This is a genomic window from Paenibacillus sp. MT86, assembly GCF_058792535.1.
This window is the reverse complement of the sequence record NZ_CM179499.1, coordinates 3,136,444-3,194,114: the sequence shown is the minus strand read 5'-3', so window position 1 is coordinate 3,194,114 and position 57,671 is coordinate 3,136,444. Positions and strand designations below refer to the sequence as shown.

Here is a 57,671-nt window from a genome sequence, read left to right as displayed (position 1 = left end):
CTTGTGATTATGGTCCTTCGCCGAGCTGCTTGAGGTGAAGCACAGCAGATGATCCTCATCGCCCCATCCCGACCGCAGGGCGGCCCAGCCTACGCTCCGGAATACTGCGGAAGCACGCTTCCCGTACAGCTCCGTTGGACTTGCAGGTGAGGTCTCTTTCCGTAAATAAAGAAGCGATGCGTGATGCGTTGCAGCATGCTTGCGCAGGTACCAAACCGCTGCCGGATGGTCGTAATGGGTAGCTGTCATGGCCATGAGGTAAGCGATATCGAGCTTGTAAAACGAATCCGACAGATTCGGAAACGAGCTTTCCTTTCCCGGTGCCAGGAGCCGAAAAAAACGTTCAGGAAGCTCTTCCCGCAAATACGGATGCTGAACCAGGCCGTCATCGCCGCTGATTCTCCGATAAAGATCCGCAGCCATCCAGGCATGGCGCGCAGCCACATTGTCGTACAGCAGCCCCTCTGTTTCTCCAGACACCCCTTTTCGGTCCAGATAGCTTTGAAGATAAGTAAGTCCGGCTTGCAAATATTTGGCGGCAAACGGGATCTCATCCATAATGGCCGACGCGCCGTACACCATCGCCACCTGCTTGGCTGCCACGATGTTGTGCATATCACGGCTTCCGATATCGATGGCCAGCGGATGCAGCCCTTTTTCCAGAATGGCTTGGCGAATGGATCGCCGCTCTTCTTCCGTCAGCAAGCTGTGAATGGCGTCATAGGCGCAGGAAGCGCCTAGCAACAGATGGGCGTTGCTCAGATTTCCTTCCGCGCCCCGCTCGTCGAACTCATACCATTTCCCGAAGGCGGCCAGGGACAACAGATGCTGCTTCACTCGGACCGCATACTTTCTCTCATCCGTCACCAGGAAAGCCGTGGACATGACGACCAGCCGATCCTCTATCGCTCTGGCGTACATCGTCCAGAACGGGAAGAAGGTATGGCCTTGCGGTTCTCGTACCCGCTTCGGCTCCGTTAGGGGCAGCGCAACCTTCCACTGATCCGATATGGACGGATACAGCACCTCGAAGCTATCTTCCTCCACATAGTCGTCCGCTTTCGCCAAGTATCCGGCCCATAGCACGGATGCATCGATTGCCCTCGCAGAACTGCCGTCATCCCGCTTAATCCGATCCCGAAAATCCGCGAGCTCATCGATCGAAAACAAAATCCTCGGACGGTCCTTCAGCTTCAATTTCGCGGGTTGACCAGCCCGCCTTACAAGAATCTTCCATTTAAACTCTGAAAATCTATCGTCCAGAAAGTCTACGGCAATTTCGGTCTCGCCCGGCTTCAGCCCGGTGATCGCGCTGCCGTTCACCTCAACGATCTCCGGGTCGCTGCAAGTCATGCTGAAGGTCATATCCGATTGCGGCTCCATTCTTCCGCAGGGGTGCACAAGCATGAAGTTAAGCCGATGTTCCTCCCCGGCCTCCAGGAGCGAGGGCTTAATAAATTCCATCCGCAGCAACAATCGCAAGCTCCTCCTTTAATAAGTGAGTTTCTTACTTTTCAACCGGTCAAGAAAACGCTGTCATAAGTTTCTGCAACAAAGCGCCAATCGAAGCCATCCGCGGTAACGTGACTTCTGGTCGCCATGCTTAAATTGAATCATCTTTTTAATATACATGTATATTACTTGTATTTTTAATGATCTGTCAATTCAAATTTTTGTTGCATTCGTCCAACTGCAACATGATCAATCGGGAGGAAATCCCCCTCATACGGCCTGCTATAAGGAAACTTGCCCGTTCCAAAGCGTTTGGCTGCAACCATATTTATTTCCGACTTTAAATCCTTGTTGTTAATCTCAATCCTTGACTCGCGGCGTCCGGTAAGGCGAAATCCAAATGTAAAGCGGCACCAAACATTCCATTTGGTGCCGCCTCTTTTTGCCTTGCTATTTAACCGTGACTACACATTCCGACTTCTTGCTGCAATGAATCTTTGCCAAAAAGTCTATGATCCATTCCTAAAAGTTAAGCAATTAACATTAAAACTGCCTGCCGGGAAGCTTGATGCCGCGCCATTCGCTTACATCGCATTGGCCATATTCATTATCACCCACGGCTACGACCGTGCCGTCCGATTGAAGGCCGAGCGTATGAGCGCATCCCGCCGCTACCGCTACAATATCGCGCCAGCCGCTTACATTGCATTGGCCATGCTGATTCCAGCCCGCGGCAATGACCGTACCGTCGGATTTAAGACCGATGGTATGATAACTCCCCGCCGCTACCGCCACTATGCCGCTCCAACCGATTACATCGCACTGGCCGTGCTTATTTAAACCCACGGCGGCCACTGTGCCGTCCGATTGAAGCCCGACGGTATGAAGGTAGCCCGCCGATGCTTCCACGATGTTGCGCCAGCTTCTTACATTGCATTGGCCGTACCGATTATTCCCCACGATCGTTACCGTCCCGTCCGCTTTTAGACCGACCGTATGCCAGTCACCTGCGGCGACCGCCACGATGTCGAGCCAGCCGCCTACACTGCATTGACCTTCATTATTTCGTCCCGCAGCCACCACTGCGCCGTCGGATTGAAGACCGACGGTGCGACGCCAGCCTGCCGCTACCGCAACCATATCGCGCCACCCGCTGACATCGCATTGATTATGCTTATTCCAACCCACGGCCGCCACCGTACCGTCCGATCTAAGACCGATGGTATGAGCATTCCCCGTATTCGTTGCCATATGGACATTCCCGGCCGCGACCGCTACGATATCGCGCCAGCCGCTGACATCGCATTGGCCATAATGATTATCTCCTGCGGCCGTGACCGTGCCGTCCGATGTAAGAGCCACGGAATGACGTCGACCCGCCGCTATAGTATGTTTGGGCCACCGTTTTACTTTGAACGCCGCTTCTAGCTGGGAAGTGCAATCCATGTCTTACCTCCTCGAAAAGTGTGTGTTTCGATATTTCTTCCGGAAAGTTCTCCTATTCCATTTCGATTATGATAGATCCAAATTTAAAGCAGGGCGTACGCCATAACCGTCAATACTGTTATTTCCGTAGCTGCGAGCACTGCAGCCTGTCCCTACAAAATACGCACGCGAAGGCTTGTTTCCTTGCGTCCGCAGCCACCACCAGGAACAGCCGGCTTCTTTGCCGTCTATGATCATATAGTTGTCTTTGTTCGTTTTATCATATACATATAAGCTGCATCCATCGGGCTTAATCGTTTTGGCATAATCGGTTCCGACAGCGCGTCTCCAATCCTTGCCGTGAGTCTCAGATACATCGTTTAGTTCGGCAACGCTGAGCAGAAAAACCTTATCCTCCGTATCCGGGCAGCCCTTTCCGTTGTCCGTGCAATGCGTCGTCTTGATGAGTTCTTTCTCCGAAGCATTGAATGCGACGTTATAGAATTCATGATTCAGCCACTCGCGCAAGTCGCAGTCATGCCAAGATATATCCATGCAATCACGCCACGTCAGATCCGCACGCTTGCCCTGATACCTTTTGCAGTCCAAAATATATTCGCTCAATACCAACAGCTCGCTCCCTGAGTTTTGAAGAACACGCCAAGTAATCGCCCGTTCTTTGCCGTCCATAGACTGCGGATACGTGCCGAACGTAATGAATTCGCCGGCCTTTAGGTTGCGATATGACGCTAAAGCATAATTCCCTTTTTCCATGACCTTTACCTCCTCCATGTTGCGTTCCTGCTTCGATCATATAACATTCATGCAAGATTTCGCTTGATATACCGGGAATCCTTGTGGGGAGGGTCATTGTCTCTTATAATATTGTTGCCGTACTTTAGAGTTTGACTTTAAGGAAGGTGCACGCAAATGGACAGAACCTTTACACCGAAACAGATGGCCAAGAAACTTCAGGTCAGCACCACTACCTTGCGAAGATATGAAACTCTCGGCTTGGTGCCTGACGTACCTCGGACTTCAAGCAACAGAAGATATTACACGCCGCTCCATGATCAAGCTTTCCTTGCCTTACGATCCTTGGTCCAAGGATTCGATCTGCCTATCGCCTACGAGGTCATGAGTTTATTAAAGAAAGGTCATGTTGAACAAGCACTTTGGATGATCAATGTGCAACAGTACAACATCCAGGTAGAGAAGCAGCGAGTCGAGGAGGTTATGAGGCTCATCCATCAAACGGATTTCTCCAAGTATAAAAATATTCAGGTCACGGATGAAATGAAAATCGGGGAGGTCGCCGTGATCGCCGGCGTTAACCCCTCCGCTATTCGACATTGGGAAAAGGAGGGGCTTATTCGCGCTAAGCGAAACGCGGAAAACGGATATCGAGTCTTTACGTCCCAGGAATTAAAAAAGATTATAGTGCTAAGCAGTTTAAGGAAAACCGTCTTTTTCATTGAAAGCATGAAACAGCTGCTTGAAGCTTTAGAGACACATGATCTAACTACGATTGAACGCTCCTTCAAAGTGGCTCTTCAGAAGCTGAATGAGCAACTGGAAAAGCAAATGAACGGCATATCCGAAATGATGAGATATATACAATTTTTCAAGTGAAGGCATTTACTTCAAACAAAAAAAGCCGCATTTCACGCGGCTTTTACAATATCCATGGCCATTCTGTTCGATGAAAGATGTTACCTGTTCTACGATGATCTGAGGAGGCTAGGTGTATTTAACCTAACTGGCGTTTAAAGGCTTTATTAGCGAAAAAGTAAGCGATGACCATGATGCCGACGCACCAGGCAAGCGCGATCCAGATATCGTTGCCGACAGATCCTTCATGCAAGAGGGCACGAATCGCATTCACGATGGAAGTCACGGGCTGGTTCTCAGCGAACGCACGCACAATTTTAGGCATGGTTTCGGTAGGGACAAAGGCCGAACTGATAAACGGCAAGAATATCAGCGGGTATGAGAAGGCCGTCGCCCCTTCCATCGTCTTTGCTGTCAAGCCGGGAATGACCGCCAGCCATGTCAGCGCCAGCGTAAACAACCCGAGTATCCCTGTTACCGCGAGCCAATCCAGGATATTAGCGCCGGAACGGAAGCCCATCAATAGCGCGACGAGGAAAACCACCACGACCGTAAGCGCATTGGAAACAAGCGATGTCAACACATGAGCCCACAATACCGACGAGCGCTTGATCGGCATGGTAATGAAACGAGCCATCAGCCCGCTCTTTACATCTCCGAACAGCCGGAAGGCAGTATAAGAGACGCCGGATGCGATAGCCATCAGCAAGATTCCCGGCAATAAATAATTGACGTAGTTGGCCGTGCCTGTCTCTATGGCGCCGCCAAATACGTAGACAAACAACAGCATCATCATTATCGGCGTAATCGCCACCGTGATAATCGTATCCGGGCTGCGCATGATGTTGCGCATTAAACGCCCCAATAATCCCCCTGTTTTGCTTTTCATTTACATTTCCTCCTTTTTGCCGATGATGGCAAGGAAAATTTCCTCCAATGTCGGCTGCTTCTCGATATACTCTACTTTTGCCGGCGGGAACATCTCTTTAAGTTCGGCTAGGGTACCGGTCGTGATGATTTTTCCGCCATCCAGGATGGCGATACGGTCCGCCAGTTGCTCGGCTTCCTCCAGGTACTGGGTCGTCAGCAAGATGGTCGTGCCGCTGCCGGCAAGCTCCTTGACGGTATTCCAGACTTCAATTCGTGCTTCAGGGTCAAGTCCTGTGGTCGGTTCGTCGAGAAAAATGACGGCTGGACTCCCGATCAGGCTCATGGCGATGTCAAGCCGGCGCTTCATCCCGCCTGAATATTGGTCCGCCCGGCGGCCCGCCGCATCGGTCAGGCTGAATTTGGCAAGCAGATTGTCAGCGACTTGCGCAGGATTGGGAACTCCCCTCAGCTTGGCGATCATAATGAGGTTTTCCCTTCCTGTGTTCATGCCGTCTATAGCTGCAAACTGACCTGTCAGGCTGATGCTCTGGCGAACATGATCCGGTTGACGTTGGACGTCAGAGCCGCAAATGCTCGCTTCGCCGCCATCGGGCTTCATCAGCGTCGAGAGGATGTTGACCGTCGTCGTCTTGCCCGCTCCATTGGAGCCCAGCAGCGCGAAAATTTCGCCGCGCCGCACTTCAAAATCCACCCCTTTTAAGACTTGCTTGTCTTTAAAGGATTTTTTTAACCCTTTTACTGAAATCGCTGCATTGCTCATATTTTTTCCTCCTTTTAATAAGCTCGATTAGGCCGCACTTGAGAATTCCGAAACTTACGGTTAATTGCCTTGAGGGCTAAATTAACGCAACTAGTTAGTCTGACTGATAATCTGTATTACTTACTACTGGACTAAAAATATAACTGAATAGCGAAGGTGGCAATTCACACGCGTAACCAGCTAATCAGTCGGTATTATTGTAATGAATTTATTTCTTACCCAATCGTTTCATGATGCTCTGATTCAAATCTTCACGATACTTCGTGACATAGGTTTTAGCGTTAGCAACCAGCTCGTCGGCAAAGGATGCCACGTCGTCCCCCGTGATTTCCAGCACTTGTCTGCCTTCTGCCGCACCGGCTTCGAACAACTCAATTAATTCATACTGCATATGCAGCATATCCATCCCGTTGCCTGAGGAGAAATTCCACATGTAATTTTGAATCTTCTTAAATACATACTGGTAGTCTTCTGGCAGGGCTTCAACGCGCGCCATCATCATCTTGTATTCTTTTTTATCGCCGATCATTTTTTTGAATATTTCCATCATGTTATGGTTCCTCCTTTTTTATAAAACCGAACCCGACACTCCATTTATCGGACGGAATATCTTATGATGCTACGTCGACTTCAAGACGTTGATTTTTGATGATACAAAATCCCACTTTTCCCAAAACAACTCAAGTTCCTGGCGGCCCGCTTCATTAAGCGTGTAAAACTTGCGGGGCGGTCCCATGTCTGACGGTTTTTTTTCGATGTTCACCAGTTTCTTCTTCTCTAATCGCACGAGAATGGTGTAGACCGTCCCTTCCACGACTTCGGTAAACCCAAGCTCGTTCAATCGGCGGGTAATCTCGTAGCCATAGGTTTCATGGCGGCTGATAATTTCAAGCACGCAGCCTTCCAGCGAACCTTTCAGCATTTCAGTTAAATTTTCCATGTTCAAAGCCTCCTCTTTTTCGTCCCTCCTCTATTTAGTCTGACCAATATTCAGTACAACATAGTACTAAGGGAATGTTTTACCTAACAGCTTTTATAAATCGAACTATTTAGTATTACTTACTACAGGTACATTGTATTACAGAGTAGATGGAGTGTCAACTGTTTTACTAAAATTATTCTCCACATTCCGCGGTTCGGTATTTAGTGTGACATATTACCGGTATATCGTAACACAAGGTAGCTGGTTTTTCAACTTGATTGGCTTTTTCCTTGTAAAGCAGGATCAACCTGACGCTTCCCCAATTATTCACACTTTAGTCCTCCATCCTTGATTTTAGATTCTTTACATAGCATGACAAGGACAATCAGGTCACTGCAAGCCATGCTTTTGGAGGGAGAGTCCGAATGATGAGCCTGCCGATCTCAAGTCTGGATTACGTATCCTCCGTTGTTGACTTCATGATTGAGGAATACGCGAGCAAGCTGCAGGGCTACCAGACCATCCTGCGTTCGCGATTTATGGAGCTCGTCGCCTCGCCAATGGAAGAAGCGACGCACCCATGTAAAAGGCGCGTCGCTTCATATTTACAACTTCTGATAGATAAAGTTTTTAAACGCAACCTCGCCGGAACCTTTCGCCCGGAGAGCGATTCGCAATGCAAGAAATCCGCCCAATGTGTTATGATGCCAGCCTGAGGTTTCGAATGAATGCTCAAATTTATGCCATACCGATCCATCCGCACTGTAATAGAAGACGACTTCATGCTCGTTATTTTCAAGACGAACGATGACACGCCGATGCGGAAAAGGCCTTGATGGCGTCTCCCAGCCGCGAATAATCCCATAAAGCCCCTCTTGGGATATGCCGAATCCGCTATACGTCGATCCATTATAGAACAATAACAACTGGGCTTCCGATTCTTCCGAGAGCTCAATCTCCACCTGTGCCGTGTACGAATGGTCTTCCGGCATCATAACCAGGGGCGCCAGCTCGGGAGCAGCTTGGATCGTTATCGCTTGCTTCTGCAGCGTATATTGAATATCATTGCTGGATTGATACCAGCTCCACGGATACCCCAGCCCGCCGGCCGCTTCTTGAAATTCACCGTAAGTCATGCCATGCGGAACGGCATCTCCCGGCGGTTTTGGAATAGCTTCATCTGTATTGCAATGAAGCGGGACGCGGAACCATCCGTCCTCCGTCATTCCAGCGGTTCGAGCAGCGTTTGCCTGCCGAGTGTGTAGTACCCTTTTTCGTACGCATGATAAACGATCCACCAGCCGCCGTCCGGGGTGTCAACCAATGAGCCGTGACCTTTGGAGCACCATCGTTCATTCCGGCTTTGCGTTCGAATAATCGGATTGAGGGGAGAATGTTCATATGGCCCCCATGGCTCTTTGGAGCGCGAAGAAGCGACCATATGGCTAGTCGAAGGCCCCGATGTTCCTCCTTGCGCCACGGTAAGATAGAAATATCCGTTATGAAACGTTAGCTTGGGAGACTCCGTAAAGTTTCCTTCCACGACCCATTCCTTCGGAAACGGCCAGCCATCGTACACTTTGCGCGGAGTGCCCACAGCCGACAAACCGTCCCTAGCCAGTTCTACCATATAACCATCGCTAAAAAACAAATACCGGTTACCATTGGAATCCGCGACATGTCCCGGGTCAATTCCTTGCACCCCCACCTTTTGCGGATCACTCCAAGGTCCGTGTGGATGCGTCGCCGTCAGCACCATGATCTCTTCATTGATGGGAGCATAGATATAAAACCGGTCTTCATAGTATGTCAAATCAGGCGCCCATACATCTCCAGCATAATCGGTTAACGCTTTGGCGATGGGTTCCCAGTTCACCAAGTCTTTGGAGTACCAAATCAATAACCCTGGCGCAAACTTAAAACTGGAGTGCGTCATATAATAATCGTCTCCGACTCTGACCACGCTTGGATCCGCATAATCACCGGCCAAAATCGGGTTTCTATACGTGCCGTTTCCCAAATCTCCGCTTGCTTGCATGATCAAACTCCTCACATTCCATGATGTTATGAACTGTCCAATCTACAATTATAAGGAGATCGAAATGACCGGACCTTGATTATTCTGTCATGGATTAGCATGATTGAGACATTGCTGGCCGCGAGTGCTCTTCCGAGTTCATTCATACAAATCATTTTTCGGCAAAGGATATAAGTCCGAGACCTTATCAACCTAACATATAGTGCTGTACGGCTATCCTATTTTTGCGTATATTGGGAAGTAAGACTTTTATAAAGGAACGTGAACGGTGACCACCATACTCGCAAAGAAACACCAACGATTTCGAATCATCAAAATACTCCCGCATATTGCGGCATTTGTCGTTTTTTTGAGCATGCTACTGGGGATCCGTTGGCTCTGGCTTGAAACCTATGCCCCTCCTGCAGATCAACCGAAAGTCTCCAATGGCATACTCGATTTGAGAGGCTGGGATCTGTTGGGCTCAAAATCCATCAATCTGGACGGAGAGTGGCAGTTCTACGCCGACATCCTGGCTAAAGAACAGGAAATGAAGCCGTCCCATGAGTTTTCCTACGTAAATGTACCTGGAGACTGGAATAACAATCGTACGAATAAGGCAAAAACTTCGTTTGGCAGCGGAACATACAGGCTTCGCATATTGCTGGATCGCCCGCTTTCGGCCCCTATCTCGTTCTGGATCCAGGAGATTCAATCCGCGGCTACCGTGGACATTAACGGCGAAACGGTAGCTTCCATGGGAAGGACGGGCGAGCCCGGGCAAGCCTCCTATCTGCCGAACCGCACCTCTTTCGTTGTCGATTATGTTCCCGACCGGGATGCTCGCGAGCTCGATCTGATCATACGCGTGGCGAACTATGAGCATCCTTACCTAGGCGGAATCGCAAAGCCGATCAAGCTGGGATCGCACCAGGCGATCCAGGATGAGCACGGCGTTTCCGTTGATCTTCAGCTGATTATGTTTGTCGTCCTGATGCTGCACGGACTGTACGCCTTCATTCTATACATATTCAATCCGCGGGAAAGGTCGCTGCTCGATTTTTTCCTGCTGCTAGTATCGGCCGCTTTAACCGTCGTAACATCACACGATAGTCTCCTGTTGAAATGGGTGCCTTTAAACTATGAATGGGAGGTCAAAGCAACCTTTCTCTCCTATTCGTGGCTGTCGTATTTCATATGGAAGCTGAGCCGCACCTTTACCTCCCGAAAACGTAACGTGTGGTTTATCACATTCAGCACGCTTCTAGCCCTATATACGGTCGTGGTATTTGCCGCTCCTGTGTCTTGGGTTCACTGGCTCGTAGAATACCGGGTGTTCGGCGCCTTTTACCTGCTGCCGATGCTGATGTCGCTGTTCCTGTTTACCCGAATGGTCTTTAACAGCCAGGATGATTCCATATTCCTGCTGCTGTCGGCCAGCGGCGTGCTGGCAAGCGCCGTATGGGGGGCGCTTAATAAATATTGGGAGCTCCCCGCCGTGTATTATCCGGTGGACGTGCTCGCGGCCATCATCGGATTTTCGGCCTATTGGTTTAAGCGATACTTCCGCAACCTTCATCAAATCAGCAAACTCAACGATAAGTTGAAGCTCGCGGATCAAATGAAGGACCGGTTCTTGGCCAATACGTCTCACGAGCTGCGCACGCCGCTGCACGGAATCATGAATATCGCCATAAGCCTTGCTGAACGGAGAAAGAAACCCTCGGCAAACAGAGCAGCGAGGATTTGAACCTGTTGATTACGGTCAGCCGTCGAATGTCGCATTTATTAAATGATCTGCTGGATGCCGTCCGTCTTCAGGAGAAGCAAATTCAGCTGCAGCCGAGCCGGGTTTCCCTGGTTTCCGTCGTGAACGAGGTATTCGATATCGTAAAATTTATGACGGACGGCGTGACCGTTCAGCTCAAGATGAATATTCCCAATACCATTCCTGCCGTACAGGCGGATGAAAAGCGGCTCGTTCAAATTTTGCTCAATCTGATTCACAACGCCATCAAGTACACGGAGAAAGGCTCCGTTACCGTCTCCGCCTTTACCAAGAGCAGTAAAATGACGATCACGGTAACGGATACGGGGATCGGGATGGACCCTCAGACGCTAAACCGTATTTTTCTTCCGTACGAACAGGGGAATCAAGGGTTAAATGACGCGAAGGGGATCGGCCTAGGGCTTAGCATCAGCAAGGAGCTCGTTGAGCTGCATGACGGCGAGCTGACGGTCGAATCGGAATTAGGGAAAGGAACGACTTTTGCGTTCACACTCCCGCTTGCGGACCCAAACGCAGAGTATTCTGCTTCGCAGCGGGTTCCCGTACCCGCTGTAGACACAGCTGTCTACAAAGAACTGGCGGTCAGTTGGGACGTCGCAACAAACGGTACCCCTATGCAGGTACCCACGAAGTTATGGTCGAAAGAGCATCCCGTCAGTATCCTGGCCGTGGATGACGATCCTGTAAACCTGCGCATCCTTGCCGGCATTCTTTCGACAGAGCCGTACAACCTGAATGTCGTTGCCTCCGCTGCCGAAGCGCTTGAGCTTCTCGGCTCGCAGCCGTGGGATCTCCTCATAGCGGATGTCATGATGCCGGAGATGTCCGGCTACGAGCTCACCCGCACCGTAAGGGAGCGCTTTAACGCCGCGGAGCTGCCCGTACTGCTGCTGACGGCTCGAGGCGAATCGGCCGATGTGTATGCAGGCTTCCAATCCGGCGCAAATGATTATGTGACGAAGCCGGTTGATCCTGTAGAATTGAGATACCGCATCCATTCCCTGATCACGCTGAAGCATACGGTGGATGATCGCCTGCGCATGGAAGCAGCCTATTTGCAGGCACAGATCCACCCTCACTTTTTATTCAACACCTTGAATTCGATTATGGCGCTTAGCGAAATAGATATCGATCGCATGCGAAGCCTTGGCGAGGCTTTCAGCTCCTATCTGCAGATCAGCTTCCATTATCGGAATCAGGATCGGCTGGTACCGCTGCAGCAGGAGCTTGAGCTTATCCAAGCCTATTTATACGTAGAGACGGAAAGATACGGGGAACGCCTGAACGTGACCTGGGAAGTTGATTGGGATCTCAACGTCCTCATCCCGCCGCTGGCGATCCAGCCGTTATTGGAGAATGCGGTTCGGCACGGCATTATGAAGAGGGCCAGTGGCGGTACGATACGGGTCAGGATTGCGATGCAGGAGGACTTTATCATCGTTGAAGTGACGGATAACGGGCTTGGCATGGAACCCGACCAGGTTACCCAGCTGCTGAATGCACCCGACCATCGAAAAGGCGGCATCGGTCTCTACAACACGAATCGTCGTCTGCTCCAAACCTTTGGCAGCGGTCTGGTCATCAAGAGCACGATGAATCAAGGCACTACGGTTTCCTTTCAAATTCCGGTGCAGCTCCCATTACATTCTTAATTGAGCATTTTGCATAATTCCGTTTTTGTGTAACAGACAGCAGAAATCAATAGCCCCAGACTACTAAGTGACTCGATTCTAAAAATGGGCAGACCAGCAGAATTTCATCAGTTTCAATTTTTAAGCTGCCGTTTGTTGTTTTCTAGAAACAATGGAAAGAGCGGATACGAGCAGCACGATGGCATTCAAATACTGGTGAGTCGTTACTTTCTGGATGCCCCAGACATGCATGCCATCAGCCGAAAGATAGGTTTTCATTCTGGAGTTGCATCGTTCCACACTTGTACGCTTGTTGTAAAGCTCCTTCCAGCGTTTTGTATCTCGATGAGGGCTGCAGTATCGCCGAAGATCGTCCTTCGCATCCACCTTGACGACCATACCATAGTTGGAAGTCGAGCAAGCCGCCATGCCTAATGGGCAGTCGACTTTGCCCGTGGCATGAGGACAACGGAACTTCAAGTAATCGCCGTCAGCACCCCAGTAAGTCATGGCGAACCCCATCGAGCAACATGGCGTTCCGGTTGCTGTCATCCCGGCAGGAGGTTCTTTCTCTCCTCGGGGGTTCAGAGGGATGATGGCTTGCGCTTTCACGTTTCGAGCGGCTTCGTAAACTTTCATTTGATCGTAGCCCGCATCGAGCATAAAGAATTTCGCGCTCGTTTTGGCAGCTACCTTCGCAATCAGACCAGGTGCCATTTCTCCGTCATTGACATGTGCGGGCGTGACTTCTAGTGCTAGCGGAAGTTCGCTTTTCGTGTCAACAGCTAGGTGGAGTTTGTATCCGAACCAAGTGACTTTGTGGCCGAATGAATCGAACTTTGCGCCCCAGTTGGCATCGCCGGTCTGCTCACTTTTGCGCTTGGGTTGCTTCTTCTCATAAGCATGGATGGCGGCGCTGTCGATCGCAATGTGGCTGCCGTCGATGATGCCCTCTTGCTGACAGAGGTTGACCAGATTCTCGAATAGCTGCTGTGCCAATTTTTTCTTTGTCAGTTCGGCGAAGACCCGGCTTAGCGTAGAAATAGACGGTGCTTTGCGATCTAATGAAAGTCCACACTGATAGCGAAATCGAAGATCTGTTTCCAATCGATGATGCAAGCCAGTAAACGTTTGAATATGCTCAAGCGGCGCAGCCAAAAGTGCACGAAGAATTCCTTCTCTACAGTGCCCGTCAGCGCCACGGGGTGAACGACTTCTCAATTGCTTGGCATAAGGGCGAAGATCCAAGACGCTAAAAAAAATGGGCAATCGATCTTTTGATTGCATTTTTAACAGATCCTCAAAGGAAAATAGACTTTCTTGGAGAATATACAAGTGACTTCACTTCCTCTCGGAGTTTTTGGGTTTGGTCACTTGAAAACTTCTCCAAATTGGGGTGAAGTCCCTTTTTTATGTTTGAAAATCCTTGTGTATCAAGGGCTCAGATTAATGCAAAATGCTCAATTAAAAAAAATCCCAACATGTTGGGATTTTTTTTAATAATGTGGGTGGGTACAATTAAAGGTGAAAAGCGGCCTCTTACCGGCGCAGAGGACATTCTTCACCTTTTCCCATGACCCATTATCCTCCTCTGAAGCAAGAATCTCCCTTGCCGCTTCTATGAACGACATCATGATTGGTGAAAGCCACTTGTCCTTATGCCACAGCATTTGTGTATACACGTGCAAATCCGGAATTTGCCATGGAAGGGCAACCAGTTCGCCTCGTTCAACTTCGGCTTCCACTACGATTTCTGGAAGAAAGGCAATGCCGATTCCCGAAATGGCACATTGTTTAATCGCTTCGGCACTTTGAAACTCTAAATACGTAATACTGTCAATGCCCTCTTTTTCAAAGGACCGGTCAAACATGGTTCGATAGGGACAACCCTTTTCATTCGTCAAGAACACTTCTTCGTGAAAATCTTCGAGCCGCAGCACCGTCCGTTTTGCGAGCGGGTGGTCTGGAGCGGCGAATAAGCGGAACGTTTCTTCCAGCAAGGGTTCCACGGCAAGTCCGCTTGAGCGAATGGGTTCGTCCAACATAAAGACGACGTCCGCGCTTCCTTCAAAGAGTGTTTGTTTGAGCTCTTGATTGGGAACGGAGCGGAAGATGAGACGCACGCCCGGATGGCGCGAACGAAATAACTGAAAGACAGCCGGAAGCCGATAGGCGCAAATCACCTCATTGGCACTGATCGTTAGGGTGCCGCTTAGAACCTCGTTGTCATGAACGACGGTTTTAGCTTCTTCCAATTGGTCAAGAACACTCTGGACATGTGTTAAAAAGCGTTTACCCGCCGTTGTGAGTACGAGCTGCTTGCCCAAACGGTCAAACAGGCGAACCCCCAGCTCATCCTCCAATGCCTTCATTTGCATCGTGACGTTGGAAGGGACGTAGCTCAGCACTTCCGCAGCACGACTGAAATTTAATGTGGACGCCACCGTGCGGAACGTAATCAGTTGGCGTAATTCCATATACGATGCCCCTTTTACCTTCAATTTTATTGAATACAGCTTTGAATTCTATTCACTTTTATTGAGAGTACCATGACCCTATACTGAGTACAAGAACTACACTTTAAATATATGGTTTCATTTTGAAGGGAGCAAACGATATGATGGATTATGAAATTTTTGATTTGGGTGACGTAACCTTGCAATCCGGAGTGACGTTACCGGACGCTTTTCTTGCTTATAAGACATATGGACGATTGAATGAGAAGAAAGATAATGTCATCATCTATCCCACAGCCTTTGGGGACCAGCATACTCAGAATGAATGGTTGATTGGAAACGGTATGGCATTGGATCCGCGAGAATATTTCATTATCGTTCCAAACCTGTTGGGCAACGGATTATCTTCCTCTCCCAGCAACACGCCCCCCCCATTCGACCGGGCTCATTTTCCGCAGGTAACCATCTATGACAACGTTGAATTTCAGCATCGGCTGGTGACCGAGAAATTCGGCATTCACAAGATCGCTCTCGTCGTTGGGTGGTCCATGGGAGGCATTCAAGCATTTCAGTGGGGTGCGAGTTATCCCGACATGGTGGAGCGAATCGCCCCTTTTGCCGGCGTTGCCAAGACTTGGCCCCAAACGTACGTGGTCCTGGAAGGAATGAAGGCTCCGCTCATGGCTGCAGTCGGCTTCGATTCAAGCAAACTAAACAAGTTGACTTCCGCAGACATGCGCGCCGTCGGACGCGTCTATGCCGGGTGGGGCGTATCGCAGGCGTTTTATAGAGAGGAACTTTATCGTGAGATGGGTTTTGACTCTTTGGCAGAATTTATGGCGGGCGTCTGGGAAGACAGCTTTATGAAGATGGATCCGCACAATGTCCTGGCCATGTTATGGACAGGTCAACATGCAGACATAAGTGCGAACCCCTCCTATAACGGAGATTTCGATAAAGCGCTCAAAAGCATTTCGGCGCTTGCCTGCATCATGCCGGGTAGCACGGATCTCTTCTGCCCGGCCGACGACAATGAATACGAGGCTAATCTTATACCACATGCTCTATTTAAACCCATTGAGTCGATCTGGGGTCATTTTGCCGGACGCGGAATCAACAGCGCCGATAATCAATTTATAGATGATAACTTAAAACGCTTGTTAGCGCTTCGTTCTAACGAATAGAACATCAATAGCTGAGGTCACCAGAGCTTGCTGGTCGACCTCTTTTTATCCTTCGCCCTCCAGTCCGGATAGGATGGGTAAAATCCTCAATGCAAAGAGTCTATAAGAATATCCAGAATCGTCTTACAACGTTCCCATTCTCCTCCACATACTCCGACTCAAACTGACCACCATTCTTCAGAATCGTTTTTTCCGATGCCACATTTCCTTTATCACAAACCAGCAGCACTTTGTTTAGTCCCATATCTCTCGTGATTTCAAGGGTTAATGCTAAAAGTACGGAAGCATAGCCCTTTCTTCTTTCCGACGGACGTATTCCGTAACCGATATGCCCGCCGCTATTCAAGAGTTTTTCATTAAGTCTGTGTCTAATATTGACTGCACCCATTACTTTTTTTGAATAGCTGTCGATAAGCCAGTACGTAGAATGAGGGACAAAGCTCTTGTTCTGTAGCTTCTCTTCTGTATCTTCCGCATATAAAAATTCGATCATGGAATCAAAATCAGCTGGATCTTTCCTCACTACCCACGGGGTAATATCCTGTTCATCCGACATCCAATCTTCGTAAAAAGACAGATACTCCCTCTTATATGCAGCTGAAGGTTTCACCAACTCAACGGCGTTCGACATTACACCATATCCCATCTGTTAAATTTTATATATAGTACTCCTAGTAAAATGAATTTACCTTTCTTGTCGTCCGACCTTTTTTATTGAAGTTTGGCTGAATAGACATGGTCAAGAAACTCGATAGAGATGCGTTCTGCTTCCGTTTTGGTTACAATTTCCGATGCCTGGCGTAAGCTTTGGTACAACGCTATCGTATTTTTTAAAGCCTGGTAGCAACTATCCAAGTTGTGGAGGGAAATCGTTCCTTTAAGCTCCTCTAATTCCTGGACACCGTATTTCTCTAATTTTCGAACCCCTCGCGGTTGCTGGCCGTTACGCATGAGAACGAGCGGCCCCAAGACTGCGCTTCGCATAAATGTTAAAAGATCTATTACTTCAAACAACTCGCCTCTCCCTAGTTTTGTTGCACCGTAATGAACCCATACCCAAAAGCGGTCTTCAATCCATTGCGGATCAGGGTTAGGAAAAGACAACGTCGTTTTGTTCAGTATCGTTGTAATGTCAGAACCTCTCTCCCATAGAATTCTCGGGTCTTCGATTCGAGATTCGAGCTCTTGCGGCTGTACAAATTTGAGGTCGACATGAAGCGGATCGGGGCCGTATAGGCAAATAACCAAACGAGGCTCACCAACATGCTCCCCGGTGAATGCCGACAGCAGGTTACCCAGCCCTTCCGCAATTTGAAGCCGTTGATCCATGATCTCACTTCGGAATTCATTACGATAAACCAGAATTAAATCTAAATCACTGTACTCATCCATAGCGCCGTGCACCATAGAACCGCCTGCGAGCAAACCTGCAAATCGTTGATCTTGGCGAAAATGCGTTATTGCCTGTTCAATGAATCGTTCATGCACGGGTAATCTCATACAAAACACTCCTTAAATGATGACCCATAAAATGGGTATTATTAAAAAGTAACATTGAAGCAATACGCGTGTCAATCAAATGAAATCCAATTTGCGAAATATGAAAAAAGCCGCAGTTTATGCGGCTTATCCATGTTTATCTGTTCTTGTCGTCCAACAATAGAAGTTGACAAGGTAGTTACCAGCTGGACTTCGTTATACCAGGAATTTGCCCCTTATGGGCCAACTCCCGAAAAACAATGCGTGAAACGCCAAATTTACTGATATAACCTCTTGGCCGGCCGCTGACCGCACAGCGATGATGAAGCCTGGTCGCCGAAGAGTCGTGGGGCAGTTTTTGGAGCGCTGCGTAGTCGCCCTTCTCTTTCAGTTCCTTACGCTTCTGCGCGTATTTAGCAACCATCTCTTGTCTTTTCCGTTCTTTCACGACTTTCGATTTTTTCGCCACTTGGAACACGCCTCCCTTCCTATTCGTGATTATTCATTCAAAGCCTTTGTTAAAGCGTCGAGGTTTTGACGCATAATGGCAATGTAATCAAGGTTATCCGCGATATCTTCCTCGGTTAATCCTTCGATCGGATTAAGTACGGAAGTCGAAGCGCCGATCTCAGAGGCTATCGTCTCTGCAACGTTTGACGACACAAGCGTTTCAAAGAATATCGTTTTTACATTGTGCTCCTTGGCAAATTCGATCACTTTAGCCATTTGAGCAGCCGAGGGCTCTTGGTCCGGAGACAAGCCTGCAATCGGCACTTGAGTCAAACCGTATTCTCTGGCTAGATACCCGAACGCAGCATGCTGCGTAATGAAGTCTTTTCGTTTGGTATTTTTCAGTCCGTCTCGAAACTCTTTGTCCAATGCCTCCAGTTTACTAACATAAGCATCTGCGTTTGCTTTGAATGCCTCTTGATGTTCCGGAGCAGCTTCGGCCAAACCTGCCTCGATGTTGCGCACTTGTTTGACAGCCATGGCCGGCGAGAGCCATACATGCGGATCCAGTCCACCGTGGTCATGGTGATGCCCCTCTTCCTCATGATCATGGGCGTGCTCATCATGGCTGTGATCGCCCTCTTCATGATCATGGGCATGCTCATCATGGCTGTGATCGCCCTCTTCACCATGATCATGGGCATGCTCATCGTGGCTGTGATCGCCCTCTTCACCATGATCATGGGCATGCTCATCGTGGCTCTGATCCCCCTCTTCACCATGATCATGGGCATGCTCATCGTGGCCGTGATCCCCCTCTTCACCATGGCCATGAGAATGACCGGTACCTTCCATGATCTCTATTCCCTTACTGGCCTCAATTGCCGATACCCCGGTGCCCTGGATGCTCTCCAGAACCTGATCGACCCAGCCTTCCATGCCGGCGCCATTATACACCAGCACATCGGCATCGGAAATCCCCGCCATGTCCTGGGGTGTCGGCTCCCAATCATGCGCTTCAATACCCGGAGGAATTAAATTCTCCACATCTGCCAGATCGCCCGCTACCTGTTTAGTAAATTCATACATGGGGTAGAAGCTGGTTTTAACTTTCAGCTTTGTAGTTTCCGTTGTGGAAGCATCAGACGTCTGGTTACTGGCGGAAGACCCGTTTCCATCATGAGAAACCGTCGGTTTACCCGAGCCGCAGCCTGCAATAGCCAATACTGCGGATAGGGATAGTAGGGTTAATACTCGCTTAAATCTCTTCATAATTCTTATGACTCCTATTTCTATTTATTTTTTGTATCGATCTTCGATTTTGTAACCGAAGCAATTTTTGAAAGATAACGGCCAAGATTAGAAATCCTAACAGAATCAGGGCAATGGTACCTCCTGGCGGCGTATTGAGATAGTATGAAGCAGCAAGGCCCGAAAAAACACCGCTCAACCCAACAAAGACGGCGATCCCCATGGCTGCTAAAAAACCTGTTGCCATCCGCAGTGCGATCGAGGCCGGCAGCACAATTAACGCCGAAACCAACAGCACGCCGACTACCGGCATGGCGGCGGCAACCGTCATTCCCGTAAACACGGCGAATAAAAAAGACAGGAGAGAGACACGCATACCGGATACCGAAGCGGTCTCCTCATCAAAAGCAAAGTTATAAAGCGGCCGGCGCAAACCAACAAAAAAGATGATCCCTACTGCTGCTACCACCGCAATAAGCCGAAGCTGCGTATCGCTAACCGCAACAATCGATCCGAACAAATAGGAGCTGAAGCTCTTGCTCAGATTTTGATTCAAGCTCATCAGGACCACCGATAGAGCAAGCCCAGAGGTCATAATAATGGCAACCGGAACCTCGGTGTATGTACGATACACTCTTCTAAGCTGTTCAATCACAAGTGCCCCGATCATAGCCATTGCAAAACCGCTGAGTGCGGGATTCAGTTTCAAAAAAGAACCCAATGCGACTCCCGCCAAGGATACATGAGAGAGTGTGTCCGCCATGAGAACCTGGCGCCTGAGCATTAAAAACACGCCCAGAACGGGACCGATCACGCCGATCAGGCCTCCTGCCCAAAACGCGCGCTGCATAAATTCGTAACTGAGCATCGCCATCCCTCATTCTCCTTTCGCTCCAAGTGGACGACCTGGTCCAGATATGGACCGATTTCATCAAGCGAATGGGTGACCATAATGACCGTGTTGCCTTTGTCCTTGACATAATCGTTTAATAGTCGGTACAGATCCGTACGACTCGACACATCCATCCCTGTCGTAGGCTCGTCAAGAATCAACACCTGCGGCTCCTGGGCCAACGCCCTGGCAACGCATATTCGCTGCTTTTGCCCTCCCGATAACTCGCCGATCCTCCGATGACGATATTCCCACATCCCCACTTCCTTCAGGCTTCGCTCAACGATCTCATAATCTGCGGATGTGAAACGCTTGAACAATCCGAGTCGTCCGTAGCGGCCCGATCGTACAAGCTCAATCACTTTACTGGGAAAGCCAGCGTTGAACGAGGCCACTTGCTGCGGAACATATCCAACAGATAACCTGGATCCGTCCTCCAATACTCGCTTAAAAACGATGGACCCGCTCCAGGGCTTTATCAAACCAAGCATCAATTTCAGCAAAGTTGATTTTGCGGCGCCATTTGGACCGGATATACCGATGAATTGTCCCAAATGAATGTCGAGCGACAAATTCTCAACGACAGCTTGATCCCCGTATCCAAACATAACGTCGCGCATGGAAGACAATAACATATCCCCATCTCTTCCTTCCTTGTGACAGAAAAACTGTTTTATTCAGCATGAAACCCGGTGTATCCTATTGCTAATCCCTTTTCCAACCCGGCAGGAGGACAGCCATCCCCCTTAAATCTTCGCCAGATCAGGTTTATATTCATCATAGGAATCTTTTATATGGCTTTTCAGCAGCGGTTGCCGTTCAATAATGGCTTTTCGCTTTGCTTTCAATACAATTTGCTCCATGTCGGCAAAGCTGCACCCTTCAAGCAGGTCGCATGCCTCCGTCAACGCTGACGCCTCACACCGGAAATCTCCGAGAAGAATTTCGATATAATGCTGCCTTCTGCCAAAGTCCGGCAGGGAATACGTCATCTTCGTGTCGAACCTGCGCCATATTGCCTGATCCAATTCCTTCTCCAAATTGGTGGCCGCCATCATGATGCTTTTGTCCCCAAAATCATCCAGACACTGCAGCAATGTATTTACGGCACGGGCCATCTCCTTCACTTCATCGTTGCTGTCCCTCGTCCTGGCAATGGCATCGAACTCATCAAGGAAAAGAACGCAGGGAAATGTGTCTGCATAATCGAAGATTTTGCGAATATTGCTCCCCGTTTAGCCCAGATGACTATGGATGATAGCATCCAGTCGAGTCAGAACGAGTGGAAGCTCCAGTAGGTTGGCCATATAAATGGCCGTTAAGGTTTTACCTGTTCCCGGAGGACCGTACATGACGATCTTGTTAGGTATCGGTACGTGATGCTCCTCGAATTCCTCCCTCATCCCCAAAATGGCTATAAACTCATCCACAATTCTCTGATTGAAATCCGGCAAAATCAGGTGCCTCGCTTTTTTGCCGCACTCCTTAGGTGAATACACGGTTGCCATATCGATCCCTTTGGCACGCGGAATACGCTGGCTTGCATTGCTTTTGCTCATGATCAACTGCTGCTCCTTCACTGCATAAATCGAGTATCATGACGTGACCGTTCTTTCTCTGATTCGGTACGTTAACCACTCTACCGTTTATAACTTAATCGTTTCTTGAACTTATCGACACGCCCGCCGATTTCGGTATTTTTCTGCTTGCCCGTGAAGAAAGGGTGTGAAGCCGAACTGGAATCTACGCGAATCACGGGATAGGTTTGACCGTCTTCCCACTCCATCGTTTCTGTCGAAGTCTTGGTGGAGGCACTGAGAAATGAATAGCCCACGCTCGCGTCTAGGAATATGACTTTTTGAAATGTTGGATGTATCCCTTTTTGCATGGTATTGTTCTCTTCTTTCCGAGCCGATCGACTCTGTATTATTTGTTATTCGTAATATTTACGATTAACATCATGGGTGAATATTAAAATATAAAATCATTTCTGTCAACTCTCGGCTCCATACTGAAAAAACCGCATACCACGAATGGAATGCGGTCGGACTATGCGATCATAAAGGCTTTTTAAACATTTCAATTAAGCTGGTGAAGCTATCGTCGGCATGACCATTGGCAACTCCACGCTTGAAAACTTCAAGAACAGCGGCGGGCAGAGAAGCATCTATTCCCGCTTCTTTCGATGTTTGAACGACGTGCTCGATGCTCGCCATTCCCATAGCAAGTTTTTCAACGTCGCCTTGATGCTTGCCCGCATCGATCCGGGAAGTGTAAAACTCAAGTAACTTCGGCAAAGAAGACAGCGTATCCGAGACGTATGGCAGAAATTGTTCGGCCGTGATTCCATTTGCTCCCGCTACGGCAAGAGCGTGAAGGTAGCTGAGCATAGCCGTCCAGAAGACATCGATCTGGATCTGGTAGTACAGCATGGCCAGTCCTGGATCCTCGCCCTTATAGTCAGTCCCTGTCAATACTCCAAGGGTATTTTTATGCGCTTCGAAAATATCTCTCGGACCACTATAGAGTGTTACGAATTCCGTATTACCTATACCCGGAGGCGAGGCCAATACGCCGCCAGTGAGATGCCGGGCATTACGATCAGCTAACCATTTCGACGCTTCCCGGACTTTTTCAGGGGTGTCCGAACTAAGATTGACAATGATTTTTCCGGATAATTGCTCCGTGATCGGTTCGAGAATAGCATACATCGCATCATAGTCCGTTAGACTGAGGATGATCAATTCGTTGGATGCGATCGCCTCCATGACCGTGGATGACCTGATGGCGCCCTTCGCCACAAGCTCGTCGGCTTTGCTTGAAGTTCGATTCCACACGGTCACATTGTAGTCCTGATCCAAAAGAACGCTGACCATCGCCTTGCCCATGGGTCCTAACCCGATGACTGTTACGGATGAGCGATCCTCCATTACTTTTACGTTTCCATCACTGGCCGACTTGCTTAATTGCTCATGCTGGTTATTACGCTTCATTCGAATAACTCCTTTCATAGGATAAGCACTTAAAAATCATTCATTACATTCAGACATGCTAACGACAGGGCCGAGTATGGTCCTATCCATATATCGGCACTTTAAAAAGCTCGGTGACAGCGGAAAAGTCATCATCAGGAAAGCCGGCAGCGACTCGTCGATCCATCAGGGATTGGATGGGATCGAGTAACTCGGTACTTATACCTTGATCCTCGCTTGCCTTACGAATATTCCTGAATCCAACCTGCTGCATCGCAAGTTTAGCCGAGACGCCTACCGAGAATTCTTTCGTGTCGAATTGGCGGGCAAGGTTAGGTATGATGCCGGTAATTGCGCTCAGGTAGGGAATCAGAAGTTCGGATGAAAAGTCCTGCGCCGTGATACCCTCTGTGGCGACTACAGAGATAGCGTGCATGGCACCACCGAGCATACCGTACATCGCACCATTCATGGCTAGATCGAGCAAGGATGCCAATCCGGCATCTTCACCAACGTAGTTGGCAGCACCCATAACGTCTAACAACGTCTTGTTGGAATCAAAAGACTTCTTGTTCCCCCCACTGTATAGGATAAAAGCGGCCTCGGTTCCGATGATCTGCGGTACGGCCATGATCCCTCCATCGATGTAATCGTATTCTCTTTGCTTTGCCCATCTGGCAGTGTCGCGAGCCTGCTTAGGTGTGCCATTGGTAAGGTTGAACACAACACGATCCTTAGGGATATCCCCCAGTGGATCAAGGATTTCATGCACAACGGCGTAATCCAGAACACATATGATGACGACTGGACTGGCGAGTATTGCTTCAGCAGGTGTGGCGGTAAGCACGGCACCTTGCTTCACCAAGGCATCTGCCTTTTCTGACGTGCGATTCCATACCGTCGTAGGATAACCGTTCCGTATAAATGAACCAGCTAATGCCTGACCCATCTCGCCAAGACCAATAACAGTCACAGGCGAGCGATCCTCTTTCTGATTGTGATCGTAACTCATAATGTAAATGCTCCTTTCCTCTACCAAGTTATTTTTTTTACAACGTTGTACAACAGTCTGGTTACGAATTTATTCTAGACCTTAACACTAGTGTCAAGCTCAATAGATACTGAAAAAAAACTGGGAAGCCGTTAGCTTAACAGGTTGTGACATGTCGGTTGGCCTAATGGTTCAACAGATGCTTAGGGGCGGGATCATCACGGTCATGGCTGAAATCTATGAGCCGAACATCGCCGAGGAGGCTATTTCCGGTTCAGGAGCTAAGCGGAGTGTTCTAAGCAGCGAGATTATAACGAAAATGATGATGATAACCTTGGAATCGGAAGATAACGAGTGAAAATAAAAAAACAACGAATCCACTCACTTCGAGCGGTCCTCGCTGTTTTTTTGTAATGTGGGTCTTACGTGTGGTCAGAAATGGAAACGCTGCGGCCATATTGTTGCTATTCATTGTAAAAGCGCTCGCCGCCTGATTTCCGAAAGTGTGTGGGTCATGATAAGATCGATTTGCTCTTCATCCCCCATATAGAAAGTATGGGTCCCCGTCTGAACAAACCCCATTTTATTATAAAAGGTAATGGCATTCTCATTTTTTTCCCAAACCCCTAGCCAGATCTTCCTTAGATTGCGTTCCAACGCGATCTCTACGGCTTGATTCATTAGATATTTGCCAAGCCCCTGTTTATGAAAGCTTTGCTTGATATAGATCCGCTCGATCTCTAGGCAATCATCGCCCATTGCTTCAGACTGAGCATGCTGGGTGTTAATTTTTAAATATCCTGCAATTTCCCTACCAGCATAAATAAAATAGAATTCCGAAAAGATATTCGATAATTCTTTTTCCAATTGATTCAAATGGAAAGCTTTATCTAAGTAGGCTTTCATATTTTCAGGCGAATTTTGATCCTTAAAAGTCTCGTTAAATGTTTTAATGCTTATTTCTTGAAGCAAGCCCAGATCTTTAATCGTGCACTTTTCTATAGTTATGGTCACTTTGCTTCGTCCTCCTTCGAATACATCAATAGTGTCGCTTGTTACCCTTTTTAACAAACTCCCAGTCTTTTTCCACATTGTGTCGGATTCTTTGGAGAAGCTCGAACATGACTTCTACTTCGCTTGCAGAGAATCCGGATAGTGCAACCAAATTGGAATAATCGTTCTCCCTTTTTATTAATGGATACACATGGCTCCCTTTCTCCGTAGGAAACAGTTTTTTGATTTTTTTGTTATACTGATCTTCTCTCTTATCAATAAACCCATTCATCTCAAGCTTCTTTATAGCCCGGGCCGTTGTTGTTCGGTCGACCTTTATCATTTCAGATAATTTTTCTTGAATAATTCCTGGGTGTTCACATATTCGCACGAGGTACAAATACTGTCCTTTTGTAAGGTCGTATTGCTTAAACTCAATATTGCTTATCGAATCCAATGACCTGGCGATCATACCAATCTCACGTAGTACGTCCTTCATATATGCAACTCACGCTCTTCTCGAATTTATTCAAATGAAGCAGTAAGAGAATAGTACACTATTTTTGTTGCATTTACAACATAAAATAAGCGCTCGTAGGTCCCGATCAAACACCAAGCCCTGCAGGATAACCATCAACCAAGGATAAGGCAAACAAATGGAACGATCATATGGTTATATTCTCCTGTAATGACCGGCCGTCAGAAATCATCGGGTTGCCGTTACTTTACATGTTCTGGCATAACTTTCTGGCCGAAAAACAAATACTATTCATGAGAGAGGGTCAACATGGTTAATATCAACCCTCTCTTTCAGCCCTTCCCTATCCGTTTGGGCATCGCCGATGCCCGTTTGCGTTTGCTTTAACGGCCGCCATCAACTTGGTGGATTGGGGCAATAATTCGCGGATAGTCGCAGGCATCCTACACCAAACCATCCTGCGCCATTTAAAATGGACTTCGCAAAAAAAAGCGCCGATGGACTCGGTAAGATCCTCTAACCAAGCTCATCGGCGCTTCTCATTTCGCTGCTTATCTCGACAGCCTAACATATCTAATACGGATGATCTTACGAAGCTCTTACAGGATCCATTCGGTTACCCTTCTACGATATCCGCCCGCAAATCAGTTGCAATTTCGATCATGAGAGGCACAAGCTCTTGATGGGAAACGGCGACATACAGCTCTCCCATGTAGTGCCTGAATGGAATCAAGGCTTCCCCATGTTTCCACATAAAGAAATCGCCTTCTACCGACATGGTGCTCTCTTCCCCTCTCACAGTGAACTCCGTCTGATAAATAAAATCAGCTTTGGTTGAAAAATATTGTTGGCATTCTTCCAATGAAATCTCCTGATCGCCAGCGTCGGGTTGCATGGATCTCGTGATCCGAAAACGTTGATTCATTATTGATCCTCCAAAATAAAATAACTTGTATCTCCAATTACTTTCGTTAACCAGCCCTTCTCTAACGGTGGTGGTGTCGAAGCGCCACCGACTCAGCCAATACTATTCATACCACGATTGGTGAACCTCGTCTACACTGCCTTAGACTTTCCATGCCGTTCAATTAAAATCCGATTGGTATGCGAAAATTTCTTTGATATGCTGAAATCAAACATATGGAACTGGAGATGAAGCATGTATGCATAAGATACTAATCGTGGACGATGAGGCGGATCTTCGAAAGCTGCTGACCGATTACTTTGAAATCAATGGATATTTTGTCATGACGGCCAAGGACAGCCGGGAAGTTATGCGAAAAGTGGAACTAGGACCCGATCTCGTATTGCTCGATATCAACATGCCTGAGGAGAACGGCCTTGAAGTATGCGAAAGAATTAGAGGCTTTGTCTCGTGCCCCATCTTATTTTTGACCGCTCGAATCGAAGATGCCGATAAAATAGCCGGCTTTCGGGCAGGAGGTGATGACTATATCCTGAAACCTTTCAGTATTCGCGAGCTTGGCGCCAGAGTAGAAGCGCATTTGCGCAGGGAACAGCGAGTCCTAACCAAAGCCTCGGTGAGGTTTAACCATGATTTGGTCATTAATTATACGGCCCGGGAGCTCTATTTCCAGGATAAACGAATACCTCTGGCCAAAAAAGAGTTCGACATTATCGAATTACTGTCCATGAATCCCGGCATGGTATTCGAGAAGGAGCGCATTTACGAGAAAATTTGGGGCCTGGACGAAGAAGGCGATAGTAGCGTCATCGCGGAGCATATTCGGCGAATTCGCAACAAATTCAAGGAATACGGCTGCAGCGATCGAATCGAGACGGTGTGGGGAGTAGGATACAAATGGCTAAACTCGTAAATAGGCTGCTGCTAGAAAGACTTAATTTGCTGCAATCGTTCATCCTGTTATGCATTCTTACGCTTTTTGCTGTACTGGCCATGATCACTTTGGAATTTGCCTGGGCGGAGATCCTGCGGGAGCGTTTTGGAGAGGCCGATTGGTTGCTGCCCTCCCTCGTCGCGGCGGTGCTGTTGACGGTAGCCGCAGGAATTGTCGCCATGGCCGTTCTATTTTACAGATGGAAGCTAAAACGACCGCTGACGATTCTGATGCAAGCATCCAAGAAGATCTCGGCCAACGATCTAGGCTTCAGCATCTCCTATGACAGCCGGGACGAGATGGGCGAGCTCATCGCCGTATTTGAAAACATGCGGTCACAATTGGAAATCAATTTAAAGGCGCTCTGGCGTTCGGTGGAGGAGCGCAAGCAGCTCAATGCAATTTTTGCCCATGATCTGAGGACGCCGCTGTCTGTGCTGAAAGGGTACGCCGAGTTTCTCGCCACCTATGTTCCCGAGAAGAAATTGTCGGAAGAGAAGATTCTGGACTTGATCCATACCATGAACCTTCACATCGTTCGCCTGGAGAACTATGCGGAGGCCATGAGCTCGATTCAGAAGCTGGAGGATACCCCGGTGCATCGCGATCCCGTGGATATCACCCCATTCACGGCTTTGTTGAACGACAGTGCCAATCAAATAGCTAGTCAATTCGGCATAAACTTTGCCTCTTCCATTGATAACGCTGATTCTGAAATCAGCCTGGATGCCCATGTCGTCATGCAGGTATTCGAGAACCTGGTAGCCAATGCGGCGCGTTACGCAACCAGTCAGGTGAACGCTCGTTTTATCATTCGGGAAGCCTCTATGGATATTGCCGTCACGGACGACGGACCCGGTTTCTCGAACGAAGCCCTAAACAAGGCTACTCTTCCTTTTTACCGCGGGGATATGTGGGATGCAACCGAACATCGTGGGCTGGGACTGTATGTTTGCAAGGTGCTTTGCGAAATACATGGCGGGAGCTTGCAGGTCGAAAACGGACCTCAAGGCGGCGGCTGCGTAACCGCAAGTTTTGGATCGTAGTTGATAAATAGTTGAAAATTATCCGATAGCATATCCTTATCTTGATTGAAGGAGTGCTATGATGCCGAAAACAATACAAAGAATGTTTACCGTAATTACCTGCCTGCTGCTAACTTGGACCGTGATGGCGGAGTCCGTATCTGCATTGGAGGACGGGGACCGCACGGAACTTTGGCGGGACATTGACGAATACATGAGCCGGAGCATGAAGGCCAACCATATCGAAGGTGCGTCCTTGTCGATCTCCTTAAACGATAAGACCTTCTATGCCAAAGGTTATGGTACGTTTGGTGAAAACCAAAGCATAACGGACGAAACCCCTCTACCCATTGCTTCGCTTAGCAAGTCCTTTACCGCATTAGCCGTTCTGCAGTTGGTGGATAAAGGCCGGATTGATCTGGATGAGGCTTACGTTTCCTATTTTCCCGAACTGACTCCTCAGGATCCCCGAGTTCATGACATAACGGTCCGGCATTTATTGAATCAGACCAGCGGCCTGACGGATGGCTCCAATCCCGATATGACGAGGACTCCGCAATTCCAAGCACTGCACGAGGCGAACCGGTTATTAAATGAGGTTGAACTCGCCCATAAACCTGGAACAACTTACAGCTACCACAATCCCAATTACGTGCTGTTGGCGAACCTCGTGGAAAGCATCAGTGGAGAGCGGTTTTCGGATTACCTGAATCGTCATATTTTTAAACCCCTGGGTATGAACCATACGTACAGCGTCAGCACGACGCATCAAATCAATGGGAATGAAGCGATCCCGCCGGGTCATTACTCGATTCTGGGCCGCTCCGTGAGTCGCTCAGAGCCGCTGTGGTTTATTGATGGTCCCGCAGGGATCGTTTCAACCGCGGAAGACATGTCCAGGTGGATGATTGCTCAATATAGCGGCGACCTTCTTCCCCCGGCGTTGATGAAGCAATTTCATTCAGCCGGAGAAGCTTCGCCGTACGGCATGGGTTGGCTCGCAGACCATGATCCATCGGGAGGCCGAACGATCTCCCACAGCGGTATTTTCTGGACGTACAAGTCGGAAGAAACGGTTTTTTTGGACGAGCAAATGGGGATCGCGGTGATGTTTAATTCGGGATTGAACGCATTTGTGAATTACTCGGGAATCATCGATGGGGTCGCGGCTATGATGAGGGGAGAACAGCCCAACATCTCTTTTCTTAACGATCGAAACATGTCTATGATCATGATGGCGTTGATTCTCGCAACGCTTGTATGGGGCGGCTATGCTTCTATTCGTATTCGTCGGAAGAAAAAACGCCTTACGATCGGCATGTTCATTCTCATATCGGTCATTAGGCTGATTCCGGTCCTCATCCTCTTGTCTCTCCCCCCATTGCTGACGTTTATCGGCGGAGGGCGCGTGCTGCCATGGTCCGGTCTTTGGACTACCCTATCGTCACCGATCATCTGGCTCGTTGTATGGTCGCTCGTCAATTTCGTGCATGTGGCTTGCTATTATATCGTCTATGCTCGTTACGCTAAGAATAGTCAATCGATGGCTAACAACCCATAATGCCACAAGTTCAACACAGCTAAATGAAGAAAAGGCAGCTGCATCAGCTGCCTAATTAAATCGTTTACCTATACATTCACATGCTGGAATCAGATCTGGTTTTACCGCTGGTTAAACTTTGTCCCCCTTGAATCAGGATGAGATAGGCAGCAATAGATAATACACTGGTGGAAAAGATGACAACTCCGAAAGGAATCGCGGAATTTTCGCCCGCAATTCCTACAAGCGGAGACGTAACGGCGCCTAATGCGAATTGTAAGGAGCCGAGCACGGCTGAAGCGCTGCCTGCAATATGCCCCTGCGACTCCATTGCTAGCGTTAAAGAGATCGGCCCGATGATCCCAATGGAAAAAGCGAATAAGAAAATCGAAATAAACATGGCAGACAATGCGCCATGTGCCAATACGACGAACAAGACCGCTGCAGAAGATATGAACGCAATGATTAATCCAATCCTGAATTGCCGGCTTTCCGTTACCCGGCCTGCAAACAATTTGACGAATTGAGATCCCGCAATGATCGCAAGGCCGTTCAACGCAAAGAGGATCGAGAACATTTGCGGCGACACGCCGTACATGTTCTGATAGATAAACGGGGTACCCGCCACATAGGCGAAAACGCCTGCGAACAGTATGCCGTTAACTAGTGCATATCCCATAAACGACCGCTCCCGGAACAAGCTGTTATAATTTTTTATCAATGTGCTGAAACTGCTTGGAACACGCTGCTGTACAGGTAAGCTTTCCTTTAACCCTCCTAAGGTTATCGCGGTCAGTGCTATGCCTAGCGCCCCCAAGAACAGAAATACACTTCCCCATGAGCTGTATGACATTACCGCGCTTCCGAGCGTTGGCGAAATTAACGGTGCCACATTGCTGATCATCGTTAAGAGCGCGATAAACTTCGTCATTTCAACACCATGGAACCGGTCTCGGACAATCGCTCGCGAAATCACGAGTCCGGCCGACGCTGCAACCCCTTGAATGAATCTTAAACATATGAACCACTCGATGCTTGGCGCAAAAGCGCATCCAATTGAGGAAAGGATGTACAAGATCATGGAGGTCAGCAAAGGCGGACGCCTTCCATACATGTCGCTTAAAGGCCCCATGATCAACTGTCCCAATCCTAATCCTAACAGGCTGGTGGTTAAACTCGCTTGAACCGCGGCTGCGCTTGTTCCAAAAAATACAGCGATTTGCGGAAGCGACGCCAGGTACATATCGACCGTAAACGGCCCCAATGCCGAAAATGTCGCCAAGATTAGGGCAAAACCAAGAGAACTTTGTTGAGCTTTATATTTCATTTTCTAACTCCTATGACTGATGAGATGTTTTCTTATAAAATAACGTCTCTGCTTAAGACGATTGCGCAGGTAGCCGTTCGTTCGACCGGCTCCTCATTTAACAAAAGGGCACACCACTCGGCGTGCCCTTCTTGATTCGGGGATGCAATGAATTCTTATTCGTTCTCCATCGTGCTGATATCAATGACAAATCGATACCGGACGTCCGAAGCCAGCACGCGTTCCCAAGCCTCATCAATCCGATTTGCGGAGATGACCTCGATCTCAGGCGTTATGTGGTGTTCAGCGCAGAAATCCAGCATTTCCTGCGTTTCTCGAATGCCGCCGATTGCCGATCCGGCAAACGACCGACGATGCGGGATTAGCGAAAATACTTGAACAGGCAATGCCTCCGGCGGTGCACCGACGTTGACCAAGGTACCGTCCACCGCCAGCAGCGAGAGATAAGCATTCAAATCAATCTTCGCGCTCACCGTATTCACGATGAGATCAAACGTGCCGGCCAACTTGTTAAATGTCTCCGGATCGTTGGTAGCATAATAATGGTCTGCGCCTAACTTCAAACCGTCTTCTTTTTTCTTCAAGGTCTGTGATAAAACCGTGACTTCGGCTCCCATGGCATGAGCCAGCTTTACAGCCATGTGGCCGAGCCCGCCAAGTCCAACCACTGCGATCTTCTTGCCAGGAGCGGCACCCCAATGGCGAAGCGGCGAGTAGGTTGTGATTCCGGCACATAAGAGCGGTGCAGCGGCATCAAGAGCAATGCCGTCGGGAATGCGTACGACGAAATCCTCCGTTACGACGATATGGGAGGAATATCCTCCTTGTGTATATTGACCATATCTGTCGGTAGCTGCGTAAGTACCCGTATGTCCTTTCAGACAATATTGCTCCTCTCCTCTGCGGCAGCTCTCGCACTCTCCGCAGGAATCAACCATGCAGCCGACGCCTACTCGGTCACCAACCGTGTACTTTGTGACATCCGAGCCAACCCGGGCGACAATGCCGGCGATTTCATGTCCCGGTACGAGAGGATATTGGACCGGCCCCCAATCGCCGCGAGCGGTATGGATATCCGAGTGGCAAATCCCTGCATATTTGATTTCAATGAGCACATCATGCGGCTTAAGATCCCTTCGCTCAATAGTTGTTAGTTGGAACGGACCTTCCGGACCGAACACAGCACGTGCATTAGCATTCATCATGTATAACCTCCAGGTAATCTTATTTTTCTCAACTAGTCCTCTTTAAAAAATGGGGGTAAACAGGCCATTAGCCGTCGTTATCCACAAAAAGCGAATAAACAATTTAAGTTGTTTAATCAACTCATGTCTATTATTATAGGAGATAGATGTTGAAGTTCAATGGTTAAATCAGCGCGATTTGTTGAGATATCAACAAGATCATCAAAAGTGTTCATTATGTTGGGAAGGTCAGGGGGTTAATACAAGATGGCAAAAGTGGATCGTAGAATCCTAAAAACGCAAGAAGCCTTAAGAAAAGCCGTCATTGAATTGATGGCCGACAAAAACTTCGATGACATAACCATTCAAGACATCGCAGACCAGGCAAATTTGAATCGCGGCACGATTTATCTGCATTATCAGGACAAGTATGATTTATTGAATCAAATCATGGAGGCACACATTCATGAATTAAAAGAGATGGATACATGGGCGTGTGAAATGGAATGGGCGGATGCTCTCGTGCCGTATTTCGAATATTTTGAAAAGAACTATGTGCTTTTTTCAACCATGTTAGCGTCCAAAGGCGCCCCTTCCTCTTTCAGAACGCGGCTGCTTACGTCTTTCATGGAAGGATTCAAAGGTGAGATCGACAAAGAAAGCGGAAAAAACGCCGAATTGCACGAAGATGTGATGCTGCAATATGCCGGGACTGCTTATGTCGGGGTCATTGAATGGTGGATCCGAAACGGAATGCCTTACCCGCCGCAAGTCATGGCCAAACAAGTGGGGACCTTGTTAGCAAGAAGCCTCTAATCGGCGTACGTGCGGCCGGGGCAGCTGATCACGTAATCGAAACGTACGTCAAGTGGGAATGACACGAACGATAGTCCTGAAAATAAAAAAAAGCCGCATGATTAACGCGACTTTCAGAAGGCAAGCCTCTCATCGTTCATCGTATCCTCATGGCTTCTGTACGCATGCAAATCTCTATCAGGCATCACCGATCTACGGAAACGCAGGTTTACAGGTGCTTCTTCGAAGCTGTTATTGTTGCTGGCCTCCCTGATAGACCGTCTCGTCCTGACGTACTTTGCTTCCCGCCGCTTTGGCTAACTCAAGCAGCTTTGCTGCGTCGTCCTGAGGTTTGTATCCGATCAATTCTTCCAGATAATCGATGTTATAATAGTTATCCGTATTAGCGGAGGTTCCGTACAAGTTCAAATACGTTAGTTTGTCATCTGCTTCAATGCAGCAAACGATCAGTTGAAGCATATCGCGTTCCGATATCCAGATATGTCCGGCGCGCTCTGAATGAGGTCGATCGTCTCCAGGGAAGTTGCCGATTCGAATATTAATCGAAGAGATTTTTCCCTGATCTGAATACAGCCGGCCCAACAGTTCGATATAGCATTTGCTGAGTCCGTAAAAGCTATCCGGGCGGTACGGATCGTCTGGCTCTACCTTTTCGTAAACCTTGTAATAACCGGTCGCATGATTGGAGCTGGCAAATATCAAACGCCGCAGGCCATTCTTCACGGCTGCCTCAAACAACTTGTACGCGCCGCTCACATTTCCCTCCAGTACCTTACCGAGAAAATCCCCGTTGTCCTTAATCCAGGCAAAATGGAGCACCGTATCGACTCCTTGCGTAAGCTCTGCCAGCCGCGCCTCGTCCACGATGTCCAGCTGCACGATACCCTGCCTATCGTCCGCCTCAATATCCGCACCGATGATGTCATACCGGCTGTCTTTTAGCAGCCCCTTGTAAATTACGTTCCCTATGGTGCCCGCCGCTCCGGTTATCAATAGTTTGCGTTTCATTCGTTTCAAGCCCCTTTCCCACTGATCGTCACGTTTTTGCTGTGCTGTTAGTTATTACCCGTTGGGAGAGGGATGTATACGATAAAGTTTGGGGTTCCCTCTTGAGGAAAGCGAAAAACGGCTAATGGATCATATCTCTTGGTACGGTTGATATTCTCAAGTTCCAGTTTTGGCAAGGACAAATACCGATAAATTACAAAAAGCCGCAAAGATGCGGCTATTGTAATTGTATGTTCTTCTTTACGCGATTCTGACACACGAGTAATCCTTAGAATTTCTCAGGGAATTGCTTGACAATGCCTTCTGTCAGAATATCCGCTAAATGAATCATGTGGATCTCGTTTTTATCGGTTGCAGCAATATCCGCTTTCCAATCTCCCTTGATACAGCTAACGACGATTTCCGAAATCAATTGGAGATGCGTATATAACATATCCTGGAGCTCTTTAAACTGCCAGTTCGGATTCGCTGCGCTTAAGAATTTGGCGATATCGTCAGCGTTTCTGTGCCAATCCGCCTCTAATTTGTCCACTTCCGACTGTTTGCCAGCCTTGGCCGCAGCCACGATTTTCACTGCAATCAGAATATGTTCTCTCATTAGATCGGCAAGCTTATTCTCGGCGGCTTCCCCATAGTAAGGCTTGATCACGTTGCCAATGTCCTGTTGGTTTCGCAAAAGCCGGTCCAGAACGTCCTTCTGATCAGGACGATTAGATATGGCACTCACGATATAGCTTCTTGTCCATATCGTATGGTCGATCCAAACCTTCTCCATTTCGCCTTTCAATTGGACTACTTTGGGACTTATGCAATCCGGATTCTCGCCCACCATGGCTTGTACGGGCGCTACAGCCTGCGTCATGCTAATTACGAACGCTAGGGTTAACGCTAGCAACCATTTGTTTTTCACACGTATCTGCTCCTCTGAGATGTTGGAATAAAATAGGCTGTATTATTATGATGTAAGGTTCCAATTTTTATGCAGAGGATCATATTCACGGTGCCCTGGTGTTCTGCAAAGCCGCTCGATAAGTAGATTCACCCATGAAATGCTATATTGAGCAATTTATATTTCCTTGATTTTAGTCAGATCTCCGCTGCATAACGTTTCAAGATGGTCAAAAATTTTCCGAGCAGGCCAATCCCACCATTGGATGGCAAGGAGATGGTCAATGAGTTCGTCATCAAATCTTTTCTTAATAACCCTGCAAGGGTTCCCGCCTGCAATATGATAAGGGGGGACATCTTTTACAACAACCGAATTGGCTGCTATGATAGCTCCGTCGCCGATGTGTACACCGGGCATAACGGTGACGTTTTGACCAATCCAGACATCGTTGCCAATGACGGTGTCGCCTTTAAGGGGTAAGTCGGCCAGTGCCGGAGTCGATTTCTCCCAACCGTTGCCCATGATGTTAAATGGATAGGTAGTAACACTGCCCATTCTATGGTTGGCGCCATTCATGACGAATTCAATCCCCTTTGCAATAGCGCAAAACTTCCCGATAATCAGCTTGTCTCCAATAAATTCATAGTGATGCGTGACATGCTCTTCGAATTTTTCGGCACCGTTTAGATCGTCATAATAGGTATAGTCGCCGACAATAATATTGGGACGTGTCACTACGTTTTTAATATAGCAAATACTTTTAATCGCCTCATTCGGGTAGATTGCGTTAGGGTCTGGCCCACATTGCATATAGAATCCCTCCTTCGTTTTATATCAATCATGAGTTGTTCAGCGTCGTATTCCTATCCATGAGGTCCGATACCGGGAGACAAACTTACCTTTTCAATTTCGACGTATAGATTGGTTATCCTGTTTGAATCCTACATAAAATCACTCGAGCTCGTACCTCAAAATGAAAACATCCCATTTCCACTTTGGTGAGAATGGGATGTTTATTGATTTCATCCATGGATGATTTGCCAATCCATTTGCTTTCATTTGTTTTTATTTGCTGCTTACTCACGGTTATTTTGTGCCTTGTTAACCCCGGAAGCATAATAACTGATCACGACAATACCCAAGAAAACAATGCCTGTAATCAAGGAAATCCGAGTTTCATCGTTAATCCACATACCGACCAGCACCATAAGCAAAAAAGCAATCGTCACATAGTTGGTCACCGGGGCGAAAGGCATTTTGAACGGATGATCATCCAAGGCACTCCCCTTGGTTCTTCTGAAATTGATTTGACTGATCAAAATGACGAACCACGGCACCATGCCCGGAAGGACGCTGGCGCTGTACACATGCACAAACAGATTTTCCGGTGCGATATAACTTAAAAACACCCCAAGGCCCAACCCCGCGAGTACGCCGATCGTTCCCAGCAGAGGCACGCCGTTACGGGACAGTTTCGTAAATATTTTCGGTGCCTGTCCATTGACTCCTAACGTATAAAGCATGCGTCCTGCGCTAAATATCCCGCTGTTGCAGCCCGACATGGCGGCGGTGATGACAACAAAATTGATGATTCCGGCTGCCGCAGTAATGCCGACTTTCGCAAACGTGGCAACGAACGGACTGCCGAGGGCTTGCAGCTGATTCCAAGGGTAGACCGTAACAATCACAAAAATCGCGCCGATATAGAAGATCAAAATGCGCCAGATAATGCTTTGCGTCGCGCTCATTAACGTTTTTTGCGGGTTTTTGGCCTCACCTGCCGTAATCCCTATCAGCTCGACGCCTTGATAGGCTCCGATCACTAACGAGAGAGCAAAGAAAAAGCCTGACCATCCGCCGGTAAAAAAGCCTCCATGCTGCCACAAGTTAGAAAATCCGATCGCATTTCCGCCATTGCCTAATCCGAACAAAATCAGACCGAGCCCGGCAACAATCATCAAGACGATGGTTACGATTTTAATCATGGCAAACCAAAACTCGAATTCACCAAACGATTTCACGGAGAACAGGTTGGCTGCACCGAGAATCGCCATGGCGACGAGCCCTGGTATCCAAGCGGGCAAATCCGGAAACCAGTACTTCATGTACGTCCCAACGGCAATGATTTCCGCCATCCCGACGATCACCCATTGGAACCAGTTGCTCCAGGCCGTCACATAGCCCGCCAAGGGATGAATGTACTTATGGCCAAAGGTCGCAAACGATCCCGTGCTCGGTTCGATGTACTGCATTTCACCCATTGCGCGCATAATGAAGAAAATAAAAATCCCTACAATAGCATACGCAAGCATCACCGATGGACCTGTCCATTTGATCGTGCTTGCCGAACCCATAAATAACCCGACACCGATGGTGCCACCCAAAGCAATCATCTGAATGTGGCGAGCTTCGAGCCCCCTCTTTAGTTCGTTGTTTTTCATTCCAAGTTTCCCCCTCTGTTACTCTCTTGGCTGTCAATTTGAACAAGAGCAAAATCTAAACGCTAATATGTAAGGCTTGATCCAATTGTAGTATCTTTTTCCTGTGAAAACAATTATATTCATTTGGTAATCCTGCAGCGGAGCCGGAAAAACCCTCCATTTACCCGACATCCCCGTTCAATCATAATGAACCGATGTCGTTGAATGGAGGGTTCTGTTGTAGGCGTTTCCAATTATTCGGATTGCTCAGGGATGTTACATTCAAACCGGACATTCTCCAGCCACTTGCCTGCAGCGAAATCCCGGCCTCTGACGATTACACGATCTGCATAAACCTCGACGAACAGCCCTTGACTCCCATCTTTATGTTCGTCTTTATCCGTCCATAGGTACGCGACAGAGGATCCGTTAAACACATAAGGCAGTTGTTCCTGTCCATCGAACATCGTATGCTGAGCCTCCAGCTCCCAGTGAGTATGGCCCGTGAACAGGATGGCATGCCGGTGTTTAGCCAAAACTTTCTTGAGCGCTTCGTCCTGAGCAACGCCGTACCACCGCTGCGACTCATAAGATCCTGCAACCGTGTCTTTGAGCGGCTGATGCAAGAAGACGAAAGCCGGTTGAACCGGATTCTTGCTCTCGGTTAGCTTAGTATCGAGCCATGTCAGCTGAGTTTCGGACAAGGAAGCAAACAGTTCCAGCCCCTCCTCGGTTCCGAGGAAGATAAAGTGGTACCCATTCACCCAATGATCGTGATAGGGTCCCCTCATCCCCGTGGCATCCAGATAAGCTCCCAAACGTGAAGGCCAATGCCCCAGACCGACATCGTGATTGCCTGCAGCAAAATAACTGGCCGGCAATCCTGCGCCATGCTCCCGCCATATTCTGCGAAACTCCGCATATTCCTCCGTACTCCCCTGGTCGGTTAAATCGCCTGCGTGCATAATGCCGTCACTGTCCGGCGCCATTCGTTTAATATCTTCTAGTGCCCTCGCCAAATTACAATTGTAGCTATGTCCAGGGTCCGCCTTCACGTGCGTATCGGTGATAACCTGAAATCGGAGCAGCACGTCCCCCTTCCGTTTTTCTCCATCTTGATTTCGCTTATTCAAACTACTCAATCCTCCTTCAAAATGATGTCGAATATAGCCGACGCGTTATCCCGGTGTTCACCGCAACGGTAAAATGCCGTCTAACTAATCATATGCCCAGCATGCCTACGAGTAAGATTCCGATAAAGATAATGCCGGCCGATACGATCCGCAGCCCTCCTTGACCTTCCTTCAGCAGCAATACGCCCAGCAAGGTGCCGACTACGGTTCCAATCTCTCGAAGAGGCGCTATGTATATTAACGGGGACATACTCATGGCAAACAAGAACAACAAATATGAACCTGGAGAAAGGATCGCGCCAACTGCAAGCCATTTTCCATGTTCTCTTATCTCTCTTACCCAGCGGATTTCGCCAAAACGGATAAACGGGGCCAGACCCAGCATAAATCCGATATTGGATATTTCCAAAAGCAGCGTTGGCGAAAAATGCTGCAGATTCACTTTGTCTACCATCACGTACGCCATCGTGCAAAGCCCCACGGCTGCAGTATAGAAAAGAACTCTGTGAGGGGCATGAAATCTTTGCTTCCTCATAAAGATGCCGCTTGATAGAAAGAAGCCAAATGCAATCAATCCGAGTCCCAGCCATCCCCAGACGGATAACCGCTCGTTCAGGAGAATGACTCCGCAAAGAGGCAACAAGAAAGTGGAAATGCCTCTCATCATCGGGTAGACCTGGGATAGGTCGCCATAGGTTAAGGACTTGGACAAGAAATAGGCATATCCCCCTTGAATGAATACGGACAGGAATAACAAAAGATAACCCGACATGGGTGGATTCGCAGTGACGATTTCGATCATAAAGCCCGGGAGCAGCATAAGCGTGGTGGGGATATAAATCATAAATAAAAACAACTGCTTATTCCCGCTCGACTTTGCCAACATATTCCATATTGCATGCGCCATGCCAGAGCCTAGAACCAATAAAACTGCAAGTGAAATTGCTACACCCCCTCTAAAAACACTAGTTTACACACTTTTATGCTTATAAACACACATTTTCACAACTTGATTTTGATCGTATCATGGGATTTTCTTACTGTCAATTGATATGATGAGCAAAAAAAAGAACCTCGTCGAAAGGCTCTTCTTGTTCCTTTGAAATTATTAGCAATCGATGTTGACCCCTGCCTCCCGATATTGTTCAAGGACATCATGCCCTAGCCCGGAGTCCGTCACAATCCGTTCAATCTGATCCAATCCGCAGACCGGTGTGAGCGAAACCGCGTTAAATTTACTGCTGTCTGCAAGCACGATGACCTTGTGTGCCCGGGCCAGCATTTTCTTCTTCAATTGAATCTCGCTTAACCCATAATCCGTCAAGCCTTCGGTCAGGGATATGCCGCTCACGCTCATAAAGAAAAGGTCGGCATGAAACTGAGTGACAAAGGATTCGGCAAAATCGCCGACCACGCAATGTTCCGAGTTACGGACCACCCCACCGACAAAGATGATCGTGAAATGAGGTTTCTCCATAAGTATCGATGCGATCTGAAAGGAATTGGTCAGTATCGTCAATCGATCAAAGCGCGTCATCAAGGCCTTGGCGAATTCGGTATTGGTGGTGCTTACATCCATGAACAAGGATTGCCCTTCTTCCACGTAGCGGAGGGCTATCTGGGCCAACTCCCGTTTCTCTTGAAGCCTCTTCATTTCTCGCACGGTAAAAGGCAGTTCTTTCTGATAGTCCGCTGCCGGCAAGGTTGCCCCGCCATGAACCCTTTTTAAGAAGCCCTCTTGTTCCAGATATTCCAGGTCTCTTCGAATCGTCTCGAAAGAAACTCCGAATTGCGCGATTAAATCCGTTGTCTTGACCGATTGGATTTCGTGAAGCAGTTTCATGATTTGTTGATGCCGATCATGTGCAAGCATTGAATATTCCTCCAATAAACGACTACCGCGTTTGAATTACTAGTACAGAATACCACAAAAACACACAATCTCACATTGTTCTCTGATATTGAGACGTGATAAGGAGCGATTTACACTTGCTGGGGACTGGACATACTAGTCACAATCTCGAAAAAAGCCGCCATTACATGGCGACTTTTTCGTAAAATATTTAAAAAATCGTATCCGGCACATAGTAAATTTTCTGCGTGTTTTTCTTGTTCTTGGGATCCGTCACGATCGTAAAGTAAACCTTCCCGTTCTTGGTCTGAACGCCCTCGATTTCATGCTTTCCCACATTCGTAATTTTCACCAGGCTCTTGTAGGCGCCCGAGCTGGTCATCATGGCGATCTGCGGGGTTTGGCCTTCGGCGCCTCCCGAGGTGTGAATTTTGGAGCTCCCCAGCATATCTGCACCTTGAAACGATCCATTCGGTCTAATAATACGATTGCCGGATTGAGTGAAACTCGCTATGCTCGCTTTTACCGCTGCGGCACTATCCATTCGAACCTGCTTTTTGCTGTCCAGAAGCTTGTTCAGGGCCGCTGTGCTGTATATGGATCAGGTGACGGTCTTTTCCTTGGTTTGTACGCGGAAGAACGTATATTTGCTGTTGCCGCCGCCGTCGACCCTATAGGTTGTGCCTAATCGTTTGCCGGTCTTGTTGGCATAATTCATATAGACGAACCGGTCCAGCTTCGTATAATCGACCTTTGATCCTGCCTTATATTTTAGTCTTGCCACTTGGAGGGACCAGAATTGCTTAGTGGAAGAATCGGCTTTGGAACTGAAGTAGAAATAATGTTCCCCTTTGTACGTATACATATCAAGCGTTTGACAATGGCCGGTATTGGTGACGGTCATTTCGTCAACGTACTTCGCGTCTTTCCCGCTAATAAGCAGCCTGGAAAGATAGCATGTACCCTTAGACCGCTGCGTAACGTAAACATACTTGTCTGCAATATATGCTTTTTGAACGGCCACATTGTGCTTAAGCCCTTTAAGATTATAGGCCAGCTTAGCCGAAGCATTCACGGTTTTGCCTGGTGATGCAGCTGCAGCCGGCAGGACCGGCATGATAAGTAAAATAATGGCGAGAACGAACGATGTAAAAATCTTTAAGTTCTTACCGCTGAGAGCAAAGCGCTCCTGAAACATTAAGATACCTCCTTTGGCATGATGTCTCACTGGGGTTGATATGAAGCAGGAATTATAGCTGACGACAGCTAATCACAATCCTCCTTTCGGTTTGCGCGTAATCAGCACTTTTTACTGGAATGTGATGGTAAAATAATGTGCTGTAACTAATGATTACCCTTTTTTTAAAATAAATCAATATCATCAAGTTCCGAAACATGAAAAAAAGCCGCTGTATTTAGCGACTTCTATTGATCACTTCGTCTTGTAAGAAGCAACATTATAAAGGAAATCATGATCATGGATGCTGTCCACGCCCATGCCATCGTCGTATTGCCCGCATCAACCGCAACGAATATGGCTGTAGGAATGGTCTGTGTTTTGCCCGGAATATTGCCTGCTATCATTAATGTCGCCCCGAACTCACCAAGTCCACGAGCAAATCCAAGAATATAGGCAGTTACCAACGAGCGATAAGTCAAAGGAAGCGTTATATACCTGAAGACCTGCCATTCGTTAGCTCCGTTTGATCGAGCTGCTTCCTCGACATCCCGTTGGACAGAAGAAAATCCCACCTTCATCGTTTGGTAGACGAGCGGGAAGGCTACGACGACCGAAGCGATCACGGCAGCCCACCAAGTAAAAATGACGGGCGCGTCAAAGAGCCATTCTATCCATTGCCCAAACCAGCTTTTTCGACCAAGTATGACCAACAGTACAAAACCAACCACGGTTGGCGGAAGAACTAAAGGGAGCATAAAGGCGGTCTCAAGAACCGTTTTCCCTTTAAAGGATTTGCGTGACATCCACCAGGCAGCAGCCACTCCAAGCAGGACAACCGTTAGGCTGGACAATACGGAAACCTGTAGCGACAGTTTAATCGGTAACCAGAATTCGTTCCAATTCATATTGGCCCTAATCAATTCGGAACGGAAAATCCGTACTTCACAAAGACGTCCAGCGCTTCTTGAGTCTGCAAATAAGTGTAGAAATCCTCAGCCTCTTTTCGATGTTTCGTTGCCTTTACGATTCCAATCGGATATTCAACAGGCGTGTATGTTGCGGGATCCACAGCAAATGCAACCTTCACTTTGTCAGAGGTTAATGCGTCCGTTTTATACACAAACCCGACATCTGCATTACCCGTTTCTACATATTGAAGAACTTGACGTACGTCTTTACCTTGTACGATCTTGGATTGGAGCGAATCCCAGAAGTTCGTTTTTGTAAGGGCCTCTTTAGCGTAGCTTCCCGCAGGCACACTTTCTGGAATGCCAATGGCAATGTTCTTTAGTTCGGACTTGGACAAGTCGGCAAAGCTTGCAACCGGTACTTGTCCATCCGCAGACACGACAGCCACCAACTCATTGCTAAGTACATTTTTTTGTTGATTTGCATCAATCAGTTGTTTATCCACAAGCGCTTCCATGTTCTTGGCTGCGGCTGACAGGAACAAGTCGGCTGGTGCTCCCTGCTCAATCTGCTGCTGCAATGCGCCGGATGCGCCAAAATTAAAATTTAATGTGATATTTGGATTCTTCGTTTTATAATCCTCCTGGATTTCCTTTAGAGCATCTGTCATGCTTGCTGCCGCAGATACGGTCAATTCAACCGTCTCCGCTGCTGCCAAAGTTGGCGTACTCTTATCCGCAGCTTGAGAATCGGTATGATCTTTTGCTGCCGTACCGCAACCCGCCATTACTAATATCATGGATAATACAAGAGATAAAACCACGCTAATCTTTGCCGGTTTAATCATGGGTCCCCTCCAAAAAACTATATTTAGTTATATTCAAGCATAAACATTATACTTTCATGCGCAATTCTTTGTAAACCAAATATATCTATTTATATCTAATTCAATGATATCTATATAATCCGGAAAGGGGAGAAATCAGGAGAATCGTTTGAATTCATTCAATTGTGTTATAATTAGCCTCAAATGTTAAACCATTTATACAGTTAACCGGGAGGAACATGATATGTCCAATGACATGTCTTATACAACGGAGGAAATTGCCAAGCTCTTAAAAATATCCAAACTTACCGTGTATGATCTGATCAAAAAAGGGGAGCTGCCCTCTTATCGGGTCGGCAAACAAATGCGGGTGGATGCTGCTGACCTGGAGGCCTACAAACAAAGGACAAGAACGGTTCCGGTATCCAACCAACCTGTTGAGGCGCTTTCGCCTTCACCTATCCAACCGCCTACATTCACCAGTGGGAATCGCCCGATCGTCATTACCGGTCATGACATTAGCCTAGACATTTTGGCCAAACATATGGAACAAACAATCCCCGCCATACGACCCTTGCGTTCATTTGTCGGCAGCCTCGACAGCTTAATCTCTATGTACAGAGGCGAGTCGGATATCGTCAGCACGCACCTCTTGGACGGAGATACAGGAGAGTACAATCTTCCATATATTCGAAAGCTGCTCGTTGGTTCTTCCTATGTGGTCGTCAATCTTCTTTCCAGAAATGCAGGGTTATATGTCCAGCCTGGGAACCCCTTCGGTCTTAAAGGGTGGTCTGATTTAGACCGTTCCGGGCTGCGATTCGTGAATCGCGAGAAGGGATCAGGCGCCCGCGTGTTGCTCGACGAACAGCTCCGCCTTCACGGAATCAATCCGCAGCAGCTTTCCGGCTATGATCATATACAGACCAATCATCTCGGTGTGGCGACGAAAGTTGCTACCGGTGAAGCCGATGTTGGCGTAGGCATTGAGAAAGCAGCCTCAATAATCGGTCAAATTGATTTTATTCCTTTGATTCAGGAGCGTTATGATCTTGTGATACTTAAAACCACGTGGAGTCAGACTTGGATTCCCGCCCTTTTGCAAATTCTGCAATCGGACGCCTTCCAAAAGGAGCTGCGTTCGATTCCGGGGTTTGATGTATCCCGTACAGGAGAAGTCCTGTTTGAGACTTGAGCACGGCAGCAATTTGCATGCTTATAAATAAAAGCCGCATACGATGCGGCTTTTATCGTCTTCATGTTCTTGTTGTCCTACACCATTCAGAAGAGTCAGGGTTATCTAACAAACCCGTAAATTACTTCTGCACGATCTGAATAAGGTTCCCGCAGGTATCGTCAAAGACAGCTATTGTGAGTTCGCCCATTTTTGTCGGTTCCATCGTAAACTTCACGCCTTTTTCCCTTAACCGCTCGTACTCTTTGCGAATATCTTCAACGCCAAACATGGTTGCCGGGATGCCTTCGGCAAAGATCTTCTTTTGATACTCCTTTGCGGCAGGATGCTCGTTCGGTTCGAGCAAAAGCTCGGTACCGTCTTGAACATCGGGCGAAACAAGCGTTATCCACCTGAATTCTCCGACAGGAACATCTTCCTTTTTAACAAATCCGAGCTTCTCTGAATAAAACTCCAGCGCCCTGTCTTGATCCTGCACGAATATACTGGTTACAATGATTTTCATGATTTTATGGCCTCCTCCAGCATTATAAATTAAAAATTACTCAATCCATCCTTTCAGCAAATTCTTCAGTGGTTCGTTGTTAAAGATAATGACTCGATATTTCCCCTTACGCTTGGTTATGACGAGTCCGGCATCTTCCAATGCAGCAAGATGTTTAGCTATCGCTTGCCGCGAAATGGAAAGGTTGTGCTTCATGATGAGACGTACCGTAAGTTCATACAACGTCAGCTCATTGCGTTCGGATAGTTCGTCTAACATAAGCCCCGTGTTGGATCGCCAAGAGCTTTGAATATTGCGTCTTTGTCCCACTTCATAGTCCGATTATGAGCAACCCCAGGGTTGCTTGTCAACAATAAGCAACCTCGTGGTTGCGTGAATAAACCGTAACGTATAATAAGCTTCCTAAGTTCGCCAATCGCCCCAGCCGATTTATTTCCATGCAAGGCATCTGCTTCCTAAATGCTGTTCAATAATTGAAAAAGCCGCGAAAATCGCGGCTTCATGTTGGTATTTATTATAATATTTCCACATACCCCTCTGTTCCATTCACGCGAATGCGCTGTCCATCCTTGATCCTTTTGGTTGCGTTCTCGAAGCCGACTACGGCAGGCAATCCATATTCACGCGCAATAACGGCTCCGTGGGTCATCAGTCCGCCCACTTCGGTGATCAATCCTTTAATGGATACAAACAATGGCGTCCAGCTAGGGTCCGTAAAAGCAGTGACTAAGATGTCTCCTTCCTCCAGATCAGCGTCTTCCATGTTTAAGATGACACGTGCTCTTCCCTCAATAACGCCCGAAGAAACTGGCAGCCCTACAATGGCTTCAGCAGGAATATTTTCCCTTTTGTACTCACCAACAATGATCTCGCCATCCGATGTGATCACACGCGGAGGAGTCAGTTTTTCATATAATTTGTACTCGTCTTTTCGTTTGTTGATCATTCGATAATCCAATTTATTTGTGCGTACGACATCGTGAAGTTCTTCAAAAGAGAGATAATATATATCTACTCTGTCATGAATAACGCCCGTTTCTACGAGTTGTTCGGCTTCTTTCAGTAAAGCCTGCTTATATACGAAGTAGCGATTAACCATGCCGTATTTCGGATACTCCCGATAACCAATGAAATTCCGGATAAGGTCGATCATTCGTTTGGTTTCTGCGGCTTTTTGTTCACCATCCGGCAATCGGCTTAATCGTTACAGGAGTTCTTGTTCTTTGTTCAGCGCTTCCTGTCGTCCTTGCTCAAACTTTCGATGGCTGGCATTAGGCTCAAAGTTTTTGATGTTACCCAGAATCAACGGGATGAGCGTAGCGGGTTTTTCGCTCCAACGTGTTCTAGTGATATCGATTTCTCCGGCACATCGCATCCCGTATTTGCTGAGAAAATCACGGATCGCGTCTCGGGCTTCACGCCCGCCATCAAACGTAACCAGCTCATCCAAAAAGTCATCATGTTTGACTTGCTGCAAATAATCAATGACTTCCGGATAAGGACGAATCGCATCTGCGACATCGAGCAGCGCCAGACCCATTTCCGAAGTAATATTATGGGGTACAGACTGAGAAAGCGTGTCTGCTGCATTTTTTTCACCTAGCCACTCGTTCATTTTTTCATTGATCCATGATGAAGCATTCATGGCAGCCATAAAGACAGCCGAACTTTGCGGGTCGAACAGAATCTTCTTCAATTGCTGGATATCTTCCAGAATGAAATCAAATAAATCCGTCCCGGATTTCGTCTCGATGTTATGTTTTAACTCTTCGATCGATGTTTGACTTCGTTGAATCAGATCATTAACGATTGTCGGCTCGTTTTCGAATTGTGGGGGAGCACCGGCAGGCGGCATAGCATTACTGCTTTTAACGGGACTCGCTTCTTTTTTATCAACGGGTAACGATTTTATAAAATCTCCTCGATCTATGATGGTCATAAGTGCGTCTTTCATGAGCGGATCGTGTTGTTCCATGCTATTTAATAAAAATTCTCTGCTGTTAGGCGATGCCAGATGATGTGTGACATCAACAAACAATCTTCCGCCGGCTTTGCGCATGGGTGCAGGAGTCGTTAGCAGGAAAAAAGACAATCCCAGCGGTTTCATGGGATCCGTCATCATTTGTTGATGACCAACAGAGATATAGACGCGATTTTCTTGATCACTCGCTTCAGGAATCGAGTATAACGTCGTGATCGGTCGGCTCTGAACGATATAAAACACGTCATCGGCCAGGCACCATTCGATATCTTGCGGCCGGCCGAAATAAGCTTCAATCTGTCTTCCGATGCGTGCCAGCCGTAAAATTTGTTGTTCGGTAAGGGTTTGGATCTTTTGCTGATCGGGGGCAATCGACCGGGTCTTTGTTCCGCCCTCCTGTCGTCCATAGATCGCCAATGTTTTGGCGGCTATCCTCTTATCGACGATGACCTCATCCTGTACTTTGTAACAATCGGCAGATACCAAACCGGAGACCAGCGCTTCTCCAAGTCCAAAGCTGGCATCGATGGACAGCAGCTTACGATTGGATGTCATCGGGTCTGCCGTGAATAGTATCCCTGAAGCCTGCGGGAAAACCATCCTTTGAACGATCACGGATAAATAAACTTGAGTGTGGTCAAATCCATTTTGCATCCGGTAGATCACGGCGCGATCCGTGAATAGGGATGCCCAGCATTTACTGATATGCTGCAAGACGGCCTCTGTCCCGATGATATTTAAATAGGTGTCCTGTTGACCGGCAAAGGAGGCATGCGGTAAATCTTCAGCTGTCGCACTGGAACGCACGGCATAAGCATGTTCCTCGCCATACCGAGAGAGATAATGAGTTACGGCTTTCACGACGTCGGCAGGAATCTCTGCGTCCATAATGATTTGCCTGATCTTCCTGCTGACTTCACCAATTCGCTCCCGATCCTCTGCTTTTAGCATGGCTAGCTGTCCCAGCAAATCATGATAGGTTTCGTTTTGTTCGATGGCTTTTTGATATCCCGCGGTTGTAACACAAAATCCTTCCGGTACGTGTATTCCTTCGATTTTTGCTAATTCTCCTAGATTCATTCCTTTTCCGCCAACGAGCAACAGCTGGTTTTGTTCCATGTCTTGAAAATCGAGAACCAAAGAACGCATTCAACATCTCTCCTAACCATTAATTTGAGAAAAAAAACATTTGACAAGGGTATTTTTAGCGTGGTACAATTAAATTGTAAGATGAGATACTTATACCCTCATATTTGATTGTGCCGCATTCAGATTGTATCATCGTGTCTATGTAATTGCAATAATAAAGAACCTGAAATCAGAGGATTCAGGTTCTTTATTGGGTTTTCGTTATTTATTTGACTTCTCACCGCTTAGTATTCCTTTTTAATTGAGCATTTTGCATTAATCTGAGCCCTTGATACACAAGGATTTTCAAACATAAAAAAGGGACTTCACCCCAATTTGGAGAAGTTTTCAAGTGACCAAACCCAAAAACTCCGAGAGGAAGTGAAGTCACTTGTATATTCTCCAAGAAAGTCTATTTTCCTTTGAGGATCTGTTAAAAATGCAATCAAAAGATCGATTGCCCATTTTTTTTAGCGTCTTGGATCTTCGCCCTTATGCCAAGCAATTGAGAAGTCGTTCACCCCGTGGCGCTGACGGGCACTGTAGAGAAGGAATTCTTCGTGCACTTTTGGCTGCGCCGCTTGAGCATATTCAAACGTTTACTGGCTTGCATCATCGATTGGAAACAGATCTTCGATTTCGCTATCAGTGTGGACTTTCATTAGATCGCAAAGCACCGTCTATTTCTACGCTAAGCCGGGTCTTCGCCGAACTGACAAAGAAAAAATTGGCACAGCAGCTATTCGAGAATCTGGTCAACCTCTGTCAGCAAGAGGGCATCATCGACGGCAGCCACATTGCGATCGACAGCGCCGCCATCCATGCTTATGAGAAGAAGCAACCCAAGCGCAAAAGTGAGCAGACCGGCGATGCCAACTGGGGCGCAAAGTTCGATTCATTCGGCCACAAAGTCACTTGGTTCGGATACAAACTCCACCTAGCTGTTGACACGAAAAGCGAACTTCCGCTAGCACTAGAAGTCACGCCCGCACATGTCAATGACGGAGAAATGGCACCTGGTCTGATTGCGAAGGTAGCTGCCAAAACGAGCGCGAAATTCTTTATGCTCGATGCGGGCTACGATCAAATGAAAGTTTACGAAGCCGCTCGAAACGTGAAAGCGCAAGCCATCATCCCTCTGAACCCCCGAGGAGAGAAAGAACCTCCTGCCGGGATGACAGCAACCGGAACGCCATGTTGCTCGATGGGGTTCGCCATGACTTACTGGGGTGCTGACGGCGATTACTTGAAGTTCCGTTGTCCTCATGCCACGGGCAAAGTCGACTGCCCATTAGGCATGGCGGCTTGCTCGACTTCCAACTATGGTATGGTCGTCAAGGTGGATGCGAAGGACGATCTTCGGCGATACTGCAGCCCTCATCGAGATACAAAACGCTGGAAGGAGCTTTACAACAAGCGTACAAGTGTGGAACGATGCAACTCCAGAATGAAAACCTATCTTTCGGCTGATGGCATGCATGTCTGGGGCATCCAGAAAGTAACGACTCACCAGTATTTGAATGCCATCGTGCTGCTTGTATCCGCTCTTTCCATTGTTTCTAGAAAACAACAAACGGCAGCTTAAAAATTGAAACTGATGAAATTCTGCTGGTCTGCCCATTTTTAGAATCGAGTCACTTAGTAGTCTGGGGCTATTGATTTCTGCTGTCTGTTACACAAAAACGGAATTATGCAAAATGCTCAATTACAAAGAACGAGCCCCGAATGGTGCCGGCTAATTTGGACTTCTGCCTTGCAAACTTAAACTTCCCTTCCAACTCCTGCGGTACCTCCATCCCCTCCGAAAGCTTAAAACCGACAGCCCGCTTCTTAGGATCATCAACCGTATACATGACATTGACCGCGAGGCCATCCTCATAAAAGACGAAAGCCCACTGGATATTTTCCACTTGAAAACGCGACGTCTCCAAAGGTTTGGCCGCAAACTCAAGATCTCGTTCTTCTTTCAATATTCGGTTCACATAATCCAAAGTCTCCTGGCTGTCGCCGGCTGGTACAACCGTAAATTCATGCTTATATTTGTTCATGAAGTAACGCGCCTCATTCGCTCGTAAACCAGCCAGCGTTTCCGCTACGGGCGAAGACTCCAAACCAACCGTAGATACATTTTTAAAATCAACGATATAGGCCATGCCGCTTCTCCTTTATTCTTATTTATTTCCTTACGACGGGAATCCACAATTCGCCACATACGAAGCCGTCCCGCTCTTCCATCTCCACCGTTGCATTCGGCCCGCCGACATAGGCAAAATCCTTGGCTGACGGCAATACTTGACCAAAGGCAATGCCGGTAAGTTTATTGCCCAGCTCATCGGCCGTTTTCCCTTCCCCTTTTACAACGAGGTATTCCCCTTTAGGAAATTGAATAACCCTAGTGGCCTCTGGTAACGACTCCTCCGTCATGACGCCGGCATAATACATCATCTTGTTATTGACCGCCTCGTTTACGGCAAAAATGTAATCATTTGCAGCTATGGCCTTTAAGGTATCAAGCCTTCCATCTTGCTTCACCGACTCCCAAAATTCCGTTTTTTCCTTGTTGATGCCGGCATAATCCGTGTAATCGCTTTTAAGTTCGGTTCCAATCCCTAATACGATAAAGCTGTCTTTTTCCTCAAGCGTATAATTTTCCATATTCAAAACCATCCTTTTTAAAATTTTTCAAATGATTCGTCTTTTCACTTGATAGGTTTATAATAACCTTAAATCATGTCAAAAAATGATACTGTTTAGGAGAGTCCGATGAAAAAAGTTGAGCGGATTAATACCATCATGCGGTATATCAACAACCGCGCCCACTTTACCATTTCTGAAATAATGCGCGAATTTAACATTTCTCGCTCGACGGCGATTCGAGATATTCGAGAAATCGAAGCCATGGGGATGCCGCTTGTCGCTGAAGTTGGGAGGGATGGGGGGTATTTTGTCATGAACAACTCCGTCCTGCCCACGGTCCGCTTTACCGACACTGAAATCAAAGCTTTGTTTATCGCCTTTATGGCCACCCGAAATCAACAGCTCCCTTATCTAAAGAGTCGCCATTCTTTGGCTGAAAAATTACTCGGCCTCATCTCGGAGAACCAACAAGACGATCTTGTTCTACTAAATCAAATATTGCTGTTTGAAGGAACCAATCCCCATAATCCCGACTTGCTTGATCTGTCCGACCTGCCCCATCCGATGTTAGAAAAACTCATCCAACTCCTTCTGCTGGACAACTATTTATTGGTTTCCATCCAGGAAGAAAAGGAAATAAAATCTTATCCCATTTATCTCCTGCACCTTTATCGTGAAAAAAGCTTATGGTTAATTGAAGGCTTTGACTTAGCGGAAGAAAAGAGACGGATTATTCCTGTCGACAATCTTTCTGACATAGAACGATTCCATACGAAAAAAAGGGTTGGCAAGAAAAAGATTTTAGAGCAGCTGAGTAAACAGGAAGAGCTCATCAACCTTGTCCTTGATCTTGGTCCAAAGGCGATTGCCCAGTTCAAAAAGTACCATCCTGTAAAGTTTTCCATTGCATATACGAATCCTTACCAAACCACAGCCGTTCTTAAGGCTTTTATCGATGTGAACCAGTTGGAAGAATTGACCGAAATCACGAATTGGCTGCTATTTCTAGGTGGGGATGTCAAGGTTAGGGAGATACCCGAACAAGTCGTAGAAGGTTTGAAAGAAAGATTCAGCTTGTACTGCCCATAAACACCGCCAGTGAAACGATTAATTCAGTGATAGCCTTCCCGTGGCCTTTCATCGAAATCAGCAATAGGAGCTCCATCCAAAATTTGGCCCGCGACAATTAGCATAACTTTTGTTCCAGTTCGGCCTTCTGGAGCAGGTGGTATCTTATGATTCGTCCGCGCTCGGGCCATACATCCCCGGTACCGGTATGCCGAGCAGGCGGAGATAGACCGTCAACTGACCCCGATGATGATAAACGTGGTTAAACATCAGCGTGCGCGACATGTCGATCCGAGGCGCTTCCAAAACGGTCTCCCCCTTGCTGACGAGCCTCCAGGTATCTCTTAGACCGTCTTCTCCCCATGCCCGAAGCTTGGTCTCGGCGAGTGACAAGCTATTTTCCAGTGCATCAAGCAATTCTTGCCGGTTAGTCGGCTCGGGCAATGGTACAACCGGAACCTCGCTGACCGAATCATCCAACAATATAGCCAGCCCTCCGGGTACTCCGGCAATATGCAGGGCAAGCTGCCCCAAAGACATCGATATCGGATGCGGTCTCCAAGAAAAATTGTCTTCCGGGAGCTTTTCGAGAAGCGCCCGTGTCGATTCGGCTTCCCTTTTCAATTCGCTGATCCATTCCTCAATTACGCTGATGGTGATCTCCTCCTCCGGCCTATGCCGTTCATCTCCTTCACCTTATCATCCCATGCGGGTAATCGTTTCTTACGGATTGCGGAAATCGCATTGGATCCCAGAGAACGCAAAGCTCCAAGCTGCGAGTAACGCACCTGTACGCGCATGATCAACGTGTCTTTTTTGAAAGCAGGCTATTTTACGGGATCCGGTCCGAATACCGGCGCCAATTTTGATGCAGACAATTGCTCGCTCAGTCCGAAATATTCGCAAAAATTCATAATCATCGGATTCCATTTCGCTGGATCGATATAATTGGGGGTACCAGTCACAAGAAGTTCTTCTTCAATATGGATTTTTTCTATTCGAACTTCAATGGCAACCAGCGAGCTGGGTTCTTCAAATGCATGGAGCTTCACAAGTTTGGCTTCCAGCTGCACAGGGCATTCTTTGACGCGCGGAGCCTGAACGATGAGGGATGGAATTGGTGTTAAGCCAGCGACTCCGAATTTATCCGCTTCATACCTGTAGCCCCTCTGTGCTTTAGAATCAGGGACTGGGTTGCTGCCCGTCAACAGCGTCAACCGATCCACAGCAGGAATCAAGTCAACCGACGGAAGACTAAGTACGCACTCCCGTTCTCGGATCAGATTTTGAACCGTCTTCGATTTTCTGCTCATACCCAGCATACACGATTGGTTGAGCCACCAGGCTGACGACATCGGAGACAGGTTGGGTGTACCGTCTTCGTTCAATGTGCTGATTAACACAACCGAAGTCCCGAAGTAAAGGATTTTGGGTTCAATTACTTTATGCATGACAGATTCACTCTCCTCGATAATAAGCTTCAAGGGTAATGTATCACAAATTTCGGGATGTTCTGGGGAATATCGAATAAGAGCACAAGATACTGAAATTATGGATACACCGCAGTTACGACTGCAAAACTTCTGACTTAAAAACCGCTTTAGCAACCATTTATAAGTTATTAGAAAGCTGTAAACAGGACTTGTACCCTTAATCCGATACTGGACTTTAGTCGAGGTCTGTTACCTGCCGCGGTCTGTTCCGAACCACGGAGATATTCGTTACAATATAGCGAAGACGTTTAGAGGAGCGATTGATCATGAATTACGAGCATAAAGTACAGAGGGAGATCGCCGACTGGGAACACCAGATGTTCAAACCGCCGGGCTGGCTGGAAAAAACATCGAAAACCATCGGCAGCCGGATTAATCATTGGATTCCCCCGAAGGTGCACACCATCATAACGACCACCATACGATCGATCGTGCGTACGGCACTGTTCGGAGCAGAATATACGCCTAGCCGGCCGGTCCAGCGTTCTCTGGAACTGGAAGCTGCCGATCAAGAAGCGAAAGCGTTGTTTGCTCTGTACCAAAAAATCGCGGTTGCCGAAGGAGCTGGTACCGGAGCCGGCGGCATCATGTTCAGCATGGTAGACTTTCCGGCTTTAATCGCGATCAAAATGAAATTTTTGTTCGAGCTGGCGCATGTTTACGGTTATGACACCAAACACTTCTCCGAGCGGGTATTCATCCTCAAGGTATTTCAAATGACGTTTTCGGGGCCAGAAAACCGTGCCAGGCTGCTCGATTCCGTCAAGCGTTGGCATATTGAAAAGGAACAATGGCGCTCCGATACCGAATATGCCCGGAATATGGACTGGGAAACCTTTCAGGTCGAGTATCGAGACGCCATGGATTTCCGGAAAATGCTGCAGATGGTGCCCGGGATCGGCGCTTTTGCAGGCGCTTGGGCGAATTACACCATACTTGAGGAGCTGCGCGAATTCGCCATGAACGCTTACCGCCTGCGCAGATTGCACGATTTCGAGGGATTGGGTTAGCCCTATCCCTCCCCCTAAACATCTAAGGTACATGAACGAAGCATACCCAAAAAGCAGCTCATCCATAGGATAAGCTGCTTTTTGGGTGTTTCCATTGTCATTGCCACGCGCATATTTCCATTTCCGAAATGGCGAACCCCATCCCGAAATTCCGCTACTACTAAATTTTGGAAAACGGAATTATAATCTTTTTGTCATCGCATGGATTGACACTTACAGTCAGCCAATTATCACGCCAAAATAAAGGAGGGATGCCGTTTCAGTCCCGATTGCGAAGTTGTTTTAATCCTAAGTCCAAAGGAGGAAATTTGATGATGCAGAAGGGAATGCGTTACCTGCTGGTTCTGTCGCTGCTGCTGACCTGTTGGTCCGTTTTCGGTACGAGAGCCGAAGCTGCGGACTATACACAGGGGGTTGAATTATCCGGCAGCGCAGCCACCGTATGGTTCAAATCCGCCGTCAACACTAGCTGGGTCGATGTCCATTATCGAGTAAACGGCGGTGAACAGCAAAATTTCAGAATGTCTTACCATGCCGGAAAATCCCGATATGAGCAGGCCATCTCAGGCATTGCTGCCGGCCAAGTGATTACTTATTCGTTTACTTACAATAACGGGATCCCTGCCTATGACACAGGTGTATTTTCTTACACCGCCGGTTCCACGCCGCCTCCTTCTTCTTCCGGCTCCATATATGACATTCTTCCATCCACTATCCCCATGCCGCCAAACGGTGCCGTCTCGGTCAAGATCATGAACGGGACCCATGGCGCTTATACCGACCAGCAAATATACTGGGGCGTTCTCGGCATCAATCCCGTCAACAACCAGTGGAGCTATTTGGACCTTAACGGGAAACTGGTCCCGATCTCCAGCGCCTTGAATGATGCGCCAGGCCATTTAACCAAGAACGGCATCAACTACGCCAACATTTATCATAAGGTCAGCGATGCTTCTTGGGTCACATTGCCCCAGATCACATCGGGCCGAATGTTCCTTAGCGTCGGCACTCCTCTGTACTTGAAGACCTTTAACGATGGATTCGCCGGCCCCGATCTGAACAATCCGACCGACCCGAACCGCGATATTTATTTTGATTTCGTTGAATTCACGATTGACGCCGCCGGCTATCACGGCAATACGACACGCGTCGACGGATTCGGTTTTCCCCTTCAGCATCGTCTGGTCAATAAATCCGGTTCCTTTGACCAGACTGTAGGCGAGCTGGAATCCGAAACCCGAAACGGAATCTTCGCCAAATTCCAGGCGGAAGTTCCTGCAGCCTTCAAATCGTTGGCCACGATTCAAGCACCGTATCGCATTGTCGCGCCGATTCACGGTTCTTTTGCCCAGGGTGGCGCGAATGCCAACTATTTCGGCGGGTACGCTCCGTACAGCACCCAGGATATTTTCCGGTGCGACGGCGCTTTAACGGATGCGGCAACTTGTGCCGCCATTCAACGTCATGTTTACAAGGCCAACGACTGGAATAACGTTTCGAATTACTATCAAGCCGCCCCGGCCAATTATTACGCAAAATTCTGGCACGACCACAGCATTAACCGCTTGGCCTACGGTTTTCCGTATGACGATGTCAACGGCCAGGCCGCTTACCTTGAAGTTGGCGACCCGAAAGGCCTGATCATCCGCATCGGTTGGTAAATCCCCCATGATACCTGAGTGACTGAGATTGGAAATAGCCTACTCGCTTTATCTATCATCTTTAGTGCAAAAAAGCCGCGATTTTGGCGGCTTTTCATTCGTTTATACCCAGTAAACCGGTTAGAAACCACATAACGCCGTGGAGAACAAGACCGGCCTGCCCATTAGGGAGCCTCATAGTTTTTTAACGGCATACCTACATATTCGCGGAAGGAGGCAATCCGCTCTCCCTCGAACTCGAAGACGATGGCAAGCTCATTACTAAAAGACCGGCCATTCAACAAACCTTCTGAGCGAAATACCACCATCCCGTGGTCCGCATTCTCAATCAAGACGAGCGGAATCAGCTGCATCTGAAATACGGAACGCTCGAACCTGACCAGCTCCTCGAACCGCTCTTTGCCTTGCTGCTTGTGATCCCACCCATCTAGCGGGAGCGGAACAAAGTAATGAAAACCATCTGTAACCTTATCGAGAAAATCCGCTGTATGCCCTGTTTCTAAAGCCTGCTTAAAAGCTTCAAAACTTTCAGTCGTTCGGGTTGATACGGAGTCTACGGATTTTTGCATGTAGGCTTCCTCCTTATGGTTAATCGTTAAAATGATAGCTCCATTCATGAAGCTGTCGATCATTCGCCCTTGTTTACGCTTTCCAAGCTTTGATTAGCGTGTCTGAACCTTTAGCTGGCTTGATATCGTTCCGAGGTGAATGGCTTCGTGCAGCAGCGCGAAGTTGAATAGGTCCCCAGCCGTACTGAATTGGAACGGTCCCATGACAAACGGAGTTGAAAGCTTCTCGTCGAGCATATCAGAATTCAGCCCAGATAGGCGTGAAAGCTGAGCTGTTAACATCTCGACCAGCTCTTTTTTCGATGGAGGAGCCACCTTCCATTCCGAGGGCTTGGTTCCGGAGTTAAACAGTAAAGCATACGAGTCCGGTATGTCTGATGGGGAACCAAAGCTCAGGGCAGTATACGTATCCATCCAATAAATGATATGGCCGACATTCCAACGGATGGTGTTGTTAAATCCTGCAGTTTGTATGTCGAACTGCTCCTCCGGTATAGCCTGCACCTGCTGCAGCACCACTTGACGTCCAATCTTCGCCGTATTAATTATCGCTTCGGACATGTTCATTTCCTCCTTTGTCATAATAAACGTTTGTTATGCTCCCAAGTATAGGTCGCACGGAACGTTACATCAATACAGTGGACATTACCGGAACGTTAAGTATAAGTTAACGATAATGAATTGACAGATCAGGAAGATAACGCCACAATAATCGTGAAACATCCATTCAATGATCCAAGGGAAAGCAGGTGTGCAGGATGGAGTTAAAACAACTGCAGTATTTTATGGCTATATGCGAAGAGCTTCACTTC

The 57,671-nt window shown here is 47.8% G+C and carries 56 protein-coding genes and 4 pseudogenes (2 of these 60 only partly in view); 15 read left to right on the top strand and 45 right to left on the bottom strand.

Annotated elements, in window-relative coordinates:
- The 3 genes from AC3RCL_RS14185 to AC3RCL_RS14175 form a co-directional block, all read right to left on the bottom strand.
- On the bottom strand, positions 1–1,476 hold the 5' portion of the coding sequence (locus AC3RCL_RS14185; RefSeq protein WP_492535894.1) for a heparinase II/III domain-containing protein. 1,032 nt of this gene lie to the left of the window's left edge; only the first 1,476 of its 2,508 coding nucleotides appear in the window; its start codon is at positions 1,474–1,476; its stop codon lies beyond the left edge, outside the window.
- A 519-nt stretch (positions 1,477–1,995) separates the two neighbouring features.
- The gene (locus tag AC3RCL_RS14180) at positions 1,996–2,898 is read right to left on the bottom strand and encodes an RCC1 domain-containing protein (protein ID WP_492535891.1); all 903 of its coding nucleotides are present in this window, start codon (positions 2,896–2,898) and stop codon (positions 1,996–1,998) included.
- Positions 2,899–2,964: 66 nt separating this feature from the next.
- Positions 2,965–3,651 carry a DUF6273 domain-containing protein gene (locus tag AC3RCL_RS14175; RefSeq protein WP_192571687.1) on the bottom strand — a complete coding sequence of 229 codons (687 nt, stop codon included), beginning with the start codon at positions 3,649–3,651 and terminating at the stop codon, positions 2,965–2,967.
- A gap of 156 nt (positions 3,652–3,807) precedes the next feature.
- Here AC3RCL_RS14175 and AC3RCL_RS14170 point away from each other — a divergent pair, with 156 nt between their 5' ends.
- Complete coding sequence (locus AC3RCL_RS14170; RefSeq protein WP_492535889.1) at positions 3,808–4,509, top strand: MerR family DNA-binding transcriptional regulator; 702 nt, start codon at positions 3,808–3,810, stop codon at positions 4,507–4,509.
- Positions 4,510–4,627: 118 nt separating this feature from the next.
- Here the strand turns inward: AC3RCL_RS14170 and AC3RCL_RS14165 are convergent, their stop codons facing one another.
- From AC3RCL_RS14165 to AC3RCL_RS14140, 6 genes are all read right to left on the bottom strand, one after another.
- Entirely contained in the window at positions 4,628–5,377 is a 750-nt protein-coding gene (locus AC3RCL_RS14165; protein ID WP_492535887.1) for an ABC transporter permease, read from the bottom strand.
- Positions 5,378–6,139 (bottom strand): ABC transporter ATP-binding protein, encoded by a 762-nt coding sequence (locus tag AC3RCL_RS14160; RefSeq protein WP_492535885.1) that lies wholly within the window; start codon positions 6,137–6,139, stop codon positions 5,378–5,380. It lies immediately after the preceding gene.
- A 208-nt stretch (positions 6,140–6,347) separates the two neighbouring features.
- A complete protein-coding gene (locus AC3RCL_RS14155; protein ID WP_192571685.1) occupies positions 6,348–6,689 on the bottom strand; it encodes a DUF1048 domain-containing protein in 342 nt (113 codons plus the stop codon).
- A gap of 69 nt (positions 6,690–6,758) precedes the next feature.
- Positions 6,759–7,079 (bottom strand): PadR family transcriptional regulator, encoded by a 321-nt coding sequence (locus AC3RCL_RS14150; RefSeq protein WP_015735658.1) that lies wholly within the window; start codon positions 7,077–7,079, stop codon positions 6,759–6,761.
- A 587-nt stretch (positions 7,080–7,666) separates the two neighbouring features.
- Positions 7,667–8,287: a beta-xylosidase family glycoside hydrolase gene (locus AC3RCL_RS14145; RefSeq protein ID WP_492535882.1), complete on the bottom strand. Its 621-nt coding sequence runs from the start codon at positions 8,285–8,287 to the stop codon at positions 7,667–7,669.
- On the bottom strand, positions 8,284–9,099 hold the full coding sequence (locus AC3RCL_RS14140; RefSeq protein WP_492535880.1) for a family 43 glycosylhydrolase: 816 nt from the start codon (positions 9,097–9,099) through the stop codon (positions 8,284–8,286). The genes AC3RCL_RS14145 and AC3RCL_RS14140 overlap by 4 nt, the downstream gene beginning before the upstream one ends.
- A gap of 268 nt (positions 9,100–9,367) precedes the next feature.
- Between AC3RCL_RS14140 and AC3RCL_RS14135 the strand changes: the two genes are divergently transcribed.
- Both AC3RCL_RS14135 and AC3RCL_RS14130 read left to right on the top strand, forming a co-directional pair.
- A complete protein-coding gene (locus AC3RCL_RS14135; protein WP_492535878.1) occupies positions 9,368–10,828 on the top strand; it encodes a sensor histidine kinase in 1,461 nt (486 codons plus the stop codon).
- A complete protein-coding gene (locus AC3RCL_RS14130) occupies positions 10,825–12,519 on the top strand; it encodes an ATP-binding response regulator (RefSeq protein ID WP_492535876.1) in 1,695 nt (564 codons plus the stop codon). The genes AC3RCL_RS14135 and AC3RCL_RS14130 overlap by 4 nt, the downstream gene beginning before the upstream one ends.
- Positions 12,520–12,639: 120 nt before the next feature.
- On the opposite strand, the gene AC3RCL_RS14125 is transcribed toward AC3RCL_RS14130, so the two are convergent.
- Positions 12,640–13,833, bottom strand: coding sequence for a transposase (locus AC3RCL_RS14125; RefSeq protein WP_487717185.1), 1,194 nt, complete (start codon positions 13,831–13,833; stop codon positions 12,640–12,642).
- A gap of 161 nt (positions 13,834–13,994) precedes the next feature.
- On the bottom strand, positions 13,995–14,975 hold the full coding sequence (locus AC3RCL_RS14120) for a LysR family transcriptional regulator (RefSeq protein ID WP_492535874.1): 981 nt from the start codon (positions 14,973–14,975) through the stop codon (positions 13,995–13,997).
- A gap of 143 nt (positions 14,976–15,118) precedes the next feature.
- Here AC3RCL_RS14120 and AC3RCL_RS14115 point away from each other — a divergent pair, with 143 nt between their 5' ends.
- Positions 15,119–16,138 carry an alpha/beta fold hydrolase gene (locus AC3RCL_RS14115; RefSeq protein WP_041622202.1) on the top strand — a complete coding sequence of 340 codons (1,020 nt, stop codon included), beginning with the start codon at positions 15,119–15,121 and terminating at the stop codon, positions 16,136–16,138.
- Between the two features lie 100 nt (positions 16,139–16,238).
- Here the strand turns inward: AC3RCL_RS14115 and AC3RCL_RS14110 are convergent, their stop codons facing one another.
- The 10 genes and pseudogenes from AC3RCL_RS14110 to AC3RCL_RS14065 form a co-directional block, all read right to left on the bottom strand.
- Positions 16,239–16,769 carry a GNAT family N-acetyltransferase gene (locus AC3RCL_RS14110; RefSeq protein WP_015735663.1) on the bottom strand — a complete coding sequence of 177 codons (531 nt, stop codon included), beginning with the start codon at positions 16,767–16,769 and terminating at the stop codon, positions 16,239–16,241.
- Between the two features lie 80 nt (positions 16,770–16,849).
- On the bottom strand, positions 16,850–17,638 hold the full coding sequence (locus AC3RCL_RS14105) for an oxalate:formate antiporter (RefSeq protein ID WP_036660699.1): 789 nt from the start codon (positions 17,636–17,638) through the stop codon (positions 16,850–16,852).
- Positions 17,639–17,816: 178 nt separating this feature from the next.
- Complete coding sequence (rpsN, locus tag AC3RCL_RS14100; protein ID WP_036660701.1) at positions 17,817–18,086, bottom strand: 30S ribosomal protein S14; 270 nt, start codon at positions 18,084–18,086, stop codon at positions 17,817–17,819.
- Between the two features lie 29 nt (positions 18,087–18,115).
- Complete coding sequence (locus AC3RCL_RS14095) at positions 18,116–19,339, bottom strand: metal ABC transporter substrate-binding protein (RefSeq protein ID WP_036660703.1); 1,224 nt, start codon at positions 19,337–19,339, stop codon at positions 18,116–18,118.
- A complete protein-coding gene (locus tag AC3RCL_RS14090; protein WP_036660704.1) occupies positions 19,326–20,192 on the bottom strand; it encodes a metal ABC transporter permease in 867 nt (288 codons plus the stop codon). Before AC3RCL_RS14090 ends, AC3RCL_RS14095 begins: the two co-directional genes overlap by 14 nt.
- Positions 20,138–20,845, bottom strand: coding sequence for a metal ABC transporter ATP-binding protein (locus AC3RCL_RS14085; protein ID WP_015735668.1), 708 nt, complete (start codon positions 20,843–20,845; stop codon positions 20,138–20,140). The genes AC3RCL_RS14090 and AC3RCL_RS14085 overlap by 55 nt, the downstream gene beginning before the upstream one ends.
- Positions 20,846–20,956: 111 nt before the next feature.
- Positions 20,957–21,769, bottom strand: a pseudogene (locus tag AC3RCL_RS14080) (AAA family ATPase).
- 80 nt (positions 21,770–21,849) lie between these two features.
- Positions 21,850–22,098 (bottom strand): type B 50S ribosomal protein L31, encoded by a 249-nt coding sequence (locus tag AC3RCL_RS14075; RefSeq protein ID WP_096773980.1) that lies wholly within the window; start codon positions 22,096–22,098, stop codon positions 21,850–21,852.
- Positions 22,099–22,267: 169 nt separating this feature from the next.
- Entirely contained in the window at positions 22,268–23,203 is a 936-nt protein-coding gene (locus AC3RCL_RS14070) for an NAD(P)-dependent oxidoreductase (RefSeq protein WP_492535869.1), read from the bottom strand.
- Between the two features lie 82 nt (positions 23,204–23,285).
- Positions 23,286–24,194: an NAD(P)-dependent oxidoreductase gene (locus AC3RCL_RS14065; RefSeq protein WP_492535868.1), complete on the bottom strand. Its 909-nt coding sequence runs from the start codon at positions 24,192–24,194 to the stop codon at positions 23,286–23,288.
- 151 nt (positions 24,195–24,345) lie between these two features.
- On the opposite strand from AC3RCL_RS14065, the gene AC3RCL_RS14060 reads away from it, so the two are divergent.
- A complete protein-coding gene (locus tag AC3RCL_RS14060; RefSeq protein WP_492535867.1) occupies positions 24,346–24,531 on the top strand; it encodes a hypothetical protein in 186 nt (61 codons plus the stop codon).
- A 110-nt stretch (positions 24,532–24,641) separates the two neighbouring features.
- On the opposite strand, the gene paiA is transcribed toward AC3RCL_RS14060, so the two are convergent.
- The 3 genes from paiA to AC3RCL_RS14045 all read right to left on the bottom strand — a co-directional run bounded on the left by paiA (position 24,642) and on the right by AC3RCL_RS14045 (position 26,569).
- Entirely contained in the window at positions 24,642–25,187 is a 546-nt protein-coding gene (gene paiA, locus AC3RCL_RS14055) for a spermidine/spermine N(1)-acetyltransferase (RefSeq protein ID WP_192571669.1), read from the bottom strand.
- 25 nt (positions 25,188–25,212) lie between these two features.
- Positions 25,213–25,665 (bottom strand): MarR family winged helix-turn-helix transcriptional regulator, encoded by a 453-nt coding sequence (locus AC3RCL_RS14050; RefSeq protein ID WP_277746047.1) that lies wholly within the window; start codon positions 25,663–25,665, stop codon positions 25,213–25,215.
- A gap of 595 nt (positions 25,666–26,260) precedes the next feature.
- Positions 26,261–26,569: a hypothetical protein gene (locus AC3RCL_RS14045; protein ID WP_492535865.1), complete on the bottom strand. Its 309-nt coding sequence runs from the start codon at positions 26,567–26,569 to the stop codon at positions 26,261–26,263.
- A 238-nt stretch (positions 26,570–26,807) separates the two neighbouring features.
- Here AC3RCL_RS14045 and AC3RCL_RS14040 point away from each other — a divergent pair, with 238 nt between their 5' ends.
- Genes AC3RCL_RS14040 through AC3RCL_RS14030 form a run of 3 tightly spaced genes read left to right on the top strand, consistent with a single transcriptional unit; the run spans position 26,808 to position 30,089 of the window.
- Entirely contained in the window at positions 26,808–27,482 is a 675-nt protein-coding gene (locus tag AC3RCL_RS14040) for a response regulator transcription factor (protein WP_492535864.1), read from the top strand.
- Positions 27,467–28,549, top strand: a complete 1,083-nt coding sequence (locus AC3RCL_RS14035; RefSeq protein WP_492535862.1) for a HAMP domain-containing sensor histidine kinase — start codon at positions 27,467–27,469, stop codon at positions 28,547–28,549. The genes AC3RCL_RS14040 and AC3RCL_RS14035 overlap by 16 nt, the downstream gene beginning before the upstream one ends.
- A 58-nt stretch (positions 28,550–28,607) precedes the next feature.
- Entirely contained in the window at positions 28,608–30,089 is a 1,482-nt protein-coding gene (locus tag AC3RCL_RS14030; protein WP_492535860.1) for a serine hydrolase domain-containing protein, read from the top strand.
- Between the two features lie 76 nt (positions 30,090–30,165).
- Here AC3RCL_RS14030 and AC3RCL_RS14025 read toward each other — a convergent pair whose 3' ends face one another.
- Together AC3RCL_RS14025 and AC3RCL_RS14020 are read right to left on the bottom strand one after the other, a co-directional pair.
- A complete protein-coding gene (locus AC3RCL_RS14025) occupies positions 30,166–31,395 on the bottom strand; it encodes a multidrug effflux MFS transporter (protein WP_492535858.1) in 1,230 nt (409 codons plus the stop codon).
- Between the two features lie 155 nt (positions 31,396–31,550).
- Positions 31,551–32,600: an NAD(P)-dependent alcohol dehydrogenase gene (locus AC3RCL_RS14020; RefSeq protein ID WP_192571663.1), complete on the bottom strand. Its 1,050-nt coding sequence runs from the start codon at positions 32,598–32,600 to the stop codon at positions 31,551–31,553.
- Positions 32,601–32,846: 246 nt separating this feature from the next.
- Here AC3RCL_RS14020 and AC3RCL_RS14015 point away from each other — a divergent pair, with 246 nt between their 5' ends.
- Positions 32,847–33,395, top strand: a complete 549-nt coding sequence (locus tag AC3RCL_RS14015; RefSeq protein ID WP_277746054.1) for a TetR/AcrR family transcriptional regulator — start codon at positions 32,847–32,849, stop codon at positions 33,393–33,395.
- A 231-nt stretch (positions 33,396–33,626) separates the two neighbouring features.
- On the opposite strand, the gene AC3RCL_RS14010 is transcribed toward AC3RCL_RS14015, so the two are convergent.
- The 10 genes and pseudogenes from AC3RCL_RS14010 to modA form a co-directional block, all read right to left on the bottom strand.
- Positions 33,627–34,403, bottom strand: a complete 777-nt coding sequence (locus tag AC3RCL_RS14010) for an NAD-dependent epimerase/dehydratase family protein (RefSeq protein WP_492535856.1) — start codon at positions 34,401–34,403, stop codon at positions 33,627–33,629.
- Between the two features lie 268 nt (positions 34,404–34,671).
- Positions 34,672–35,313 (bottom strand): glycosyltransferase, encoded by a 642-nt coding sequence (locus AC3RCL_RS14005; RefSeq protein ID WP_492535854.1) that lies wholly within the window; start codon positions 35,311–35,313, stop codon positions 34,672–34,674.
- A gap of 156 nt (positions 35,314–35,469) precedes the next feature.
- Positions 35,470–36,102, bottom strand: coding sequence for a Vat family streptogramin A O-acetyltransferase (locus tag AC3RCL_RS14000; protein ID WP_492535852.1), 633 nt, complete (start codon positions 36,100–36,102; stop codon positions 35,470–35,472).
- 266 nt (positions 36,103–36,368) lie between these two features.
- Entirely contained in the window at positions 36,369–37,733 is a 1,365-nt protein-coding gene (locus AC3RCL_RS13995) for an amino acid permease (protein ID WP_096773997.1), read from the bottom strand.
- Positions 37,734–37,966: 233 nt separating this feature from the next.
- Positions 37,967–38,845, bottom strand: a complete 879-nt coding sequence (locus AC3RCL_RS13990) for a metallophosphoesterase family protein (RefSeq protein ID WP_492535850.1) — start codon at positions 38,843–38,845, stop codon at positions 37,967–37,969.
- An 88-nt stretch (positions 38,846–38,933) separates the two neighbouring features.
- Positions 38,934–39,770 carry an EamA family transporter gene (locus AC3RCL_RS13985; RefSeq protein ID WP_452515344.1) on the bottom strand — a complete coding sequence of 279 codons (837 nt, stop codon included), beginning with the start codon at positions 39,768–39,770 and terminating at the stop codon, positions 38,934–38,936.
- 183 nt (positions 39,771–39,953) lie between these two features.
- Positions 39,954–40,718: a DeoR/GlpR family DNA-binding transcription regulator gene (locus AC3RCL_RS13980; protein WP_036660720.1), complete on the bottom strand. Its 765-nt coding sequence runs from the start codon at positions 40,716–40,718 to the stop codon at positions 39,954–39,956.
- A 190-nt stretch (positions 40,719–40,908) separates the two neighbouring features.
- Positions 40,909–41,895 (bottom strand): annotated as a pseudogene (locus tag AC3RCL_RS13975) (helveticin J family class III bacteriocin).
- Between the two features lie 227 nt (positions 41,896–42,122).
- Positions 42,123–42,782 (bottom strand): molybdate ABC transporter permease subunit, encoded by a 660-nt coding sequence (gene modB, locus AC3RCL_RS13970; RefSeq protein WP_277746060.1) that lies wholly within the window; start codon positions 42,780–42,782, stop codon positions 42,123–42,125.
- 11 nt (positions 42,783–42,793) lie between these two features.
- Positions 42,794–43,633, bottom strand: coding sequence for a molybdate ABC transporter substrate-binding protein (gene modA / locus AC3RCL_RS13965; protein ID WP_492535848.1), 840 nt, complete (start codon positions 43,631–43,633; stop codon positions 42,794–42,796).
- 223 nt (positions 43,634–43,856) lie between these two features.
- Here modA and AC3RCL_RS13960 point away from each other — a divergent pair, with 223 nt between their 5' ends.
- Positions 43,857–44,807: a substrate-binding domain-containing protein gene (locus tag AC3RCL_RS13960; RefSeq protein WP_492535846.1), complete on the top strand. Its 951-nt coding sequence runs from the start codon at positions 43,857–43,859 to the stop codon at positions 44,805–44,807.
- A gap of 121 nt (positions 44,808–44,928) precedes the next feature.
- Here the strand turns inward: AC3RCL_RS13960 and AC3RCL_RS13955 are convergent, their stop codons facing one another.
- The 3 genes and pseudogenes from AC3RCL_RS13955 to ppsA form a co-directional block, all read right to left on the bottom strand.
- Complete coding sequence (locus AC3RCL_RS13955; protein WP_036660724.1) at positions 44,929–45,312, bottom strand: VOC family protein; 384 nt, start codon at positions 45,310–45,312, stop codon at positions 44,929–44,931.
- A 36-nt stretch (positions 45,313–45,348) separates the two neighbouring features.
- Positions 45,349–45,626 (bottom strand): annotated as a pseudogene (locus AC3RCL_RS13950) (ArsR/SmtB family transcription factor).
- A gap of 200 nt (positions 45,627–45,826) precedes the next feature.
- Positions 45,827–48,442, bottom strand: a pseudogene (gene ppsA / locus AC3RCL_RS13945) (phosphoenolpyruvate synthase).
- Positions 48,443–48,812: 370 nt separating this feature from the next.
- On the opposite strand from ppsA, the gene AC3RCL_RS13940 reads away from it, so the two are divergent.
- On the top strand, positions 48,813–50,006 hold the full coding sequence (locus AC3RCL_RS13940; RefSeq protein WP_487717185.1) for a transposase: 1,194 nt from the start codon (positions 48,813–48,815) through the stop codon (positions 50,004–50,006).
- A gap of 103 nt (positions 50,007–50,109) precedes the next feature.
- Here the strand turns inward: AC3RCL_RS13940 and AC3RCL_RS13935 are convergent, their stop codons facing one another.
- Positions 50,110–50,574, bottom strand: coding sequence for a DUF8821 family protein (locus AC3RCL_RS13935; RefSeq protein ID WP_492535843.1), 465 nt, complete (start codon positions 50,572–50,574; stop codon positions 50,110–50,112).
- Between the two features lie 22 nt (positions 50,575–50,596).
- Positions 50,597–51,076 (bottom strand): GyrI-like domain-containing protein, encoded by a 480-nt coding sequence (locus tag AC3RCL_RS13930; RefSeq protein ID WP_492535841.1) that lies wholly within the window; start codon positions 51,074–51,076, stop codon positions 50,597–50,599.
- Positions 51,077–51,184: 108 nt separating this feature from the next.
- Between AC3RCL_RS13930 and AC3RCL_RS13925 the strand changes: the two genes are divergently transcribed.
- Entirely contained in the window at positions 51,185–52,147 is a 963-nt protein-coding gene (locus AC3RCL_RS13925) for a helix-turn-helix transcriptional regulator (protein WP_492535838.1), read from the top strand.
- A 144-nt stretch (positions 52,148–52,291) separates the two neighbouring features.
- On the opposite strand, the gene AC3RCL_RS13920 is transcribed toward AC3RCL_RS13925, so the two are convergent.
- Together AC3RCL_RS13920 and AC3RCL_RS13915 are read right to left on the bottom strand one after the other, a co-directional pair.
- Positions 52,292–52,750, bottom strand: coding sequence for a DinB family protein (locus tag AC3RCL_RS13920; protein WP_492535836.1), 459 nt, complete (start codon positions 52,748–52,750; stop codon positions 52,292–52,294).
- 203 nt (positions 52,751–52,953) lie between these two features.
- A complete protein-coding gene (locus tag AC3RCL_RS13915) occupies positions 52,954–53,577 on the bottom strand; it encodes a flavin reductase family protein (RefSeq protein WP_492535834.1) in 624 nt (207 codons plus the stop codon).
- A gap of 308 nt (positions 53,578–53,885) precedes the next feature.
- On the opposite strand from AC3RCL_RS13915, the gene AC3RCL_RS13910 reads away from it, so the two are divergent.
- Entirely contained in the window at positions 53,886–54,629 is a 744-nt protein-coding gene (locus tag AC3RCL_RS13910) for an EcsC family protein (protein WP_096774010.1), read from the top strand.
- A 311-nt stretch (positions 54,630–54,940) separates the two neighbouring features.
- On the top strand, positions 54,941–56,290 hold the full coding sequence (locus tag AC3RCL_RS13905) for a glycoside hydrolase family 64 protein (protein ID WP_492535831.1): 1,350 nt from the start codon (positions 54,941–54,943) through the stop codon (positions 56,288–56,290).
- Positions 56,291–56,454: 164 nt separating this feature from the next.
- On the opposite strand, the gene AC3RCL_RS13900 is transcribed toward AC3RCL_RS13905, so the two are convergent.
- Entirely contained in the window at positions 56,455–56,859 is a 405-nt protein-coding gene (locus AC3RCL_RS13900) for a nuclear transport factor 2 family protein (protein ID WP_492535829.1), read from the bottom strand.
- A 93-nt stretch (positions 56,860–56,952) separates the two neighbouring features.
- Positions 56,953–57,420, bottom strand: coding sequence for a DinB family protein (locus AC3RCL_RS13895; protein ID WP_096774012.1), 468 nt, complete (start codon positions 57,418–57,420; stop codon positions 56,953–56,955).
- Between the two features lie 197 nt (positions 57,421–57,617).
- Between AC3RCL_RS13895 and AC3RCL_RS13890 the strand changes: the two genes are divergently transcribed.
- Positions 57,618–57,671, top strand: the start of a protein-coding gene (locus tag AC3RCL_RS13890; RefSeq protein WP_492535827.1) for a LysR family transcriptional regulator. It continues 849 nt past the right edge of the window; 54 of the gene's 903 nt are visible here — the first part of the coding sequence; the start codon lies at positions 57,618–57,620; the stop codon falls past the right edge of the window.

What these genes read in the sequence shown, in the direction of transcription:
- AC3RCL_RS14180 (WP_492535891.1), bottom strand. Translation starts at nt 2,898, where the DNA reads ATGGATTGCACTTCCCAGCTAGAAGCGGCGTTCAAAGTAAAACGGTGG.
- AC3RCL_RS14175 (WP_192571687.1), bottom strand. Translation starts at nt 3,651, where the DNA reads ATGGAAAAAGGGAATTATGCTTTAGCGTCATATCGCAACCTAAAGGCC.
- AC3RCL_RS14170 (WP_492535889.1), top strand. Translation starts at nt 3,808, where the DNA reads ATGGACAGAACCTTTACACCGAAACAGATGGCCAAGAAACTTCAGGTC.
- AC3RCL_RS14165 (WP_492535887.1), bottom strand. Translation starts at nt 5,377, where the DNA reads ATGAAAAGCAAAACAGGGGGATTATTGGGGCGTTTAATGCGCAACATC.
- AC3RCL_RS14160 (WP_492535885.1), bottom strand. Translation starts at nt 6,139, where the DNA reads ATGAGCAATGCAGCGATTTCAGTAAAAGGGTTAAAAAAATCCTTTAAA.
- AC3RCL_RS14155 (WP_192571685.1), bottom strand. Translation starts at nt 6,689, where the DNA reads ATGATGGAAATATTCAAAAAAATGATCGGCGATAAAAAAGAATACAAG.
- AC3RCL_RS14150 (WP_015735658.1), bottom strand. Translation starts at nt 7,079, where the DNA reads ATGGAAAATTTAACTGAAATGCTGAAAGGTTCGCTGGAAGGCTGCGTG.
- AC3RCL_RS14145 (WP_492535882.1), bottom strand. Translation starts at nt 8,287, where the DNA reads ATGACGGAGGACGGATGGTTCCGCGTCCCGCTTCATTGCAATACAGAT.
- AC3RCL_RS14140 (WP_492535880.1), bottom strand. Translation starts at nt 9,099, where the DNA reads ATGCAAGCAAGCGGAGATTTGGGAAACGGCACGTATAGAAACCCGATT.
- AC3RCL_RS14120 (WP_492535874.1), bottom strand. Translation starts at nt 14,975, where the DNA reads ATGGAATTACGCCAACTGATTACGTTCCGCACGGTGGCGTCCACATTA.
- AC3RCL_RS14115 (WP_041622202.1), top strand. Translation starts at nt 15,119, where the DNA reads ATGGATTATGAAATTTTTGATTTGGGTGACGTAACCTTGCAATCCGGA.
- AC3RCL_RS14110 (WP_015735663.1), bottom strand. Translation starts at nt 16,769, where the DNA reads ATGTCGAACGCCGTTGAGTTGGTGAAACCTTCAGCTGCATATAAGAGG.
- AC3RCL_RS14105 (WP_036660699.1), bottom strand. Translation starts at nt 17,638, where the DNA reads ATGAGATTACCCGTGCATGAACGATTCATTGAACAGGCAATAACGCAT.
- AC3RCL_RS14095 (WP_036660703.1), bottom strand. Translation starts at nt 19,339, where the DNA reads ATGAAGAGATTTAAGCGAGTATTAACCCTACTATCCCTATCCGCAGTA.
- AC3RCL_RS14090 (WP_036660704.1), bottom strand. Translation starts at nt 20,192, where the DNA reads ATGGCGATGCTCAGTTACGAATTTATGCAGCGCGCGTTTTGGGCAGGA.
- AC3RCL_RS14085 (WP_015735668.1), bottom strand. Translation starts at nt 20,845, where the DNA reads ATGTTATTGTCTTCCATGCGCGACGTTATGTTTGGATACGGGGATCAA.
- AC3RCL_RS14075 (WP_096773980.1), bottom strand. Translation starts at nt 22,098, where the DNA reads ATGCAAAAAGGGATACATCCAACATTTCAAAAAGTCATATTCCTAGAC.
- AC3RCL_RS14070 (WP_492535869.1), bottom strand. Translation starts at nt 23,203, where the DNA reads ATGAAGCGTAATAACCAGCATGAGCAATTAAGCAAGTCGGCCAGTGAT.
- AC3RCL_RS14065 (WP_492535868.1), bottom strand. Translation starts at nt 24,194, where the DNA reads ATGAGTTACGATCACAATCAGAAAGAGGATCGCTCGCCTGTGACTGTT.
- AC3RCL_RS14060 (WP_492535867.1), top strand. Translation starts at nt 24,346, where the DNA reads ATGTCGGTTGGCCTAATGGTTCAACAGATGCTTAGGGGCGGGATCATC.
- AC3RCL_RS14050 (WP_277746047.1), bottom strand. Translation starts at nt 25,665, where the DNA reads ATGAAGGACGTACTACGTGAGATTGGTATGATCGCCAGGTCATTGGAT.
- AC3RCL_RS14045 (WP_492535865.1), bottom strand. Translation starts at nt 26,569, where the DNA reads ATGAATCAACGTTTTCGGATCACGAGATCCATGCAACCCGACGCTGGC.
- AC3RCL_RS14040 (WP_492535864.1), top strand. Translation starts at nt 26,808, where the DNA reads ATGCATAAGATACTAATCGTGGACGATGAGGCGGATCTTCGAAAGCTG.
- AC3RCL_RS14035 (WP_492535862.1), top strand. Translation starts at nt 27,467, where the DNA reads ATGGCTAAACTCGTAAATAGGCTGCTGCTAGAAAGACTTAATTTGCTG.
- AC3RCL_RS14030 (WP_492535860.1), top strand. Translation starts at nt 28,608, where the DNA reads ATGATGCCGAAAACAATACAAAGAATGTTTACCGTAATTACCTGCCTG.
- AC3RCL_RS14025 (WP_492535858.1), bottom strand. Translation starts at nt 31,395, where the DNA reads ATGAAATATAAAGCTCAACAAAGTTCTCTTGGTTTTGCCCTAATCTTG.
- AC3RCL_RS14020 (WP_192571663.1), bottom strand. Translation starts at nt 32,600, where the DNA reads ATGATGAATGCTAATGCACGTGCTGTGTTCGGTCCGGAAGGTCCGTTC.
- AC3RCL_RS14015 (WP_277746054.1), top strand. Translation starts at nt 32,847, where the DNA reads ATGGCAAAAGTGGATCGTAGAATCCTAAAAACGCAAGAAGCCTTAAGA.
- AC3RCL_RS14010 (WP_492535856.1), bottom strand. Translation starts at nt 34,403, where the DNA reads ATGAAACGCAAACTATTGATAACCGGAGCGGCGGGCACCATAGGGAAC.
- AC3RCL_RS14000 (WP_492535852.1), bottom strand. Translation starts at nt 36,102, where the DNA reads ATGCAATGTGGGCCAGACCCTAACGCAATCTACCCGAATGAGGCGATT.
- AC3RCL_RS13995 (WP_096773997.1), bottom strand. Translation starts at nt 37,733, where the DNA reads ATGAAAAACAACGAACTAAAGAGGGGGCTCGAAGCTCGCCACATTCAG.
- AC3RCL_RS13980 (WP_036660720.1), bottom strand. Translation starts at nt 40,718, where the DNA reads ATGCTTGCACATGATCGGCATCAACAAATCATGAAACTGCTTCACGAA.
- modB (WP_277746060.1), bottom strand. Translation starts at nt 42,782, where the DNA reads ATGAATTGGAACGAATTCTGGTTACCGATTAAACTGTCGCTACAGGTT.
- modA (WP_492535848.1), bottom strand. Translation starts at nt 43,633, where the DNA reads ATGATTAAACCGGCAAAGATTAGCGTGGTTTTATCTCTTGTATTATCC.
- AC3RCL_RS13960 (WP_492535846.1), top strand. Translation starts at nt 43,857, where the DNA reads ATGTCCAATGACATGTCTTATACAACGGAGGAAATTGCCAAGCTCTTA.
- AC3RCL_RS13955 (WP_036660724.1), bottom strand. Translation starts at nt 45,312, where the DNA reads ATGAAAATCATTGTAACCAGTATATTCGTGCAGGATCAAGACAGGGCG.
- AC3RCL_RS13935 (WP_492535843.1), bottom strand. Translation starts at nt 50,574, where the DNA reads ATGGCCTATATCGTTGATTTTAAAAATGTATCTACGGTTGGTTTGGAG.
- AC3RCL_RS13930 (WP_492535841.1), bottom strand. Translation starts at nt 51,076, where the DNA reads ATGGAAAATTATACGCTTGAGGAAAAAGACAGCTTTATCGTATTAGGG.
- AC3RCL_RS13925 (WP_492535838.1), top strand. Translation starts at nt 51,185, where the DNA reads ATGAAAAAAGTTGAGCGGATTAATACCATCATGCGGTATATCAACAAC.
- AC3RCL_RS13915 (WP_492535834.1), bottom strand. Translation starts at nt 53,577, where the DNA reads ATGCATAAAGTAATTGAACCCAAAATCCTTTACTTCGGGACTTCGGTT.
- AC3RCL_RS13910 (WP_096774010.1), top strand. Translation starts at nt 53,886, where the DNA reads ATGAATTACGAGCATAAAGTACAGAGGGAGATCGCCGACTGGGAACAC.
- AC3RCL_RS13905 (WP_492535831.1), top strand. Translation starts at nt 54,941, where the DNA reads ATGATGCAGAAGGGAATGCGTTACCTGCTGGTTCTGTCGCTGCTGCTG.
- AC3RCL_RS13900 (WP_492535829.1), bottom strand. Translation starts at nt 56,859, where the DNA reads ATGCAAAAATCCGTAGACTCCGTATCAACCCGAACGACTGAAAGTTTT.
- AC3RCL_RS13895 (WP_096774012.1), bottom strand. Translation starts at nt 57,420, where the DNA reads ATGTCCGAAGCGATAATTAATACGGCGAAGATTGGACGTCAAGTGGTG.